The 57288-nt window shown below is 73.1% G+C and carries 48 protein-coding genes and 2 pseudogenes; 22 read left to right on the forward strand and 28 right to left on the reverse strand.

From position 1 onward, the window contains the following. The first annotated feature begins 444 nt into the window (after positions 1-444). Complete coding sequence (locus tag ACZ7H1_RS31810) at positions 445-1107, forward strand: pyridoxine/pyridoxamine 5'-phosphate oxidase (protein WP_470791326.1); 663 nt, start codon at positions 445-447, stop codon at positions 1105-1107. Positions 1108-1111: 4 nt separating this feature from the next. Here the strand turns inward: ACZ7H1_RS31810 and ACZ7H1_RS31815 are convergent, their stop codons facing one another. Together ACZ7H1_RS31815 and ACZ7H1_RS31820 are read right to left on the reverse strand one after the other, a co-directional pair. Further along, entirely contained in the window at positions 1112-1510 is a 399-nt protein-coding gene (locus tag ACZ7H1_RS31815) for a Zn-ribbon domain-containing OB-fold protein (protein ID WP_470791327.1), read from the reverse strand. Beyond that, positions 1507-1959, reverse strand: coding sequence for a DoxX family membrane protein (locus ACZ7H1_RS31820; RefSeq protein ID WP_470791328.1), 453 nt, complete (start codon positions 1957-1959; stop codon positions 1507-1509). Before ACZ7H1_RS31820 ends, ACZ7H1_RS31815 begins: the two co-directional genes overlap by 4 nt. 148 nt (positions 1960-2107) lie before the next feature. Between ACZ7H1_RS31820 and ACZ7H1_RS31825 the strand changes: the two genes are divergently transcribed. The 7 genes and pseudogenes from ACZ7H1_RS31825 to ACZ7H1_RS31855 all read left to right on the forward strand — a co-directional run. After that, a complete protein-coding gene (locus ACZ7H1_RS31825) occupies positions 2108-3337 on the forward strand; it encodes a flavin-containing monooxygenase (protein ID WP_470791330.1) in 1230 nt (409 codons plus the stop codon). Positions 3338-3504: 167 nt separating this feature from the next. Continuing rightward, a complete protein-coding gene (locus ACZ7H1_RS31830; RefSeq protein WP_470791332.1) occupies positions 3505-4569 on the forward strand; it encodes a cobalamin-independent methionine synthase II family protein in 1065 nt (354 codons plus the stop codon). Positions 4570-4723: 154 nt separating this feature from the next. Further along, complete coding sequence (locus ACZ7H1_RS31835; RefSeq protein ID WP_470791334.1) at positions 4724-6958, forward strand: acetate--CoA ligase family protein; 2235 nt, start codon at positions 4724-4726, stop codon at positions 6956-6958. 12 nt (positions 6959-6970) lie between these two features. After that, positions 6971-7753, forward strand: coding sequence for an enoyl-CoA hydratase/isomerase family protein (locus ACZ7H1_RS31840; protein ID WP_470791336.1), 783 nt, complete (start codon positions 6971-6973; stop codon positions 7751-7753). 9 nt (positions 7754-7762) lie between these two features. After that, positions 7763-8197, forward strand: coding sequence for a VOC family protein (locus ACZ7H1_RS31845; RefSeq protein WP_470791338.1), 435 nt, complete (start codon positions 7763-7765; stop codon positions 8195-8197). A gap of 911 nt (positions 8198-9108) precedes the next feature. Further along, positions 9109-9297 (forward strand): annotated as a pseudogene (locus tag ACZ7H1_RS31850) (flavin reductase); the annotation flags it as partial. A 129-nt stretch (positions 9298-9426) separates the two neighbouring features. Further along, positions 9427-9828 (forward strand): annotated as a pseudogene (locus ACZ7H1_RS31855) (flavin reductase family protein); the annotation flags it as partial. Between the two features lie 159 nt (positions 9829-9987). Here ACZ7H1_RS31855 and ACZ7H1_RS31860 read toward each other — a convergent pair. The 3 genes from ACZ7H1_RS31860 to ACZ7H1_RS31870 form a co-directional block, all read right to left on the reverse strand. Beyond that, a complete protein-coding gene (locus ACZ7H1_RS31860) occupies positions 9988-11061 on the reverse strand; it encodes a Zn-dependent alcohol dehydrogenase (protein ID WP_470791404.1) in 1074 nt (357 codons plus the stop codon). Between the two features lie 5 nt (positions 11062-11066). After that, a complete protein-coding gene (locus ACZ7H1_RS31865) occupies positions 11067-12371 on the reverse strand; it encodes an acyl-CoA dehydrogenase family protein (protein WP_470791405.1) in 1305 nt (434 codons plus the stop codon). Between the two features lie 106 nt (positions 12372-12477). Continuing rightward, entirely contained in the window at positions 12478-13398 is a 921-nt protein-coding gene (locus ACZ7H1_RS31870; protein WP_470791339.1) for an SDR family NAD(P)-dependent oxidoreductase, read from the reverse strand. Between the two features lie 83 nt (positions 13399-13481). Here ACZ7H1_RS31870 and ACZ7H1_RS31875 point away from each other — a divergent pair, with 83 nt between their 5' ends. Together ACZ7H1_RS31875 and ACZ7H1_RS31880 are read left to right on the forward strand one after the other, a co-directional pair. Beyond that, on the forward strand, positions 13482-14408 hold the full coding sequence (locus ACZ7H1_RS31875) for a cyclase family protein (protein ID WP_470791341.1): 927 nt from the start codon (positions 13482-13484) through the stop codon (positions 14406-14408). An 80-nt stretch (positions 14409-14488) separates the two neighbouring features. Continuing rightward, positions 14489-15244 carry a DUF1838 family protein gene (locus ACZ7H1_RS31880; RefSeq protein ID WP_470791342.1) on the forward strand — a complete coding sequence of 252 codons (756 nt, stop codon included), beginning with the start codon at positions 14489-14491 and terminating at the stop codon, positions 15242-15244. 254 nt (positions 15245-15498) lie between these two features. Here the strand turns inward: ACZ7H1_RS31880 and ACZ7H1_RS31885 are convergent, their stop codons facing one another. From ACZ7H1_RS31885 to ACZ7H1_RS31900, 4 genes are all read right to left on the reverse strand, one after another. Next, entirely contained in the window at positions 15499-15915 is a 417-nt protein-coding gene (locus tag ACZ7H1_RS31885) for an ATP-binding protein (protein ID WP_470791344.1), read from the reverse strand. A gap of 312 nt (positions 15916-16227) precedes the next feature. Beyond that, complete coding sequence (locus ACZ7H1_RS31890) at positions 16228-17127, reverse strand: acyl-CoA dehydrogenase family protein (RefSeq protein WP_470791346.1); 900 nt, start codon at positions 17125-17127, stop codon at positions 16228-16230. A 7-nt stretch (positions 17128-17134) separates the two neighbouring features. Next, positions 17135-18295 (reverse strand): acyl-CoA dehydrogenase family protein, encoded by a 1161-nt coding sequence (locus tag ACZ7H1_RS31895; RefSeq protein ID WP_470791347.1) that lies wholly within the window; start codon positions 18293-18295, stop codon positions 17135-17137. Next, positions 18295-19518, reverse strand: coding sequence for an amidohydrolase family protein (locus tag ACZ7H1_RS31900; RefSeq protein ID WP_470791349.1), 1224 nt, complete (start codon positions 19516-19518; stop codon positions 18295-18297). The genes ACZ7H1_RS31895 and ACZ7H1_RS31900 overlap by 1 nt, the downstream gene beginning before the upstream one ends. Positions 19519-19653: 135 nt before the next feature. Here ACZ7H1_RS31900 and ACZ7H1_RS31905 point away from each other — a divergent pair, with 135 nt between their 5' ends. Then, the gene (locus ACZ7H1_RS31905; protein ID WP_470791350.1) at positions 19654-21231 is read left to right on the forward strand and encodes a class I adenylate-forming enzyme family protein; all 1578 of its coding nucleotides are present in this window, start codon (positions 19654-19656) and stop codon (positions 21229-21231) included. On the opposite strand, the gene ACZ7H1_RS31910 is transcribed toward ACZ7H1_RS31905, so the two are convergent. Beyond that, entirely contained in the window at positions 21228-22121 is an 894-nt protein-coding gene (locus tag ACZ7H1_RS31910) for an ArsR/SmtB family transcription factor (protein ID WP_470791351.1), read from the reverse strand. The two genes, ACZ7H1_RS31905 and ACZ7H1_RS31910, sit on opposite strands and share 4 nt — an antisense overlap. An 87-nt stretch (positions 22122-22208) precedes the next feature. On the opposite strand from ACZ7H1_RS31910, the gene ACZ7H1_RS31915 reads away from it, so the two are divergent. Together ACZ7H1_RS31915 and ACZ7H1_RS31920 are read left to right on the forward strand one after the other, a co-directional pair. Next, positions 22209-23510 carry an MFS transporter gene (locus tag ACZ7H1_RS31915; protein ID WP_470791353.1) on the forward strand — a complete coding sequence of 434 codons (1302 nt, stop codon included), beginning with the start codon at positions 22209-22211 and terminating at the stop codon, positions 23508-23510. 187 nt (positions 23511-23697) lie between these two features. Next, positions 23698-24642, forward strand: coding sequence for a PhzF family phenazine biosynthesis protein (locus ACZ7H1_RS31920; RefSeq protein WP_470791355.1), 945 nt, complete (start codon positions 23698-23700; stop codon positions 24640-24642). On the opposite strand, the gene ACZ7H1_RS31925 is transcribed toward ACZ7H1_RS31920, so the two are convergent. Beyond that, the gene (locus ACZ7H1_RS31925) at positions 24612-25130 is read right to left on the reverse strand and encodes an EF-hand domain-containing protein (RefSeq protein ID WP_470791356.1); all 519 of its coding nucleotides are present in this window, start codon (positions 25128-25130) and stop codon (positions 24612-24614) included. The two genes, ACZ7H1_RS31920 and ACZ7H1_RS31925, sit on opposite strands and share 31 nt — an antisense overlap. 253 nt (positions 25131-25383) lie before the next feature. Here ACZ7H1_RS31925 and ACZ7H1_RS31930 point away from each other — a divergent pair, with 253 nt between their 5' ends. After that, a complete protein-coding gene (locus ACZ7H1_RS31930) occupies positions 25384-25947 on the forward strand; it encodes a sigma-70 family RNA polymerase sigma factor (RefSeq protein WP_470791358.1) in 564 nt (187 codons plus the stop codon). Then, positions 25944-27254 (forward strand): zf-HC2 domain-containing protein, encoded by a 1311-nt coding sequence (locus ACZ7H1_RS31935; protein WP_470791359.1) that lies wholly within the window; start codon positions 25944-25946, stop codon positions 27252-27254. Before ACZ7H1_RS31930 ends, ACZ7H1_RS31935 begins: the two co-directional genes overlap by 4 nt. A gap of 51 nt (positions 27255-27305) precedes the next feature. On the opposite strand, the gene purU is transcribed toward ACZ7H1_RS31935, so the two are convergent. Then, positions 27306-28181, reverse strand: a complete 876-nt coding sequence (purU, locus tag ACZ7H1_RS31940) for a formyltetrahydrofolate deformylase (protein ID WP_470791360.1) — start codon at positions 28179-28181, stop codon at positions 27306-27308. A gap of 40 nt (positions 28182-28221) precedes the next feature. Beyond that, positions 28222-28668 carry an SCO4402 family protein gene (locus tag ACZ7H1_RS31945; RefSeq protein WP_470791406.1) on the reverse strand — a complete coding sequence of 149 codons (447 nt, stop codon included), beginning with the start codon at positions 28666-28668 and terminating at the stop codon, positions 28222-28224. A 178-nt stretch (positions 28669-28846) separates the two neighbouring features. Between ACZ7H1_RS31945 and ACZ7H1_RS31950 the strand changes: the two genes are divergently transcribed. Beyond that, positions 28847-30178: an ABC transporter substrate-binding protein gene (locus ACZ7H1_RS31950; protein ID WP_470791361.1), complete on the forward strand. Its 1332-nt coding sequence runs from the start codon at positions 28847-28849 to the stop codon at positions 30176-30178. A 61-nt stretch (positions 30179-30239) separates the two neighbouring features. Here the strand turns inward: ACZ7H1_RS31950 and ACZ7H1_RS31955 are convergent, their stop codons facing one another. Further along, complete coding sequence (locus ACZ7H1_RS31955; RefSeq protein WP_470791362.1) at positions 30240-31865, reverse strand: hypothetical protein; 1626 nt, start codon at positions 31863-31865, stop codon at positions 30240-30242. Between the two features lie 141 nt (positions 31866-32006). Then, positions 32007-33389, reverse strand: coding sequence for a transcriptional regulator (locus ACZ7H1_RS31960; RefSeq protein WP_470791363.1), 1383 nt, complete (start codon positions 33387-33389; stop codon positions 32007-32009). A gap of 303 nt (positions 33390-33692) precedes the next feature. Between ACZ7H1_RS31960 and ACZ7H1_RS31965 the strand changes: the two genes are divergently transcribed. From ACZ7H1_RS31965 to ACZ7H1_RS31975, 3 genes are all read left to right on the forward strand, one after another. Beyond that, positions 33693-34358: a bifunctional DNA primase/polymerase gene (locus ACZ7H1_RS31965; RefSeq protein ID WP_470791365.1), complete on the forward strand. Its 666-nt coding sequence runs from the start codon at positions 33693-33695 to the stop codon at positions 34356-34358. Positions 34359-34428: 70 nt separating this feature from the next. Then, on the forward strand, positions 34429-35316 hold the full coding sequence (locus ACZ7H1_RS31970; RefSeq protein ID WP_470791366.1) for an ABC transporter ATP-binding protein: 888 nt from the start codon (positions 34429-34431) through the stop codon (positions 35314-35316). 50 nt (positions 35317-35366) lie between these two features. Further along, entirely contained in the window at positions 35367-36959 is a 1593-nt protein-coding gene (locus ACZ7H1_RS31975; RefSeq protein WP_470791407.1) for a transporter, read from the forward strand. 58 nt (positions 36960-37017) lie between these two features. Here the strand turns inward: ACZ7H1_RS31975 and ACZ7H1_RS31980 are convergent, their stop codons facing one another. The 4 genes from ACZ7H1_RS31980 to ACZ7H1_RS31995 form a co-directional block, all read right to left on the reverse strand. Then, the gene (locus ACZ7H1_RS31980) at positions 37018-38337 is read right to left on the reverse strand and encodes an RNA polymerase sigma factor (RefSeq protein WP_470791367.1); all 1320 of its coding nucleotides are present in this window, start codon (positions 38335-38337) and stop codon (positions 37018-37020) included. A gap of 5 nt (positions 38338-38342) precedes the next feature. Next, a complete protein-coding gene (locus ACZ7H1_RS31985; RefSeq protein WP_470791369.1) occupies positions 38343-38693 on the reverse strand; it encodes a YciI family protein in 351 nt (116 codons plus the stop codon). 211 nt (positions 38694-38904) lie between these two features. After that, positions 38905-39780, reverse strand: a complete 876-nt coding sequence (locus ACZ7H1_RS31990; protein ID WP_470791371.1) for an alpha/beta fold hydrolase — start codon at positions 39778-39780, stop codon at positions 38905-38907. 482 nt (positions 39781-40262) lie between these two features. Further along, the gene (locus tag ACZ7H1_RS31995; protein WP_470791372.1) at positions 40263-40955 is read right to left on the reverse strand and encodes a metal-dependent transcriptional regulator; all 693 of its coding nucleotides are present in this window, start codon (positions 40953-40955) and stop codon (positions 40263-40265) included. A gap of 197 nt (positions 40956-41152) precedes the next feature. Between ACZ7H1_RS31995 and ACZ7H1_RS32000 the strand changes: the two genes are divergently transcribed. After that, on the forward strand, positions 41153-41908 hold the full coding sequence (locus tag ACZ7H1_RS32000) for an SIS domain-containing protein (protein WP_470791373.1): 756 nt from the start codon (positions 41153-41155) through the stop codon (positions 41906-41908). A gap of 24 nt (positions 41909-41932) precedes the next feature. Here ACZ7H1_RS32000 and ACZ7H1_RS32005 read toward each other — a convergent pair whose 3' ends face one another. Together ACZ7H1_RS32005 and pdxH are read right to left on the reverse strand one after the other, a co-directional pair. Then, positions 41933-43231 carry a PAS domain-containing protein gene (locus ACZ7H1_RS32005; RefSeq protein WP_470791375.1) on the reverse strand — a complete coding sequence of 433 codons (1299 nt, stop codon included), beginning with the start codon at positions 43229-43231 and terminating at the stop codon, positions 41933-41935. 644 nt (positions 43232-43875) lie between these two features. Then, positions 43876-44517 (reverse strand): pyridoxamine 5'-phosphate oxidase, encoded by a 642-nt coding sequence (pdxH, locus tag ACZ7H1_RS32010; protein ID WP_470791376.1) that lies wholly within the window; start codon positions 44515-44517, stop codon positions 43876-43878. 327 nt (positions 44518-44844) lie between these two features. Here pdxH and ACZ7H1_RS32015 point away from each other — a divergent pair, with 327 nt between their 5' ends. Beyond that, complete coding sequence (locus ACZ7H1_RS32015; protein ID WP_470791378.1) at positions 44845-45954, forward strand: citrate synthase 2; 1110 nt, start codon at positions 44845-44847, stop codon at positions 45952-45954. Between the two features lie 110 nt (positions 45955-46064). Here the strand turns inward: ACZ7H1_RS32015 and ACZ7H1_RS32020 are convergent, their stop codons facing one another. The 7 genes from ACZ7H1_RS32020 to ACZ7H1_RS32050 form a co-directional block, all read right to left on the reverse strand. Next, positions 46065-46679, reverse strand: a complete 615-nt coding sequence (locus tag ACZ7H1_RS32020; protein ID WP_470791379.1) for a TetR/AcrR family transcriptional regulator — start codon at positions 46677-46679, stop codon at positions 46065-46067. Beyond that, complete coding sequence (locus tag ACZ7H1_RS32025) at positions 46667-47413, reverse strand: enoyl-CoA hydratase family protein (RefSeq protein ID WP_470791381.1); 747 nt, start codon at positions 47411-47413, stop codon at positions 46667-46669. The genes ACZ7H1_RS32020 and ACZ7H1_RS32025 overlap by 13 nt, the downstream gene beginning before the upstream one ends. A gap of 88 nt (positions 47414-47501) precedes the next feature. Beyond that, complete coding sequence (locus ACZ7H1_RS32030; protein WP_470791382.1) at positions 47502-48692, reverse strand: acyl-CoA dehydrogenase family protein; 1191 nt, start codon at positions 48690-48692, stop codon at positions 47502-47504. Beyond that, positions 48689-50653, reverse strand: coding sequence for an acetyl/propionyl/methylcrotonyl-CoA carboxylase subunit alpha (locus ACZ7H1_RS32035; RefSeq protein WP_470791383.1), 1965 nt, complete (start codon positions 50651-50653; stop codon positions 48689-48691). The genes ACZ7H1_RS32030 and ACZ7H1_RS32035 overlap by 4 nt, the downstream gene beginning before the upstream one ends. A gap of 8 nt (positions 50654-50661) precedes the next feature. Next, positions 50662-52260, reverse strand: coding sequence for an acyl-CoA carboxylase subunit beta (locus ACZ7H1_RS32040; protein ID WP_470791384.1), 1599 nt, complete (start codon positions 52258-52260; stop codon positions 50662-50664). After that, positions 52257-53984, reverse strand: a complete 1728-nt coding sequence (locus tag ACZ7H1_RS32045) for an acyclic terpene utilization AtuA family protein (RefSeq protein WP_470791408.1) — start codon at positions 53982-53984, stop codon at positions 52257-52259. Before ACZ7H1_RS32045 ends, ACZ7H1_RS32040 begins: the two co-directional genes overlap by 4 nt. A gap of 95 nt (positions 53985-54079) precedes the next feature. Continuing rightward, a complete protein-coding gene (locus ACZ7H1_RS32050) occupies positions 54080-55036 on the reverse strand; it encodes a TIGR03084 family metal-binding protein (protein WP_470791386.1) in 957 nt (318 codons plus the stop codon). A gap of 434 nt (positions 55037-55470) precedes the next feature. Between ACZ7H1_RS32050 and ACZ7H1_RS32055 the strand changes: the two genes are divergently transcribed. Beyond that, positions 55471-57084, forward strand: coding sequence for a CocE/NonD family hydrolase (locus ACZ7H1_RS32055; RefSeq protein WP_470791388.1), 1614 nt, complete (start codon positions 55471-55473; stop codon positions 57082-57084). Positions 57085-57288 lie beyond the last annotated feature (204 nt).

The following is a 57288-nucleotide window of genomic DNA, read 5'->3' on the forward strand; positions in this document are numbered from 1 at the left end:
GGCCGACCGGCGGCCGGCGGACCGGCCGTGGCCGGACATAAGCCGCCCACGATCGCTACACAGCCGCGGCCGACCGGCGGCCTGCGGACCGGCCGGGGATGGGCATACACCGCCGGACGGCCCCGGCCGTCCGGCGGCAGACGCTTGTCTGCAGCAGAGCTCGGCGGGGCGGCCGTGAGGCCGCAAGACGGAGGTGTGCACGGCGCGAAAGCCGCCGACGGTGGGCAACCGCCCACTGGGAGACCTCAGCGATGCCCTCCCACCCGCACGGGTGGTGCGGGTGGGTATCCCCAGCCCGCGCGGAGCGCGGGCGCAGCCCCCACCGGCCCCGGCCGGGCCGGGTCGGCTCCGCACCCCACCCGCCAAGCCAAGCGCAGCGGACCGGCGGCCCCGCCACCCCCCTATGGTGGAGGCCCTGCCCCCGGTCGATACGGAGCGCACGCCGTGACCAGTCACGAAGACTTCGCCAAGGCACTGCACGCCCAGCGCGTGTGGGACGTCGAGCTGCCCGGGTTCGATGTGGCGGCCGCGCCCGGGGAGCCTGCGGAGCTGTTCCGGGAGTGGTTCGTGGGGGCCGTACGGGCCGGGCAGGCCGAGCCGCACGCCATGACGCTCGCGACCGTCGGCGAGGACGGCGAGCCGGACCTGCGCACGCTCATGCTGCACGACGTGGACGACCGCGGCTGGTGCTTCGCCAGCCACCGCACCAGCGCCAAGGGCCGCCAGCTCGCCGCGCAGCCCGCGGCCGCGCTCGGGTTCTACTGGCCCTCCGTCGGGCGGCAGGTGCGGGTGCGCGGGCTGGTGGTGACCGGGTCCGCCGAGGAGAGCCGGGCCGATCTGGCCGCCCGTACGCGCGGGGCGCTCGCCGCCGCGCTCACCGGCCGGCAGAGCGAGGTGCTCGGCAGCGCCGAGGAGCTCGCGCGGGCCTCGGCCGCGGCCTGGGAGCGGGCCGGGGCCGAGCCGGACGCGGCGGTGGACACGTGGACGCGGTACGTGCTCCGGCCGCGCGAGGTGGAGTTCTTCCAGGGCGACGCCATGCGCCGCCACGTACGGCTGCGCTACGTCCGCGAGGGCGACGGCTGGCGGCAGGAGCTGCTCTGGCCCTGACGGTTCAGGCCGGGCGGAAGACCGGGATCGCCAGGTCGTCGGATTCCGGCAGGAAGGTCACCACCAGGTCCATGCCGATCCGCGGCTGCTCGCAGTCCAGCAGTTCGGTCATCATCCGCGGGCCCTCGGCCAGGTCGACGACCGCGGCCGTGTACGGGACGCGGGTGCCGAACGGCGGCAGGTCGTTGCGGTGGACCACCGACCACGTGTAGAGGGTGGCGCGGCCGCTCGCCGGCTCCCAGGTCACGTCCTCGCTCCAGCAGTACGGGCAGAACTCCCGCGGGTAGTGGTGCGCGCGGCTGCACCCCCCGCAGCGCCGCAGCAGCAGCCGTCCGGCGGCGGCCGCCTCCCAGTAGGTGCGGGTGAATGCGTCCGCCTCGGGCAGGTCGTGGCGCGTGGTCACAGGAACAGTCCGATCGCGTTGTCGAGGGACCAGGCCTGCCAGCTCATGGCGAAGAGCGCGACGAGGGAGATGAGCGCCATCATCGCGTTCTGACCCTGCTCGGCCCAGTCGTGGATCATCAGCACCAGGTAGAGGAGGTTGAGCAGCAGGCCTCCGGCGAGCGCGATCGGGGTGAGGAAGCCCGCGATCAGGCCGAGTCCGAGGGCGAGTTCGGCGTAGACGACGACGTACGCCATCAGTTTCGGGCGGGGCTGGACGACGGCGGAGAAGCCCCTCTTCACGATCGGCCAGCGGTGTTTGCCGGCCACGTCCGCGGCCCAGGCGATGCCGGTGCCGCGTTCGAACCAGCCCTTCTTGTCCTTGTGCCGCCAGCTCTCCAGCCACCACAGGCCGAGGCCGATCCGGAGCACGGCGAGCCATTCGGCCCCACTGAGCCAGACGGTCTGCATCAGGCACCCTCCCACCCACGATCTGACGGTACGTCAGTTCAGCGGATCCGCCGCGACAGCGCAAGGGGTCCGGCCCGTGATCGATTCGCAACCGGATCCCGTCTTGACCGAGACCCAACAACTCTCTGTGCCGATACGCTCACACTCCATGTCCGCAAGCCCGGGTACCCCCCACATCCGCGAAGCCGACGGATCCGCGCAGCCCCCCGTGTACGTGATCGGCGCCGGACCCGCCGGCCTGGCCGCCGCAGCCGCGATGCGCGCCCACGGCGTGCGCGCCGTCGTCGTCGAGAAGTCCGACGACGTCGCCGCCTCCTGGCGCGCCCACTACGACCGGCTGCACCTGCACACCACCCGGCGCCTCTCCGGCCTTCCCGGCCTGCCCATGCCGCGCCGCTTCGGCCGCTGGGTCGCCCGCGACAACGTCGTGCGCTACCTGGAGAAGTACGCCGAGTACCACGAGCTGGAGCTCGTCACCGGCGTCGAAGTACACCGCATCGAGCCCGCGGAGGGCGGTACGGACTGGGTGCTGCACGCCGACGGCGGACGGCGGCTCGTCGCCCGCGCCGTGGTCGTCGCCACCGGCTTCAACCACACCCCGCGCCTGCCGGACTGGCCCGGCCTGGACACGTACACGGGCACGTTCGCCCACGCGAGCGCCTACCGCAACGCCGAGCCGTACGCCGGCCGGGACGTGCTCGTCGTGGGCGTCGGCAACACCGGCGCCGAGATAGCCGTGGACCTCGCCGAAGGCGGCGCCGCGCGGGTCCGGCTCGCCGTCCGCACCGCACCCCACATCGTGCGCCGCTCGACCGCCGGCTGGCCCGCCCAGCGCACCGGGATCCTGGTCCGGCGGCTGCCCGTACCGCTCGTGGACCGGCTCGGCGCACTCGTGGCGAAGGCGTCCGTGCCCGACCTGTCCGCGTACGGGCTGCCCCGCCCGGACACCGGCCTCTACAGCCGGGTCAAGGAGGGCGCGATCCCCGTGCAGGACGTCGGCCTGATCGACGCCGTGCGCAAGCGGAAGGTCGAGCCGGTCGCCGCGGTCGAGTCCTTCGACGGCCCCGAGGCGGTCCTCGCGGACGGCAGCAGGGTCAAGCCGGACGCCGTTGTCGCCGCCACCGGCTACCGGCGCGCCCTGGAGGACCTGGTCGGCCATCTCGGCGTACTGGACGAGCGCGGCCACCCGCTCCCCCACGGCGCGCAGACGCACCCGAAGGCCCCCGGCCTGCACTTCACCGGCTTCTCGAATCCGATCAGCGGTATGTTCCGCGAGATGGCCCTGGACGCGGAGCGGATCGCCAAGGCGCTCGCCCGCAGCTCCTACCAGACCGGCCCCGGCGCCGAGGGCGAAACACTGGAAACTGGCGGACTTTAAGGCCGATCTACACTCCTCACCGGGCCGGACTCGGGCCACGGCGGGCTGCCTTCACCGCTGTGACCTGCGGGGATTCCGGCCCGGTCGGCACCGGGGCCATGAGGGGTGGCGCTGGGGGTCGCAGGGCAGTCTTGCCCGCGGATTGGGCGCTTCCTAGGGTCCCGATCATGAGCATTCCCACGGAGCCCATCGGCAGCATCCCCCGGCCCGCGAGCCTGTTGCAGGCCCTCACGGCACACGTCCAAGGCACCTTGTCGACAGCCGAGTTGACCGCCCTCCAGGACCAGGCGACGATCGAGACTCTGGCCCAGCTGGAGAAGATCGGCTGCCCCGTCCTGGTGGACGGGGAGCAGGCCAAGCCCAGCTTCGCCACCTACCCGGTGGCCGGCCTCGACTCGCTCGGCCCCGACGGCGCGGTCATCCCCTTCGCCGACGGCCACACCCGCCGGCTGCCCGCGCTGACCGCCGGGCCCTTCCGGTACGGGACCCGGGCCGCGAGCTACCTGCGGGACGCCCGGCGACACACCGACCGGCCGGTCAAGCAGGCGGTGATCGCCCCCTCCGCGCTGAGCCTGCTCTACCCGGCCACGCCGCTGGAGGACTACTCGCGCGAGACGTTCCTCAAGGACCTCGCCGACGAGGCCGAGGCCGACATCCGGGAGTGCCTGGACGCGGGGGCGCACTCCGTGCAGCTCGATTTCACCGAGGGCCGGCTGTCGCTGAAGCTCGACCCGAGCGGCAGCCTCCTGGAGCAGTTCATCGCCCTCAACAACGAGGTCCTGGGCCGGTTCACCGAGGCCGAACGGGCCCGCATCGGGGTGCACACCTGCCCCGGCGGCGACCAGGACTCCACGCACAGCGCGGACGTGGACTACGCCGACCTGCTCCCCCGGCTGTTCCGGCTGAAGGCCGGCAGCTTCTACGTGCAGCTGGCGAGCGAGCCGGACCCCGAGCGCGTGCTGCGGGTCATCGCTGACGAACTGCGTCCGGGCGTGCGCGTCTTCGTGGGCGTCACCGACCCGATCGACCCCGTGGTGGAGACCCCGGAGCAGGTCCGCGACCGGGTCCTGCTGGCGGCCCGGTACATCCCGGTGGAGCAGCTCGGCACCTGCGACGACTGCGGATTCTCGCCCTTCGCCGACGACACGTCGACCTCGCGCGAGATCGCCTTCGCCAAGATCGACGCGCGGGTACGGGGCACCGCTCTCGCCTCGGAGGCGCTCGGCGCCTGATCCCCTGCACCGGCCGCCGGGCCCGTCCGGCCGCCGTACGTGCGGAGCATCCGCAGAAGGAGGTTCCGTCCGCCCTGTTCCTGACGCGGCGTCAGTTCAGTAATCTGACTAAGCGTCAGTTATCGAGAGTCATCGAGCAGGAGCGGGCGGAACGATGCTTGGATCTACTCACGGCACCCTCACCACCGACTTCCGCGCGCGCGTCGAGGCCTGCGGGGAACAGCCTCGCAGAGCAGTCCACTCCACGGCCACACCCCCTGCCGACGCGGCCGCGGACCTGGACGTCAGCGGACGGCCCCTGCGCGCCGACGTCCCCGATCTCGACCGCTTCTTCCGGCCCGAGTCGGTCGCCGTCATCGGCGCCTCCGACGCCGAGGGCAGGCCCAACACCGGCATCACGCGCCAGCTGATCGCCTGGGCCGACCGCGTCGGCGCCCGCCTGCACCCCGTGCACCCCACCCGGGAGACGGTCTTCGGCCGCGCCTGCTTCCCCTCCGTCACCGCCCTCCCCGAAGAGGTCGACCTCGCCGTGCTCCTGGTCTCCGACCCGGTCCCGGTGATCGAGGAACTGGCCGAGACCAAGACCAGGTTCGCCGTGGCCTTCGCCTCCGGCTTCGCCGAGACCGGCGACGAGGGAGCGGCCGCCCAGGCCCGGCTGGCCGCCGCCGTCACCCGCTCCGGCCTGCGGCTGCTCGGCCCCAACACCAACCTGAACGCCTTCGAGGAGTTCCGCGAGGACCTCGACGGCCCCGCCATCGCACTGATCACCCAGTCCGGGCACCAGGGCCGACCCGTCTACACCCTCCAGGAACTCGGCATCCGGCTCTCCCACTGGGCCCCGACCGGCAACGAGGCCGACCTCGAGACGGCCGACTTCATCTCGTACTTCGCCGGGCAGCCCGAGGTCGGCGCCATCGCCTGCTACGTCGAAGGCCTCAAAGACGGCCGCTCCTTCCTCCTCGCCGCCGACCACGCCGCCCGCAACGGCGTCCCCGTCGTCGCCGTCAAGGTCGGCCGCACCGAGACCGGCGCCCGGATGGCCGCCTCCCACACCGGCAAGCTCACCGGAGCCGACACCGTCGTCGACGCGGCGATGCGGCAGTTCGGAGTCATCCGCGTCGACGGCCTCGACGAACTCCAGGACACCGCCGCCCTCCTCGCCCGCGCCCGCAAGCCGCGGGCCGACGGCGTCGTCGTGTACTCCATATCCGGCGGTACGGGCGCCCACTTCTCCGACCTGGCCACCGAAGCCGGCCTGACGCTCCCCACTTTCTCCGAGGCCAGACAACAGGAACTCCACACCTGGATCCCGGAGTACCTGAACGTCGCCAACCCGGTCGACAACGGTGGCCACCCCGTGGGCGACTGGCGCGGCCGCAAAATCATCGACGCGATCCTGGCGGACCCCTCGGTCGGCGTATTGATCTGCCCGATCACCGGCCCCTTCCCCCCGATGAGCGACAAGCTCGCCCAGGACCTCGTCGACGCCGCCGAAGCCACCGACAAGCTGATCTGCGTGGTCTGGGGCTCCCCGGTCGGCACCGAGGACGCCTACCGCACCACCCTCCTCGGCTCCTCCCGCGTCGCCACCTTCCGCACCTTCGGCAACTGCATCACCGCCGTCCGCGCGTACCTCGGCCACCACCGCTTCACCAGCCACTACCGCTCCCCCTTCGACGAAGCCCCCCGTACCCCCTCGCCCTCCTTCCGCAAGGCCCAGGCCCTGATGCGCCCCGGCCAGCAGCTCAGCGAGCACGCCGCCAAGCAGCTGCTGCGCGCCTACGGGATCCGCGTCCCCCGCGAACAGCTGGTGACCAGCGCCGCAGCAGCAGTACGCGCGGCAGGGCTGGTCGGCTACCCCGTCGTGATGAAGGCCTCCGGCCCCCAGCTGGGCCACAAAACCGAACTCGGCCTCGTCAAAGTCGGCCTGACCTCCGCCAGCCAGATCCGCGACGCCTACCGCGAGCTGACCGACATAGCCCGCTACGAGGGCATCCCCCTCGACGGCATCCTGGTCTGCCAGATGGTCGAACGCGGCGTCGAGATGGTCGTCGGCGTCACCCAGGACCCCCTCTTCGGCCCGACGGTCACGGTGGGCCTCGGCGGCGTCCTCGTCGAGGTCCTCCACGACGCCGCCGTCCGCGTCCCGCCCTTCGGCGAGGACCAGGCCCGCGCCATGCTGACCGAACTCCGCGGCCACGCCCTCCTCGAAGGCGTACGCGGCGCCCCGCCCGCCGACGTCGACGCCCTGGTCGAAGTGGTCCTGCGGATCCAGCGGATGGCCCTCGAGCTGGGCGACTCCCTCTCGGAACTGGACATCAACCCGCTGATGGTCCTGCCCCGCGGCCAGGGCGCCGTCGCCCTGGACGCCCTCGCCATCTGCCGCTGACAGGAGCCCCGCATGGAAGTCCTGCACGACATCGACAACGGCGTCTCCTGGATCACCCTCAACCGGCCCGAGGCGATGAACGCCGTCACCTGGGACCAGCGCGAACGCGTCATCGCCCTCCTCGGCGAGGCCTCCGCCGACCCCGCCGTCCGCGCGGTCGTCCTCACCGCCACCGGCAAGGGCTTCTGCGCCGGCGCGGACCTGCGCGGCGCCCCCTCGACCACCGACCGCGTCCCCGGCGACGTCGCCCGCCTGATCCGCCTGGGCGCCCAGCGCCTGATCACCGCGGTCATGGACTGCGAAAAGCCGGTCATCGCCGCCGTAAACGGCACCGCCGCCGGCATCGGCGCCCACCTCGCCCTCGCCTGCGACCTGGTCGTGGCCGCGGAATCAGCCCGGTTCATCGAGGTCTTCGTCCGACGCGGCCTGGTCCCGGACGGCGGCGGCGCGTACCTGCTGCCCCGCCTGATCGGCCCCCAGAAGACAAAGGAACTGATGTTCTTCGGCGACGCCGTACCCGCCGCCGACGCGCTCGCCCTGGGCCTGGTCAACCGCGTCGTCCCCGACGACGACCTCCCCGCAACGGCCCGCACCTGGGCCGAACGCCTCGCCCAGGGCCCCACCCGCGCCCTGGCCCTCACCAAGGCCCTCGTCAACGCCTCCCTGGACACGGACCGCACCACGGCCCTCGCGGCCGAGGCCGCGTCCCAGGAGATCAACATGACCACCGCGGACGCCAACGAAGGCGTCGCCAGCTTCGTGGAGCGCCGCAGGCCCAAGTACCGGGGCCTATAGGCTCCCGGCATGGCGTACACCTTCCAGGTAGTGATCGATTCCGCGGACCCCCACACGCTCGCCGACTGGTGGGCCGAGGCGCTCGGCTGGGAGGTCGAACCGAGCGACGAGGCCCTCATCCGCAAGCTGGTCGCATCGGGCCAGGCGAGCGAGGACGACACCACCACCCACCGCGGCACCCTGGTCTGGAAGGTGGGCGCCGCGATCCGCCACCCGGAGGGCGTGGAGCGCGCCCCGCGCGTCCTGTTCCAGCGGGTGCCGGAGCCCAAGTCCACCAAGAACCGCGTCCACCTCGACGTCCGGACCGCCCCGGACGACCCCAAAACCGTGGTCGACCGCCTCCTCGCCGCGGGCGCGACCTTCCTCCACAACGGCAGCCAGGGCCCGTACACGTGGACGACCCTGGCGGACCCGGAGGGCAACGAGCTCTGCGTGACCCCTTAGCGGGGAGCCTGGCGGGGCCGCCGGTCCGCTGCGCTTGGCTTGGCGGCTGGGGTGCGGAGCCGACCCGGCCGCGGGTCGGTGGGGGCTGCGCCCGCGCTCCGCGCGGGCTGGGATACCCACCCGCACCACCCGTGCGGCTGGGAGGGCAACGCTGAGGTCTCCCAGTGGTCGGCCACCCACCGTCGGCGGCTTTCCCGCCGTGCGCGCCTCCGTCCTGCGGCCTGACGGCCGTCCCACCGAGCTCTACTGCTGACAAGCGTCCGCCGCCGGACGCCCACGGCTGTCCGGCGGCCGCTGCCGGCCCATGCCCGGCCACAGACAGCCCGGCCGTCGCCGAGACGAGCGGACCGCGTAGCGATCGTGGGCGGCCTATGCCCAACCACGGCCGGTCCGCCAGCCGCCGGTCGGCCTCGGCTGTGTAGCGATCTGCCGCGTGCCCTTCCGCCCGAAGGGCGGGCCGCGCCCCCGACCCCGCTCCACGGGCCCAGGGGGACCGGCACCGGGTCCCGTCCCCCCTGCCATCCCTCCCCCTCCGGGGGATGCTCGCAAGTCTGTGGACTTCCGGGACGGGACGGGCGGTCAAGGGTGGAGCGAAGCGGAATCGCGAAGCGACGCGACGACGAGGAACGAGGAGGAGCGCCCTTGACGGGCCGGCCCGGCACGGACGGACACTCAGACATGCGGGCATCCCCCGGAGAACCGTCCAAACCCCGACCCACCGGAAACCCGCCCCCGCCATCACCGACCCGCCGTCATCCTGACCGCAGCACACCTCGGCTCAGCCGAGTGCCGATGCGCCGGACCCGCCTCCGGAGAACATAGGAGCCAGCGCGGCACCGACCCCCGCCCCCGAACCCCTTCCCATCTGACGAACCGTCAGTTTCAATGGCGGGGTGATGGGACACGCAGGGATGGCGGCCACCGTCGTCCGATACCTCAGGTCAGTCGGCTCCCCGACCTCCGCGGAGCCCATCGATGCACTGCCCCGCCCGCACCTGCGGGCCGTCGGGGAGGACGAGCGGGCGCCCGTCAGCCCGACGGAGTTCCGGACCGTGCTCGGGAACTTCGCGAGCGGCGTCACCGTCATCACCGCCCCCGGCACCCCAGCCACGACCGCAACCACAGCCACAACCACAGCCACAACCACAACCACAACCACAACCACAACCACAACCACAACCACAACGGATGCCACCACCGCGGATGCCACCACCGCGGCCACCACCCCCGAAGGCCCCGCCGGCTTCGCCTGCCAGTCCTTCGCGTCCCTCTCCCTCGACCCGCCCCTGGTGACCTTCATGGTCGCCCGCACCTCGACGACCTGGCCGCGGATCGCGCGCGCCGGGGTCTTCTGCGTCAACATCCTCGGCGCGGAACAAGGAGACCTCTGCCGGTCGTTTGCGATCAGCGGTGCCGACAAGTTCGCCGGGGTGTCCTACTCCCCCGCGCCCGTCACCGGCTCACCGCAGCTCGCTGCGGTCCCTGCCTGGATCGACTGCCGGATCCACGCCGTCCACACCGGTGGCGACCACCTGATCGTCGTCGGCCGCGTCGAGGCCATGGGCGCCGCCGGCGAGGGCGCCCCGCTCCTCTTCCACCGCGGCAAGTTCGGCCGCTTCACCGGCAACTGAGAGCGGGCCCGCCCCCACCCCCGCCCCCAGGCCCGCAGCCCGCCCGGCGCGGCGCCGGCGCGATGGGGGCACGCGCGATGGGGGCACGCGCGATGGGGGCACGCGCGGCAACCGCCACGACAGGCCAGAGGAGTACGGTACGGGTGCCCAGGACCCCGTTCAGAAGGTCAGGACGCCCCGCGCCACCCGCCCCTGGTGCGCGTCGTCCGCCGCCTTCGCGAAGTCCTCGATCGGGTAGGTCTCCGTCACCAGCTCGTCGAGGAGCAGCTTCCCCTCCCGGTACAGCTCCGCGTACAGCGCGATGTCCCGCTGCGGCCGCGAGGACCCGTACCGACACCCCAGGATCGACTTGTCGAGGTACATCGACGAGACCAGGAACGACGCCTCCTCCGTGAACCCCGGCACGCCCAGCAGCACCGCCTGCCCGTGCCGGTCGAGCAGATCGATCGCCTGCCGGATCAGGTTGACGTTCCCGACGCACTCGAAGGCGTGGTCGGCCCCCGTCGGCAGGACGCCCTTCACGGCGGCCGAAACGGCATCCGCCCCGCCCGCCGACGCGTCCACGAAGTGGGTGGCGCCGAACTGCCGGGCCACGGACTCCTTCGCCGGGTTGGCGTCCACCGCCACGATCCGGGTGGCGCCCGCGATCCGTGCGCCCTGGAGGACGTTGAGTCCGATGCCACCCGTGCCGATGACGACGACCGACTCGCCGCGGTCGACCTTCGCCCGGTTGAGTACGGCGCCCACGCCCGTCAGCACACCGCACCCGATCAGCGCCGCGCTGGTCAGCGGGATGTCCTTCGGTATCTTCACGGCCTGCACGGCCTTGACGATGGTGCGTTCCGCGAAGGCGGAGTTGGACGCGAACTGGAAGAGCGGCTGCCCGCCGCGCGAGAAGGGCCTGCCGGGCATCCCGATGGCCTGCCGGCACATGGTGGGCCGGCCTCGGTCGCACTCCGCGCACGCCCCGCAGTTCGCCAGCGTGGACAGGGCCACGTGGTCCCCGGGCCCCACGTGCGTGACCCCCGCCCCCACGGCCCGTACGACTCCCGCACCCTCGTGGCCCAGCACCACCGGCGGCGGGAACGGGATCGTCCCGTCGATCACCGACAGGTCGCTGTGGCAGAGGCCGGCCGCGGCGATCGCGACGAGCACCTCGCCCGGTCCCGGGTCGCGGATCTCCAGGTCGTCGACCACTTCCGCCTGCCTGCCGTCGAAGACGACGCCCCTCATCGCACTCACCTGGCCTCTCTCGGTAGGCCGAGCACCCGCTCGGCGATGATGTTGCGCTGGATCTCGTCCGAACCGCCGTAGATCGTGTCGGCACGGGTGAACAGGAACAGCCGCTGGTCCTCCGAGAGCCCCTGCTCATACGGAACGTCCAACGCGCCACCCGCATCTCCGCCGCCGCAGGCATCAGCCGACCCAGCCGACCCGGCCGCCCCCCACACCTCCACGGCCAACTCCCCGAGCCGCCGGTGCCACCCGCCCCACAGCAGCTTGGCCACGCTCGGCGCCCCGGAGGCGTCCCCCCTTGCGGAGGCGTCTCCCCCGGCGGAGGCAGTCCCCTCTCCCCCGCCCCTCCCCAGGGTCCGCAGCGCGTTCCACCGCATCACCTGGAGCCCGGCCCACTGGCGGACCAGCCGGTCGCGGATGACCGGGTCGTCGGCCGCCCCGGTCTCGACGGCCGTACGGACGACCCGTTCCAGCTCCGCCGCGAAGCCGATCTGCTGGACCAGGGTCGAGACCCCGCGCTCCAGGGCGAGCAGGCCCATGGCCACGGCCCAGCCGTGTCCCTCGCCGCCGACGACCTCCTCGGCTACCGCGCCGTCGAAGAACACCTCGTTGAACTCGCTGGTCCCCGACATCTGCCGGATCGGCCGCACCTCGACCCGGCCGCCCGGCTGGTCCATCGGCACGAGCAGGAAGGACAGCCCGGCGTGCCGACGCGAGCCGGGCTCCGTCCGCGCGAGCACGAAGCACCAGTCGGCCTCCCGGGCCAGCGAGGTCCAGATCTTCTGGCCGGTGACCCGGTACCGGGCCTTCCTTCCTCCCCCCTCCCTGCCCCCCGCCTCCCGGACCGCGGTGGTCCGGATCCCGGCGAGGTCCGAGCCCGCGCCCGGTTCGCTGTAGCCCTGGCACCACAGTTCCTCGCCGCGCGCGATGGCGGGCAGGAACCGGTCGCGCTGCTCCTGGGAGCCGTACGCGAGCAGGGTCGGCGCGAGCAGGTTCTCCCCGATGTGCCCCACCCGGGCAGGGGCCCGCAGGCGCGCGTACTCCTCCGCCCACACCACCTGCTGCGTGAGCGAGGCGCGCTGCTGCCCGTACGCCCCGGAGGGCGCCGCCCAGCCCAGGCCGATCCAGCCCGCGCGGCCGAGCTCGCGTTCCCACTCGCGCCGCTCGGCCACGCCCTCGTGCTCGCTGCCCGGCCCGCCGAGGCCGGCCGCGGCCGCGTACGGGCCGGAGCCAGCCATCCGGTCCGCGAGCCAGGTCCGCGCCCGGACCCGGAAGTCCTCGTCCGCGACCTCGAAGCCGAAGTCCAACAGACCCACACCCCTCCCTCTGGATCCCTCTGGCTCCCTCTGACGCCTGCCGCCTCTGGCCGCCTCTGGCTGCCTCTGGCGCCTGCTTCCTCCCACCCGCCGCCGTCTAGGCGTTGGGCCGTTCCTTGGCGGCCGCCGCCGTGGCCATCGCCTCCAGCTGGGCGATCATCGGCATGGGATCCGTGCCGACCGTCCCGGGCAGGAAGTCGGCGATCTTCTCCGGGGTCCAGGAGCCCTCGGCGTAGCCCGCGCGCAGTTCCCGCGGCTGGGCCCAGACGGCGATCTTGGGTCCGGCGATCGTGTAGACCTGGCCGGTGATCCGCTCGCCGCCGACGGCCCGCGCCCGGTCGCTGAGCAGGTACGTGACCAGGGCGGCGACGTCCTCGGGCTCGCCGATCTCCTTGAGCTCCATGGGTACGTTGGCGGACATCCTGGTCCGGGCCACGGGCGCGACGGCGTTCGCCGTCACTCCGTACTTGTGGAGGCCGAGGGCGGCGCTGCGCACCAGCGAGATGATCCCGCCCTTGGCCGCGGAGTAGTTGGCCTGCGCCACGCTGCCCTGGTGGTTGCCGCTGGTGAAGCCGATCAGGGTGCCGGTGCCCTGCTTGCGCATGACGGCGGCGGCCGCGCGGAACACGGTGAAGGTGCCCTTGAGGTGGGTGGCGACGACGGGGTCCCACTCCTCCTCCGACATGTTGAAGAGCATCCGTTCGCGCAGGATCCCGGCGACGCACACGACGCCGTCGATCCGGCCGTACTCGGCGAGCGCGGTGTCGACGATGCGCTGCCCGCCGGCCATGGTGGAGATGTCGTCGGCGACGGCGATCGCCTCCCCGCCCGCGGCCAGGATCTCCTTGACCACGTCTTCCGCGACCTGGCTGCTGGGCTCGCCGCCCTCGACCGAGACGCCGTAGTCGTTGACGACGACCCTGGCTCCCTCGGCGGCGGCGGCGAGCGCGACGGCCCGCCCGATGCCCCGGCCCGCGCCGGTGACGGCGACGACCTTGCCTGCCAAGAAGTTCCCCACGTCCGGCCCCTTCCCGCGGTTTCTGACGGACCGTTAGATTTAAGGGCCATCGGGTCCGCGAGCACAAGACCTCAGGAGGTCCCATGTCCCTGCCGGCCGAGTTCCACGAGATCGCCAAGAGGGTCAACAACTGGGGGCGCTGGGGGGCCGACGACGAGATCGGCACGCTGAACCTGATCACCGCCGAGGTGGTACGGGCCGCAGCGGCCGAGGTGCGTACGGGCCGCCGGATCCCCCTCGCGCTCCCCCTGAAGGAGGACGGGGTCCAGGCCGGCCTGATACCCGGCCGGATCAACCCCCTCCACACCATGGTGCAGATCAACCAGGAGCTGTTCGGGCCGGGCACGGTCGCCTGCAGCGACGACGCCGTGACGATGGGCCTGCAGTCCGCCACCCACTGGGACGCGCTCACCCACGTCTCGCACTCGGGGCGGATCTACAACGGCCGCCCGGCCGACACCATCACCCCGCACACCCGGGCGCAGTTCAGCGGAATCGAGAAGGCCACTCCGGTCCTCTCGCGCGGGGTGCTGCTCGACGTGGCCCGCGCCAAGGGGGTCGACCGGCTGCCCGGGGACCACGCGGTGACGCCGGAGGACCTCGCCGAGGCCGAGGAGTTCGGCCGGGTCACGGTCCGGGCCGGTGACATCGTCCTGGTCCGCACCGGGCAGATCCAGGCCTACCTGGCCGGCGACAAGCACGGCTACGGCTACCCGTCCCCGGGCCTTTCGGTCCGCACCCCCGAGTGGTTCCACGCGCGCGACGTGGCGGCGGTCGCCAACGACACGCTGACCTTTGAGATCTTCCCGCCGGAGATCGAGAATCTATGGCTGCCGGTGCACGCGCTGGACCTGGTCGAGATGGGGATGCACCAGGGCCAGAACTGGAATCTGGAAAAGTTGTCCACAGCCTGTGCAGAAGAAAACCGGTACGGCTTCCTGCTCTCCGCCATGCCGGAGCCCTTCGTCGGCGGCACCGGCACCCCGGTGGCCCCGGTGGCGGTCCTGTAGCCCCGGTGGCGGTCCTGTAGGGGTTGCGGCCCCCACCCGCGCTCTTGCCGTCCGCCCCGGCGGCCGCACAGAGTACGGAGATGACACCGGTACCGGCCGACCCCACCGCCCTCCTGACGGCCTTCGCCCGCACCCGCGCCGACCTCGACGGCCGGGAGGTGACGTACTGGTGGTCCGGGGACGTCTTCTCCTGGGCGCCCGGCGAGCCCTACACCCGGATCCTCGGATTCGAGGGGCTCAACGTCTCCCGGCTCGTCGAAGACGGCCCCGGGGCCTACCAGTTACTCACCCGGGAGGCCGCCTTCTACCTGGACCCGCAGAGCCGGGAGATCCTGGAGACCTGGCAGGACCGGCCGGTGGTCCACGTCTGGAACGACCCGGCCAACCAGAAGTGGCGGCCGTTCCCCGTCCCGTGCACCCCGCTGGGCGACCAGGTCTGCTTCAGCCTCGAGATCCCGCTCGCCTACCCCTCGCCGCTGCCCGTCGCCGACTACCCCGCGCACTCGGCGGACGACACGTACCGGGCTCTGGAGCTGTTCCAGTTCTTCGCCCCCGCCGACGTTTTCACCACCGACCGGCCGAGCGTGCCCGCCACCATGTCGTGGACGCGGATGTCGCCCTGGCTGCCGTGGATGGCCCGGGGGCAGCGCCCCGGCGGGCTCACCTTCCACTGCCGGGGCCGCAAGCTGGATGCGTACGACGAGCTCCCGGAGCGCACCCGCGCCTACATCGCGGACCGCAATCCCGAGTACGCGCACGCTCCGGAGAAGCGGACCGAGCCGAACGAGACCAGCTGGACGTACTTCCGCAAGCTCAACCCGCCCCGCCCGACCTGACCAGCCGACCGCCGACCTGATGACCGGGCGACGGGGCGACCTGGCGACCTGGCGACCCCCGATGACCTGGCGACCCCTGACGACCGGGTGACCGGGTGACCTGCGGGTGGCGGCGTACGTTCGTGCACGCCCCGAGCGCGGCACGGCAGCCGCCACCCCACGACCCGCACTCGTCAAGGTCGACCCTTGGCGTCCCCTCGCGACGAATCGCTCATTCCAGGGTGATCAACGCATGACGGTCCGTCAACACCTCGTTAGAGGTACATCCGGCTCTCGGCGGCCTTCTCGTCCCGGTCGACCTCGCACCAGATCCGCTTGCCCGCTCCCTCGCGCTGCCAGCCCCAGCGGTCCGCCAGCCCGTCGACGAGCTCCAGGCCACGGCCGTTGGTGTCCTCGCCGTCCGCGTGCCGGCGGGCCGGCGGGCAGTCGCTGACGTCCATGACCTCGACCCGTACGCCGGGACCGCCGAACAGCATCCGCAGGACGGCCGGGCAGCCCGTGTGCACGACGGCGTTGGTGACCAGCTCGGAGATCAGCAGGATCAACGTGTCGGCGAGGGGCTCGTCCACCCCTATGCCGCACCCGGCGAGCCGGGACCTCGCCCATCTGCGGGCCCGGCCCACTTCGGCGGGATCCGGACCGACCTCCAGCTGAACCTGAAGCACCTGCACCGCTCACACCATCCGAACCGGCGGACACTTCGCCTCGCGACAGAACGGGATCACGGTCCGTGACCCCCTTGCGGAGCAGCATGGTTGACATACAGTCACCACAACAAGCGCTTCAGGCATATTCCAGCGCGAAGGAGTAGGCGTGGTGCATACTGTGCGACGCCCTCGCCGCTCGACCGCTCGCATCGTGGGAGCGTACCGGAGCGCGCCCTCGACTCCGGTGCGTAACGAGTCGGGCGAAGGACACAAACCGATATCAACTCTCCGTAATCGGACATGCGTCCCGCCCTGTCCCACCAGTTACCCGAGCAGCTACCCGAGCGAGCCCGATCCCAGCCCGGCCGCCAGCAGTTCCTCGGCCTCCGCTGCCGTGCACCACTGCTCCGCGCGCAGCCACGCCCGCTTCAGATGCAGGTGCACGTCCGCCTCCCAGGTGAAACCCATCCCGCCGTGCACCTGGAGGCAGTCCCGGGCGTTGCGCACCGCCGCCTCGTCGGCCAGCAGCTTGGCCCCCGCGATCTCGGCCGCCTCGCCCGTCACGGCGGCCGCGTAGACCGCCGTACGGGCCAGCTCGGCCCGCACCAGCATCTGCGCGCACAGGTGCTTGACCGCCTGGAACGCCCCGATCGGCTGCCCGAACTGCTCCCGCTCCTTCGCGTACCGCACCGCGAGCTCGCACGTGCGCAGTGCGCTGCCGAGCTGGAGGGCGGCGGTCAGCAGCGCCCCCTCGGGCCGCCGCGTCCACGGTGTCCTCGGCACGGCCACCCGGTGCAGCGGGGTCAGCGGATCCGCCGAGCGGACCGCCTCGCCCGCGATGCCGCCGGGATGGTCCAGTACGGCGTCGGACTCGTCCAGGTAGGCGACCAGCCCGTCGAGGTCCGGCGCGGTCACCACCGTCTCGCCGGCGGCCGCTCCGGGGACCGCCCCGGCGGCCAGGTGCGTGGCCACCAGCGGGCCGGGCAGCAGGGCGGCTCCGGCCTCCTCGAAGACGAGCACCGCCTCCGGCAGTCCGAGGCCGACCCCGCCCCCGGCCTCCGGCAGCCGCAGCGCGAAGAAGCCCGCCGCGCCCAGCTCCCGCCACAGCCCGCGGTCCACGACCTCCGCACCCGAGTCGACGGCGGCGCGCAGCGCCTCCCGCCCGTACCGCCCGGCGAGCAGGTCCCGCACTCCGGCCCGCAGGTCCCGCTGGTCCTCGGTCGGCTGGAAGTCCACGGCGTGCTCACCGGCCCTTCGGGAGGCCGAGTATCCGCTCGGCCACGATGTTCTGCTGGATCTGCGAGGTGCCGGCGGCGATGGTGTACGAGAGCGAGGACAGGCGGTCCGCGACCCATTCCTCGTCGAGGACGAGGGAGCCCGCGCCGAGCACCTCTGCCGCCGTGTCGTAGAGCTCCTGCCGTGCGTGCGAGTAGCGCAGCTTGAACACCGATCCGCCGGTGCCCGGGACGCCGCCGGTGCGCTGGGCGGCGCTCACGTTCCACTGGATCAGCCGCCACAGCGCGCCGAACTCCGCGGACAGCCGCCCGAGCCTGCGCCGCAGGACGGGGTCGTCCCAGCGCCCGGTGCGCCGCGCGTGGCGGGCGAGTTCGTCCAGCACCCGGCGGCAGGCGACGACCTCGCCGACGAAGGCCGTGCCGCGCTCGAAGGAGAGGGTGACCATGGTGACGCGCCAGCCGTCGTTCTCGGCGCCGACGCGGTTGGCGACGGGGACCCGTACCTCGTCGAGGAACATCTCCGCGAACTCGGCCGATCCGGCGAGGGTGCGCAGCGGCCGTACGGTCACGCCCGGCGCGTCCATCGGCAGGGCGAGCCAGGTGATGCCGCGGTGCCGGGAGGTGTCGGGGCCGGAGGGGCTGGAGGGGCTGGAGGGACCGGTGCGGACGAGCAGCTCGCACCAGTCGGCGACTTCGGCGTGGGAGGTCCAGATCTTGGAGCCGGTGATCACGTATTCGTCGCCGTCGCGGACCGCGCGCGTGCGCAGGGAGGCGAGGTCGGAGCCGGCGCCGGGCTCGGAGAAGCCCTGGCACCAGATCTCGTCGCCGCGCAGGATCGGCGGCAGCCAGCGGGCCTGCTGCTCTGCGGTGCCTTCGGCGGCGATGGTGGGTCCGGCGTGGAGGAGGCCGACGAAGTTCGCGCCGACGTAGGGCGCTCCGGCCCGTTCGGTCTCCTCCAGGAAGATCAGCCGCTGGGTGGGGGCGGCGTCCCAGTGCACGTCGGCGTATCCGGCGTCGTGGAGGGCCCGCTGCCAGCCGGTGTCGTAGGCGCGGCGGCCCGGCCAGTCGTCGGGCGAGGGGCGGGGCGGGAGCTTGGGGAGCACGACGGCGAGCCATTCGCGCAGCCGGGTGCGGAATTCCTCTTCTTCGTCGGTGTACGTGAGGTCCATCAGCGGCCCTGGCCGCCCTGGCTGCCCCGGCCGCCCTGGTCGAAGGACAGGCCGAGCATCCGGATGGCGTTGCCGCGCATGAGCTTGTAGACGGTCTCGTCGTCGAGGCCCTTGACGTGGTCGAGGGCGACCTCCTTGGTGTGCGGGAAGGTCGAGTCGACGTGCGGGTAGTCGGTCTCGAAGGTGGCGTTGTCGCGGCCGACGATGTCGATGGCCTCGATGCCGTGCTTGTCGCGGAAGAAGCAGCAGAAGATCTGCCGGTAGTAGTACGTGGACGGGGGCTCGGGGATCAGGTCGCGGACGCCGCCCCAGGCCCGGTGCTCCTGCCACACGTCGTCGGCGCGCTCGAGGGCGTACGGGATCCAGCCCATCTGGCCCTCGCTGTAGGCGAGCTTGAGCCGCGGGAACTTCACGAGGACCCCGGAGAAGAGGAAGTCCATCATCGAGGCCATGGCGTTGTTGAAGCTCAGGGAGGCCTGGACGGCGGGCGGGGCGTCGGGGGAGGCGGCCGGCATCTGCGAACTGGAGCCGATGTGCATGTTGACGACGGTTCCGGTCTCCTGGCAGACGGCGAAGAACGGGTCCCAGTAGCCGGAGTGGATGGACGGCAGGCCGAGGTAGGTGGGGATCTCGGAGAAGGTGACGGCACGGACGCCGCGGGCGGCGTTGCGGCGGATCTCGGCGACGGCGAGGCCGATGTCCCAGAGCGGGATGATGCACAGCGGGATGAGGCGGCCGCCGCTGTCGCCGCACCATTCCTCGACCATCCAGTCGTTGTAGGCGCGGACGCAGGCGAGGGCGACCTCCTTGTCCTTGGCCTCGGCGAAGGTCTGGCCGCAGAAGCGGGGGAAGGTCGGGAAGCACAGGGAGGCCTCGACGTGGTTGAGGTCCATGTCGGCGAGGCGGGCCGCCGGGTCCCAGCAGCCGCGCCGCATCTCCTCGCGGGTGATGCCTTCCAGGGTCATGTCGTCGCGGTCGAAGCCGACGGCGGCGATGTTGCGCTTGTACGGGAACTTGAGGTCCTCGTAGATCCACCAGTCGGTCGGCGGGCCGTCGGGGTCCATGGAGATGACGTACTTGCCGCCGGTGTAGACGAGCTCGCCGATGCCTGCGGTGATCGCCTGGGGGCCGCGGTCGCGGTAGCGGGCGGGCAGCCACCGGTCGAACAGGTGGGCGGGCTCGATCACGTGGTCGTCCACGCTGATGATCCGGGGCAGTTCCATGGGTTCCCCTCACCGTTTCTGATGGATCGTCAGAAACAAGCTAGCCCCGCGACCCCTGGACCGACAAGCAGCCGCGCCCTACCCTCTCCAGTTGATCTGACCATCCGTCAGATATCTCGGTTGTGGAGGCTGGGCATGACGGACACGCACACCACGACAGGACCGGGGCAGGCCCGAGAGCCGGGGCGCGCCCGAGAGCTGGGGCAGGCCGCCACCCTGTGGGACCTGATCACGCGCCGCGCCGCGCTCACCCCGGGCGCCCCCGCGCTCATCGAGGCCGACGGCGGCCGCCGCATCACCTTCGGCGAGCTGCACGACCGCGCCGAGCGCGTCGCGGCCGCCCTCCACGCCCGCGGCATCCGCCCCGACAGCGTCGTCGCCTGGCAGCTGCCGACCCGGATCGAGACCGTCCTGCTGTCCGTGGCCCTCGCCCGGCTCGGCGCCGTCCAGTCCCCCGTGATCCCCTTCTACCGCGACCGCGAGGTCGGCTTCGCGCTGCGCGAGTCCAAGGCCGGGTTCTTCGCCGTGCCCGGGAAGTGGCGCGGCTTCGACCACACCGCGATGGCCGGCCGCCTGGGCGCCCGCGGCACCTTCGAGGCGTACGAGGACCTGCCCGAGGCGGACCCGGCCGAGCTCCCGCCCCCGCCCGCATCCGGCACCGAGGTCCGCTGGATCTACTGGACCTCCGGCACCACCTCCGACCCCAAGGGCGTCCTGCACACCGACCGCTCGCTCATCGCCGGCGGCTCCTGCCTGGCCCACGCCCTGCACCTGGGCCCCGCCGACGTCGGCTCGATCGCCTTCCCGTACGCGCACATAGGCGGCCCGGACTACCTGGTGATGCTGCTGCTCTACGGCTTCCCGGCCGTCCTGTTCGAGAAGTTCGCGATGCCGGACGCGCTGGAGGGCTACCGGCGCCACGGCGTCACCGTCGCGGGCGGCTCCACCGCCTTCTACTCGATGTTCCTGGCCGAACAGCGCAAGCAGCCCGGGGAGAAGCTGATCCCCACCCTCCGCCTCCTCGCGGGCGGCGGCGCCCCCAAACCGCCGGAGATCTACCACGCGGTGGTCCGCGAGCTGGGCTGTCAGCTCACCCACGGCTACGGCATGACCGAAGTCCCCATGATCACCATGGGCTCGCCGGACGACTCCCCCGAGAACCTCGCCACCACCGAGGGCCGCCCGCCCGCCGGCATGTCCGTCCGCATCACCGACGCCGCGGGCACGCCCCTCCCGGCCGGCACCGACGGCGAGGTGCGGCTGCGCGGCGAGGCCGTCTGCCAGGGCTACCTGGACCCCGCCCAGAACGCCGGCGTCTTCGACGCCGACGGCTACCTCGTCACCGGCGACCTCGGCCACCTGACCGCCGACGGCCACCTCGTCCTGACCGGCCGCAGCAAGGACGTCATCATCCGCAAGGGCGAGAACATCTCCGCGAAGGAGATCGAGGACCTGCTCCACCGGCTCCCCGGCGTGGCCGACACCGCGGTCATCGGCCTCCCCGACCCCGAGCGCGGCGAACGCGTCTGCGCGGTGGTCGAACAGCCCCCCGGTGCCGAACCCCTCACCCTGGCCGCGCTCACCGACCACCTGCGCGCCGAAGGCCTCGCGACCCACAAACTCCCCGAACAGCTGGAGCTGGTCGACTCCCTCCCCCGCAACGACACCCTGCGCAAGGTCCTCAAGTACAAACTGCGCGAGCGCTACGCCTAAGGGCCGTCCCCGAGCAGGGCGAGGCCCATGTCGCTGGCCGCGTAGTGCACCTCGCGCCGGTAGCGGTGGCCCGTGACCAGGCCCGCGTCCCGCAGCACGGCCAGGTGCTGCGAGACCGCTCCCAGGCTCAGTCCCGTACGGGCGGCCAGCTGGGTCGTTGTGGCCGGGGAGGCCGTACCGGCGAGCAGCCGGGCCCGGCTGCGGCCCAGCAGGCGGGCCAGGCCCTCGCCCGTACTGCCGCGCCGCTCCCACAGCATGCCGGTCCCACGCGCGGGGTAGACCAGGCACGGCGGGGTCGTGCCCTGCCCCTCGAGCAGCACGCAGCGGTCCGCGAACGCGCTCGGGACCAGCGTGAGGCCGGCGCCGTCCAGCTGCGGTTCCGCCGCCGGGAGGTCTGCGGAGACCAGACGGGCGCCGTCCCAGCCCAGGGCCGGGTGCAGCCGGGTGAGGACCTCCTGGATGCCGTCCTCGGCGAGCTGCCGGGTCCGGTACGCGATGTCGGCTTCCAGTACGGCGCGGATGCGCGGCCAGTGGGGCCGTACGGCAGCCCGCCACCAGCCCGTCACCGCCACTGTCACCGCGCCCGCGTCCCCCGTCCCTCCCGGGCCGTCCGGTGCCGGTGCCGGCAGGAGCGCGAGCTCCTCCTCGATCTCGGCCAGCGGGCACCGCGGCGCGGGCGCCACGAAACCTGACAGACGGACGAGCAGCTCCTCCGGCCCGGCACCCCCACCGGCCCGCCGCACGGCCAACGCCTCTTTGATCCACGGCAGGTGCACCGCGTGCCGGGCCGGATCCGCCGCCGCGCGCACGCTCGCCACCGTCTCCCACAGCGGCGACACCGCGAACCTCAGCTGGGCCAGGTCACCCAGTCCGAACCGCACCGCGCCCATCCGTACGCCCCCTCCGGTGCCCGACGAGCTTTTCGCCCAGACTAAAACAATGGCCGCGCCCCGCCGCTGCTGGTGATGTTCGCGGACATGACCGCCTCCTCCCCTCCCGGACTGCGCCCGCCCGGCCGGCCCGGCACCGCAACCCGTCCCGCGCCGCCCCGCGGCCTCTTCTCCGACCCCGACTTCCGCAGGCTCTGGTCCGCCGACACCGTCAGCCAGGCAGGCACGGCCGTGACCCTGCTCGCGCTGCCGCTCGTGGCCATCGGCACCCTGCACGCCGGGCCCTTCCAGGCGGGCCTGCTCGTGGCCTTCGAGTACCTGGGCTTCCTCCTCCTCGGCCTGCCCGCCGGTGCGTGGGTGGACCGCGCACGCCACCAGCGGGTGATGATCGCGGCCGATCTGGTCCGTGCCGCGCTCCTCGCGTCCGTTCCCGTCGCCGCGTGGCAGGGCGTGCTCACCCTGCCCCAGCTGTATGTCGTGGCCTTCGGCATGTCCGTGTGCACCGTCTTCTTCGACGTCGCGGCACAGAGCCGGCTGCCCCGCCTCGTCGACGGCGCCCGCCTGGTCGAGGCCAACTCCGCGCTCGAAGCCGGCCGCACCCTCACCCAGGCCGCCGGCCCCGGGGCGGGCGGGGCGCTGGTCGGCGTACTGACCGCACCCGTCGCGATCGCCGTGGACAGCGTCAGCTACCTCGCCTCCGCACTTCTCCTGTCCCGGATCCGCCGCCCCGACGGCGCGCCGCCCGCGCCGGCCTCTCCGGCCGCGCGGCGCAGCCTGCGGGCCGAGATCGCCGAGGGGCTCCGGTTCGTCCTCGGCAGCCCGGTACTGCGGGCGGTCACGCTCGCGTCCGCGATCTCCAACCTGTGCGGCACGGTCGGTGCCTCGATGCTGCTCGTGCTGCTCGCCGGCGACCTGGGCCTGTCGCCGTTCCTGTGCGGCCTCGTCTTCGCCGCGGAGGCGGCCGGCGGCTTCCTCGGCAGCCTGTTCACCGCGCGCATCGCGGCCCGCCTGGGCCGGGGGCGGGCCATGTGCGCGGCCGTGGTCGTCAGCGGCGTGCTGTGGCTGCCGGCCGTCCCCTGCTTCCAGTCCGACTGGCGCTTCGCCGTCGCCGTGGCCCTCCAGGGCCTGGGCTGGACGGCGTTCATGACCTTCAGGATCATTTCCGTCGCGCTGCGCCAGCAGCTGTGCCCGCCGGAGCTGCTGGGCCGGATGACGGCCACCTTCCGGTTCGTGGTGTGGGGCGCGATGCCCGTGGGGGCACTCGTGGGCGCGCTGCTCGGCGAGCACTTCGGGCCGCGTACGGCCCTGTGGGCGGGAGCCGTGGGCGAGCTGCTGGCCGTCCTGCCCCTGCTCCTCTCGCCGCTGCGGAGCGCCCGTGAACTCCCGTGAACTGCAAGCGGAGGGCTGTCCCGTAACCCCTGGTGGATCAGCGCACGGCATCGGATGCGGTGCATCGCAAGACGGAGGAGCATCCGCACACCGGGCGTATTCGGGATGTTCCGACAACGCAGCGAGGTGCCGTAGCCGGCTTCGTGCGCCCGCCGGGGGTTACGGGACAGCCCTTAGCGTGGGCGCCATGCGCTTCGAGCACGTCGACGTCTTCAGCGACCGGCCCTACGGCGGCAACAGCCTCGCGGTCTTCCCCGACGCCTCGGGGCTCGGGGCGGAGGCGATGCTGCGGATCACGCAGGAGCTGCGGCACTTCGAATCGGTCTTCCTGACCCGTGTCGCCGGCGAGGCCGGCACGTGGCGGGCGCGGGTCTTCGACCACGAGCAGGAACTGGACTTCGCCGGACACCCGCTGATCGGCGCGGCAGCCGTCCTGCACGCCCTGCACGGCGACGGCGGTGACAACCGCAGACGCGGGAGCGGCGGCGGGTCCGGTGGCGCCGGGCGCGCGGCCTGGACCCTGCGGCTGCCGGCCCGTACCGTCCGCGTCGACACGGAGTTCCGGGCCCCCGGCCGCTATGCAGCCCGGCTCGACCAGGGCCCCGCGCTCTTCCTCGGACGCCCCGAACCGGACGGCCCGGCCCGCTGGTTCGCCCTCGACCCGGCCGACCTGGACCCGGAGCTCCCGCCCGAAGTCGTCTCCACCGGACTGCGGTACCTGATCCTGCCCGTACGCGGCGACGCACTGGCCCGCGCCCGGGTGACCGTGGACCTGGACGCCGTACTGGCCTCCGTCGGCGCGCAGTTCGCCTACCTCCTCGACGCCGGCGCGCTGGAGGGGCGGCACTGGACCAACGACGGCGCGGCCGAGGACGTGGCCACCGGGAGCGGCGCCGGCTGCGCCGCCGCGTACCTGCGCCGCCACGGCCGCCTCGGGGACGGCGAGGAGGCCGTGATGCGCCAGGGCCGCTTCACCGGGCGCACCGGCGAGATGACCGTCAGCGCGCACGGCCACGGCGAGGACGTCCACCGGGTGTGCGTGGGCGGCGCCGTGGCCTTCGTCGCGCAGGGCGCGCTGCGCGCCCTGCCGGAGGGGGATTCCTACTCGTCCGGGGCCTCCACGCCGCAGTAGCCCGCGAAGGCCGCGAGGACCTCGTTCTCCGAGATGTTGCCGTCGCCGTCGCCGTCCAGGGCGGTCGCCACCTGCGTGGCCAGCTCCTCCGGCGTGCCCAGGACGCGCAGGACCCGGGCGGCGGCCTGCGGGGTCACGCCCGAGCCGGGCTCGCCGGCGACGGCGATCACGGCGTGCAGGAACGGCCGGGCGATCTCGGCGAAGCGGTCGGGGCTGTCCCGCAGCCGCTTGGCGGCCCCGGTGACGAACTCCTCCCGGGTCACCCGCTGGTCGCCGTCGACGTCCGCGATGCCCGCCATGCCCTGCCAGAAGGCCTCCGCGCCGATGAACACGGCCTGGCCCTTGTCGGAGCGTGCGGTGGTGCCGAATTCGGCCAGCACGGCCCTGGCCGCCGCGCTGAAGTCCTCCCGGTCGATATAGCCGTTGCCGTCCTGGTCGAAGGTGGCGAATCGGGCGGCAATCTTGCGCTCGTACTGTGCGCTGTCCATATTCGGCGTTCCGCCTTCACATGTGCGGTGGGGTGCAGTTCAAGACAGGCGGCAGCGTAAGCCCTCGATGGCGCGGACGTTAAGCGCAGTGGGCGGTCAAGTGGCCGCACCGGCCCCGCGCACGGGGCGCGCACCGGGGCGCGTCGCCGGCTTTAACACGGAGCGTCCAGGTCCGCAGGAGGTTCGCCCAAAGAAGGCGCGGGAAGGGCGGGGGCGACTACATTCGTGTAGTCGACACAGGTTGGGGGCCGTCATGGTGAAGGACGCACCACCCCGCTGGGACCGCCGCATGCAGCAGCGGCTGGCACGCGGCGAAGCGGCCGCGCTCGGCGAGCTGTACGACCGGTTCGCCTCGCTCGTGCACGGACTGGCACACCGGGTGCTGGGCGACGAGAAGGCCGCCGACCGGATCACCCGCGAAGTGTTCGGCTACATCTGGGAGAACCCGGACGCTTACGACCCCAAGCAGGGCTCCATGCGGTCCTGGGTCGCCCGGATCACCCAGGGGCAGGCCGTGTCCCGGCTGCGCCAGGCCGAGCTGGGCCGCAGCTCCCGCGAGGAGCTGGAGCAGAAGGTGCGCCGGGCCACGGCGGCCGCCCGCGCCGACTACATCGTCACTTCGATGCCGGCCCCGCTTCGCGCCGCACTCGAACTGGCGTACTTCCAGCGGCGCGACTACCGTCAGGCCGCCGCCGACCTCGGGGTCACCGAGGACGAGGCACGGCGTCGGCTGCGGCTGGGACTCCAGCTGCTGTCGACGGCCAACGCCATCTCCCGCGAGGACCCGTCCCCGCCCGGCTACGGAAGCACCCGATGAACGGCCCCGCACACGACCGCTGGAACGGCGACGACGACGAGCACGGCGACGGCAACGGCTCCGGCCGGGGCGCGGGCCGCGGCGACGACGCCGGTGACGGCTCCCGCCGGGACGGCGCCCACGGCCCGGGAGCCGCCCGGATACCGGCTCCCCGGGGCGCCGCCGACGACCTCGACCCCGCCCTCGCACCCGCGCCGCCCGCGTCCCCGCCCTCGCACCGGCTGCTGAAGTCGCTGCTCGGCGCATGGGCGCTGTCGGCGTGTTCGGCGGAGGAGACACAGGCCGTCGAGGACCACCTGACGGAGTGCGCGCCCTGCGCCGAGGAGGCGCTGCGGCTGCGGGACGCGGTTGCCCTGCTCCACCCCGACGAGAGCCTGGACCTCGATCCGCTGCTGCGGTCGCGGGTGCTGGAGGGCTGCCTGGGGCGGCGGCCGGCGCGGATCCCCGTACCCGTGTGGGCGGGTCCGTACGACACCGAGACCGCGCGGCTCGACGCGCTGCTGCGGGACTTCGGCGACGCCGAGTGGCACGCGCCGGTACGGCTGCGGTGGTTCGGCGACGAGCGCGCGCAGAGCCGCCGCACCACGGTCGCGGGGGTGATCGGGCACCTGATGACGGTGGACGGGCTCGTCGCGACGGCGCTGGGGCTGGACGACCCGCTGGGCGCGGACGCCCCGGACACCGGTCCGGCCGGGCGCACGGAGCACTTCTGGGAATCGTCGCCGTACCCGACGACGCGACGGGTCCGGGAGCCGTGGCGGGAGCAGGGCCACACCCTGATCCGTACGGTCTCCTTCGCGGGGCGCGGCGCGGCCGAGCTGGCCGTCTCGTACGGCGACTTCTCGCTGCCGCTGGCGGACGCGTTCCTGGAGCGCGCCTTCGAGTGCTGGGTGCACGCGGCGGACATCGCGGAGGCGGTCGACTACCCGTACGCTCCGCCCGCCGGCCCGCACATGCACCGGATGATCGACCTGGCGGCCCGGCTGCTGCCGGGCGTGCTGGCGCGGCGGCGGCAGGCGGGGCTGGCTGCCCCGGCGCGCGGTCTGGTCGCGGCGGGCGCCCCGGGCCGCACCCTGCACCTGGAGGTCGAGGGTGCGGGTGGCGGCAGCTGGGACATCCCGCTGGACTCGCCGGCGGCGACGGCTTCGGCGGAGCACACGGTGGCGGAGATCGCGCTCGAAGGAGCCGAGTTCTGCCAGCTGGCGGCGGGGCACATCACGCCGGAGGAGGCGGCCGCGGGCCAGCACGGCGACCGCGAGGCGATCCGCGACGTCCTGTTCGCGACCGCCTCGCTCAGCCGGCTGTAGCCCGCCCGGCGGGCGCGACGCTCCCGGCGCGCCCGCCCGTACCTGCCGGGCCTAGGCGAACACGACCGTGCGGGCGCCGTTCAGCAGGACGCGGTGCTCGCTGTGCCACTTCACGGCCCGTGCGAGCGCCTGGCACTCCACGTCCCGGCCGATGGCGACGAGCTGGTCCGGAGTGACCTCGTGGCCGACCCGCTCGACTTCCTGCTCGATGATCGGGCCCTCGTCGAGGTCGGCGGTGACGTAGTGCGCGGTCGCGCCGATCAGCTTCACACCGCGCGCGTGCGCCTGGTGGTAGGGCTTGGCGCCCTTGAAGCTCGGCAGGAAGGAGTGGTGGATGTTGATGATCCGGCCGCTCAGCGCCTTGCACAGGTCGTCGGAGAGCACCTGCATGTAGCGGGCGAGGACGACCAGTTCCACGTTCTCCGAGCGGACCAGCTCCAGCAGCTGCGCCTCGGCCTGGGGCTTGTTGTCCCGCGTCACCGGAATGTGGTGGAACGGAATGTCGTACGAGCCGACGAGCTCGGCGAAGTCCGTGTGGTTGGAGACCACGGCCGCGATCTCGACCGGCAGCGCACCGATCCGGGACCGGAACAGCAGGTCGTTGAGGCAGTGCCCGAACTTCGAGACCATCAGCACGATCCGCATGCGCTCGTCGGAGCGGTGGATCTGCCAGTCCATCCGGAAGGAGTCGCCGATCGCGGCGAAGCTCGCCCGCAGCTTCTCGACCGTCACCGGGGCCTCCGCCGAGAAGTGCACCCGCATGAAGAAGAGACCGGTGTCGCGGTCTCCGAACTGCTGGCTGTCCTCGATGTTGCAGCCGGTCATGAAGAGGTAGCTCGACACGGCGTGCACGATGCCCTGCTTGTCGGGGCAGGACAGGGTGAGGACGTACTGCTGGGGCGCGGTGACGGTGTGCGGGTCGCTCATGACGCCACAGACTTTCACACTTTGCGGCCCGCCCGGCAGCTCAGGGGGTGCGGGTGAGGATCCGCAGGACTTCCAGGGAGCGCGGCTGCGCGTCGGGGTCCTCCCCGTCGGCCGTCGCGAGGCGTACGTGGGCGTCGCGGGCGGCCCGTACGGCCTCCGGCCAGCCGTGGTGCTCCAGGTACACGGAGACGGGCGCGTCCGGGCCGACCTGGTGCAGGATCCGCAGCACCCGCAGCACGGCCACGTCGACGAGCGCGGCCTCCTGGGAGTCGCGGAATATCGTCCCGACGTACTTCTCGGCGGACCAGCTGTCGAGCCAGGTGTCCTCGACGAGGCGGTACACGGCGTCGGTGACGTCGCCGTACCCGTCGAGGCCGGCGAGCCAGCACTCCTCGTGGAAGACCGGATCGGAGAGCATGTGCAGCGCCGAGCGCACGTTGCTGCGCCAGCGCCACCAGGGCATGTCGTTGAGCGGCATGCCGCCCATGGTGGAGGAGCCGCGGCCACGACGGGAAGAGTTCTTCGAAGCTTGGACGAATGTCACGGTCGTCGATCGTACGTTCCCTCCGGGCGGATCTTGACACCCCCGTAGTTCACCTGGACGTCACCGAACGTTGAATGGACATCACTCCGCCGTTACCGATGAGGCGGAATTGTGCATGCACATGACCGGTAGGCGACGCACCCGCTCCATTCGCTCCACTGCATCCGCGGCCCGCACGGCCCTGTGTACGGCGATCGGTGCGTCCCTCATCGGGGGATGCGGGGTGCTCCCCGGGAAAGCGGGGGGATCCGGGGAGCCCCTGACCGTCATGACGTGGGCCCCCGAGGGCACCAAGGCCACCAACATGCCCGGCATGCCCGCCATGGCGAAGGCGTACGAGCGGTGGGTGAACTCCCGCGGCGGCATCAACGGCCACCGGCTGCGGGTCCTGACCTGCAACGAGCACAACACCGCCACCGGCGCCGCCGACTGCGCCCGCAAGGCCGTGGACGAGGGCGCGGTCGCCGTCATCGGTTCCTACAGCCAGCACGGCCGCGCATTCATGGCTCCGCTGGAGACCGCGGGCATCCCCTTCATCGGCGGCTACGGCGTCTCCCCCGAGGAGTTCCAGAGCACCCTGTCCTACCCCGTCAACGGCGGCCAGCCCGTACTGCTCGCCGGCACCGGTCGCCAGCTCGCCCGGGTCTGCGACCGGGTCGCCCTGGTCCGCCCCGACACCCTGCCCGGCGACACCATGCCGCTGCTGCTCAACGCCGGCCTGAAGTCCGTGAAGGCCGGCCCCGCCGCCGACGTGCGGGCCGCCGAGGACGCCACCGACTACAGCACGCAGGCCCGCGCCGCCCTCGACCAGGCGGGCGCGGCCAGCGGCCTGCCCGCCCGGATCGGGGCCTCCGCGGCCCGCGAGAAGGCCGCGAAGGGCTGTGTGACGGCCGCGCTGGGCGACCGTACCGAGACCTTCTTCGACTCCTTCCGGCGCGTCGAGGACGAGGACCAGAAGGTCCAGGTCGCCTCCGTGCTCGGCAGCGTCAGCCAGGGCCTGGTCAACCGCACGGGCGGCAAGGACGGCCCCTTCGAGGGCGCGTACGTCACCGGCTGGTACCCCGTGGCCACCGACCCGCTGTGGGAACCCATGCGCACCGTCATCAGCAAGCAGGCCTTCGGCGACGACCGCGTCGACCCCGCCGACACCGGCACCCAGACCACCTGGATCGCGTACACCGTCTTCTCGGAGATCGTGAAGGGCCTCGGCGACGAGGAGATCACCGCGCGCCGGATCGCCCGGGCCCTGGACAAGGCCGAGGGGGTCCGCACCGGCGGGCTCACGCCCGACCTCAGCTGGCGCTACGAGGACATGCGCGCGGTGGGCGGCTTCCCGCGCATCGTCAACGGCCGCGTGACCTTCCAGCGGGTGCAGGGCGGCGTCATGGTCTCCCAGGGCGAGGGTGCGATGGACATGACGGACACCCTGGAGTCGGCCCCGACCTCCAACTGACCTCCGGCCGGCGCAGGGCGGCCGGGCCCGGGACCACGACGGCGGTCCCGGGCCCGGCCCGCTACAGCTGCGTGCGGTCGCGGGTCGTCAGGTCGTACTTGCCGGCGATGCGGTTCCACAGCGTCGCGGCGGACTGCTTCGCCGCCGTCGCCTCACCGCTCGCCCGGTTGGCCGCGACCGTGTGCTTCGTGGCCCGGGCCTTGCCGCCCTTGCACAGCTTCTTGCTGTCGTCGACCTGCTCGGCCCACTCCGCGTAGTGGTTGTCGGCCGACGCCGAGGCCTTCCAGGCCTTCGTGAGGTAGGCCGCCAGCCGCTCGTGGTCCTGGAGCTTGTCGATCTCCAGGTCCTCCAGCCGCGTGACGAGCTCCTCGCGCTGCCGGGCGGCGTCCCGCAGGTCCTCGCCCGCCTGGTCCAGGTTGTCGCAGACCTTGATGTCCTCGACCGAGCGGATCACCGCGGCCCGGCTGTCGTTGCTGTCTTCGAGGAGCTTGTCGAGCTGGACGGCCTGCGCCTTCGCCGGGTCCACCGGCTCCTCGCCCGGCGGCCGGCTGGCGCCCGACTTGGGCGTCGTCGACGCCGTGACCTGCGAAGACTCGGTGGGGCTGTTGGAGCCCTTCTCGCCGCCGATCAGCGCACCGACACCGAGCCCGACGACCGCCAGGCCCACCACACCCGCCACGACGAGCACCACCGGCGTACGGCGCGGCTCGGGCTCACCGCCGTACGGGGCCGGCGGGGGCGGCGGGGGCTGCTGGAACTGCGGGGGCCGCGGGTGTCCCGGGCCGGGCGGCGCGGGCGGCTGCTGGTAGCCGTACGCGGGCTGCTGGCGCCTCGCCGCCGGGGCGGGCGGCAGCGGCTCCTCGATCCGCGGCATCTGCGCCGTGGAACCGGCGGCGTCGTCGTCGCGGAACAGCCCGTCGAATTCCGAGGGCGGGCCGGGCTGGCTGTGGCGGCCGGAGCGCGCCGCCCGGCCGGCCGGCTGCCCCGGCCCGGAGCCGGACCCGGGGCCTGCCGGGACCGGCGGGATGTACTGGGTCGCCGCCGCATCGGGATCACCCTGGAACGGCGGGATCAGCGCCGTCGCCTCCGCGTCCGCCGCTGCCTGCGCCTGGTAGGGCGGGATCAAGGCGGTCGCCTCCGCGTCCGCGGCGGCAGCGGCCTGCGCCTGGTACGGCGGGATCATCGCCGTGGCATCGGCGTCGGACCCCATGCTCTGGTACGGCTGGTACGCCTGCGCCTGCTGTTGTTGTTGCTGCTGCTGCTGCGCGTACGGGTACGGGTCCTCGTGCTGGGGGGCCTGCTGGGGGTAGCCGTACCCGGGCTGCGGCTCGGGCTGCTGCTGGTGGTGCGGGGGCTGCTGCTGCCCGTACGGGTCCTGGTACGCCTGCTCCTGGTGCTGATGCTGGCCGTGCTGCCCGCCGTACGCGTACGGGTCCTCGTACGACTGCTGCTGCTGCGGGTAGCCGTACCCCGGCTGGGGCGGGATGCCGGGGATCGGCGGAGCCTGCGGCGGCTGCCCCGGGCCCCACTGGTCGCCCCACGGTGTTCCCCCTGCGGGCGCCGCGGGCTGCGCCTCGGGCGTGCCCGGCCCCCAGGGACCGGAGCCGTCGGCGGGCAGCACGATGCCCTCGCGCGGGGGCTGCGCCGCCGGGTACTGCGGTTCGCCCCCCTGGCCGCTCTGCGTCACCGGGACTCCTTCTCCACCCTACGGAATCGTCGGTTTACGCTACCGGGTCCACCTGACGAACTGCCACGCACCCATGATCGAATTCAAGAGGACTCGCCGGAACACCCTCGATGAACAACGAAAAGCACAGTCCTGCCGGCCTCAGGCCGTCTGCATCTCCAGACGCGCGCTGAACTCCCGCACCGCGGCCTCGTCCCGGAACGGCTCCAGCCGCTGCCGGAAGTCCTCCAAGTACTCCGCCCCGCGGTTCGTCCGCAGCGTCCCGAGCAGCTCCACCGCCCGCATGCCCGTGTGGCAGGCCTGCTCGACCTCGCGCCGCTGCACCTCCGAGACCGCGAGCAGCAGCAGCCCGATCGCCCGTCTGCGCGCCTTGTTCTCGGGCAGCGCCCGCAGCGCCTCCTCCGCCCGCCGCCCGGCCGCCTCCGCCTGACCGAGGTCCCGGTGGCAGTGCGCCAGCTCGTCGGCGAGGTACGCCTCGTTGAAATGCCCGATCCACACCGGATCGTCCCCCGACTCCGGTTCGGCCCGCTCCAGCGCCGACACGGCCCGCCCCGCGAGCACCTGCGTCGCACGGACGTCCCCGAGCAGCGCGTGCCCGCGCGCCTCCGCGGCGAAGAACATCGCCTGCACCCGCGGGGTGACCTGCCCCCGAGCGCCTTCCTGCGCGGCCCGCGCCAGCTGCGAGATCTCCCGCGGATTGCCCAGCTCGGCAGCCAGATGACTCATCGACGCGGCCAGGACGTAGCCGCCGTACGCGCGGTCGCCCGCCGCCTGGGCCAGCCGAAGGGCCTGGATGTAGTAGCGCTGGGCCAGCCCCGGCTGCCCGGTGTCCACGGCCATGTACCCGGCGAGCTCGGTGAGCCGGGCCACCGCCGCGAACAGCGACCGCCCCACCGGCTCCCGGTACGAGCCGCCCAGCAGCCCCGACACCACGCTGTTGAGGTAGTGGACGACGACCGGGCGCACGTGCCCGCTGCCGAAGCGGTGGTCCAGGTCGACGAGGGCGTCGGTGGTGGCCCGTACCGCCTCGACGTCCGAGGCGCCGACCCGGGCGCCCGCGGTCCGGGCGACCTGCGCGTCGGCCTGCGTGATCAGCCAGTCGCGGCTGGGCTCGACCAGCGCGGAGGCGGCCACGCTGGAGCCGGACAGGAAGTCGCGGCGGCCGACGTCGCTGCGCCACAGCTCGCAGACCTGCTCGATGGCGCCGACGACGGTCGGGGAGAACTGGAGGCCGACGCCGGAGGCGAGGTTCTTGCCGTTGGCCATGCCGATCTCGTCGATTGTGACGGTGCGGCCGAGCTTGCGGCCCAGGGCCTCGGCGATGATGCCGGGGGCGCGGCCGCGCGGCTGCTGGCCGCGCAGCCAGCGGGCCACGGAGGTCTTGTCGTAGCGGAGATCCAGTCCGTGCTCCGCACCGCACATGTTCACGCGGCGGGCGAGTCCGGCGTTGGAGCACCCGGCTTCCTGGATGAGCGCCTGCAGCCGTTCGTTCGGCTGGCGGGCGACGAGAGGCCTGGCTGCCATGGAAAACCCCCTGGGGCCGCGGGTGATCGTTCGACTGATCACTGCCCGGCTGATGTGCGGAGAATGCGGAACTTGCCCGGAAGATGGCGCTCTTGCGCTCGCTTGCCGGGGGTTGTCGGATTTCAGCCGTGCATTCACGGGTGTCGCTACCCAGTCCCCGCTTCCCGGCCCCATGCGCGCCCCCGCCCGTGCACCCGTGCGCCCCGCGTGCAGGATCGATGCTGCGCGGATCGTCCGCCCCGCCCCCACCCACCCCCGTAACCCCAGGTGACGGCGGGAGTTGTGAAGGACGTGGAAGAGACCATGGGAGTCACGGAAGCCGCACCCATCCCCAAGCAGCGCGGCGAGCAGCTGCTTGACCATGCCGTGCGGTACGCAGAAGAGCGGCACTGGGACGTGTTTCCCGGCACCTGGCTGGAGGCCGAGGACGGCAAGGAGCTCTGCTCCTGCGGGGACTCGGAGTGCCTGGTCCCCGGCGCCCACCCGGTGCGCGACGACTGGGCGGCGCAGGCCACCGGCAGCGCTGTGCAGGCCCGCCGGGCCTGGCAGCGCCAGCCGAAGGCGTCGATCCTGCTGCCCACGGGCCGCACCTTCGACGCGATCGACGTGCCGGAGACCGCCGGGTTCCTGGCGCTGGCCCGCATGGAACGGATGGAACTGACCCTCGGGCCCGTCACGTTGACCCCGGACCGGCGGATGCTGTTCTTCGTCCTGCCCGGCGCCGGGGCGAAGGTCCCGGACCTGGTGCGCAAGCTCGGCTGGGCGCCGTCCGCGATCGACCTCAAGGCCCGGGGCGAGGGCGAGTGGGTGGCGGCCCCTCCGACCCGGTACGGGGGACGGGGCGCGGTGCAGTGGGCGCGACGGCCCACTCCCGCGAACCGCTGGCTCCCCGACGCGGAGGAGCTGATCAACCCCCTCGCGTACGCCTCCGGAAGGGAAGCTGCAGCGGCCCGCGCCCGGCGTGCGTAACTGCTTCTGAACTCGTCTTTCCTGCTCGTAGGGTGGTGCGACCAACGGGGAACGAGGAAAGGTGCAGCGCATGCCCGACCAGGTGTACGCGGCCGATGCGGCCGAGCCGGAGAGGGCGGGCGCCGAGCCGAAGAGGGCGGGCGGGGCGCGACCGGCGTCGCCCGCTCCCGCACCCGGGACGGATGGCGCCCCGGCCGTACGGATCACCGGTCTGTGGAAGCGCTTCGGCGACCAGATCGCCGTCTCGGGCATCGATCTCGAGCTGCCGGCAGGCAAGTTCATCGGCCTGGTCGGGCCTAACGGCGCGGGCAAGACGACCACGCTGTCGATGGTGACGGGGCTGCTGCGCCCGGACCGGGGCCGGATCGAGGTCGCGGGCCACGACGTATGGCAGGACCCGGTGCACGTGAAGGCCCGGATCGGCGTACTGCCCGAGGGACTGCGCCTGTTCGAGCGGCTCTCGGGGCGCGAACTGCTCGGCTACACGGGCCGGCTGCGCGGCCTGCCGGGCGCCGAGGTGGACAAGCGGGCCACCCAGCTGCTCGACGTCCTCGACCTGGCGGGCTCCCAGCACAAGCTGGTCGTGGACTACTCGACGGGCATGCGCAAGAAGATCGGGCTGGCCGCAGCCCTCCTGCACAACCCGGAAGTCCTGTTCCTGGACGAGCCGTTCGAGGGCGTGGACCCGGTGTCGGCGCAGACCATCCGCGGGGTGCTGGAACGTTACACCGCCTCCGGCGCCACGGTCGTCTTCTCCTCCCACGTCATGGAACTCGTCGAATCGCTCTGCGACTGGGTCGCCGTGATGGCCGCCGGCCGGATCCGCGCGGCGGGCCCGCTGACCGAGGTCCGCGGCGAAGCCTCCTCGCTCCAGAACGCCTTCCTCGAACTGGTCGGCGCGGGCGGCCGCGACGCCGGCGAGTCCCTGGACTGGCTCGGCGGCGGAGCAGCCCGGTGAGCACCGCGACCACCGGCGCACCCGTCGGCAGCGCCCCGGCCGGGCGGGCGATGACCACCGCCGAACTCACCCCGGTCTTCGTGCACCTCAAGCTCTCCCTGATGCGCAACGGCCTGCGTCAGTCCGCGAAGCGCAAGGCCGCGTACATCCTCTCCGTGGTCTTCACGCTGCTGTGCGCGGCGAGCCTGCTGCTGTCCCTGGTCCTGATGCGCGGGATCGACCACGCGCCCACCATCGCCGTCCTCCTCGCCGGGGTCCTCGCCCTCGGCTGGACCGTGATGCCGCTGTTCTTCTCCAGCGGCGACGAGACCCTCGACCCGTCCCGCCTGGTGATGCTGCCGCTGCGCCCGCGCCCGCTGGTCGGCGCGCTCGTGACGTCCTCGCTGATCGGCATCGGGCCCTTCTTCACCCTCTGCCTGGCCGTCGGCTCGGTGGTGGCGGTCGCCCACGGCGCCGCGGGCACCGCCGCCGGCGTCCTGGCCGTGCCGCTACTGCTGCTCGGCTGCATCGCCCTGTCGCGCGCGGTCGCCACCGCCAACGTCCGGCTGCTGTCCAGCCGCAAGGGCCGCGACCTGGCCGTTCTGAGCGGCCTGCTGATCGCGGTCGGCGCGCAGGTGGTCAACTTCGGCAGCCAGCGGCTCTTCCAGGCGGGCGGGCTCGACTCGCTCGAACCGGCCGCGGACGTGGTGCGCTGGCTGCCGCCCGCCACCGCGATCGGCGCCGTCGACTCCGCGAGCGAGGGCGCGTACGGCACCGCGGCAGCCCAGCTCGCCGTGACCGTACTGGGCGTGGCCGCACTGCTGTGGGCCTGGCAGCGCTCGCTGACCAAGCTGATGGTCACCCCCGACGGCTCCACCATCGCCGCCGCCGAACCCGCCCGGGAGCGCGGCGGATCCGGACTGGCCCGCTTCCTGCCCGCCGGGCGGACCGGCACGGTGATGCACCGGACGCTGCGCTACGTCTGGCGGGACCCCAAGACGAAGTCGGCGTGGATCACCTCGCTGGCCGTCGGCGCCATCGTCCCCGTCTTCAACGCCCTCCAGGGCACCGGGTCCGTCTACCTCGCCTGCATGGGCGCGGGCATGCTCGGCGTGCAGATGTACAACCAGTTCGGGCAGGACACCTCGGCGTTCTGGATGGTCGCGCAGACGATCTCCACGCCGCGCGACGCCTACGCCGAACTCCGCGCCCGTGCCTTCGCGCTGGCCCTGGTCACCGTCCCGTACAGCGTCGTCGTCACCGTGGTCACGGCCGCGCTGATCGGCGACTGGCAGGCCCTGCCCGAGGCGCTCGGGCTCTCGCTTGCGCTGCTCGGCGGCATGCTGTGCACGGGCGCCATCAGCTCGGCGCGCTTCCCGTACTCCATCCCGCAGGACGGCGCCTTCAAGAACGTCGCCCCGGGGCAGGGCGGCCTCGCCTGGATCAGCATCTTCGGCGGCATGCTCGTCTCGGCCGTGCTGTGCGCCCCGATGATCGTCCTGACGGTCTGCCTGCACGTGGCCGGGCACCACTCCCTGCTGTGGCTGGTGCTTCCGCTGGGCGTCGGCTGGGGCACGCTCACCGCGTGGGCGGGCGTGCGCACGGCCGCGCCGTGGGTGGCCGGCCGGCTGCCGGAGATCCTCACGGCGGTCAGCAAGGGCTGACCGCTCGCCGAGTCCCTGTGCGCAGCCCCTACGCGGACCGAGTCCCTGGGCGGAGTCGCTACTCGGAGTCGTCCGCTGCCGACGGGTCCACCGCGCCGAGCCTTCGGCGCAGGTGGGCCCGTTCCGGTTCGGTGCCGGCCAGCGCCAGGGCCTCCCGGTAGGCCCGCGCCGCCTCGGGGAAGCGGCCCAGGCGGGCCAGCAGGTCCGCGCGGGCCGCCGGGTACGGCACGTAGCCGCGCAGCAGGGGCTCGCCGGCGAGCTCGTCGAGGAGCTCCAGCCCGGCCTGCGGCCCGTCGCGCATGGCGATCGCCGCGGCCCGGTTCAGCGCGACGACCGGCCCGGGAGTGAGGGCCAGCAGTACGTCGTAGAGCGCGACCACCTGCGGCCAGTCGGTGGTCGCGAGGTCGGCGGCCTCGTCGTGCAGGGCGGCGATCGCGGCCTGGACGCCGTACGGTCCGGGCGGGCCGCCGCGCAGGGCGTCGAGCACCAGGGCGCGGCCCTCCTCGATCATCGCGCGGTCCCAGAGGCCGCGGTCCTGGTCCTCGAGCAGTACGAGCTGCCCGTCCGGTCCGGTACGGGCCGCACGGCGGGCGTGGATCAGCAGCATCAGCGCGAGGAGGCCGGCGACCTCACGCTCGGCGGGCAGCAGCCGGCGCAGGATCCGGGCCAGCCGGATGGCCTCCTCGGCGAGGTCGAGCCGCTGGAGAGCGGCTCCCGAGCTGGCCGCGTACCCCTCGGTGAAGACGGAGTACACGACCTGGAGCACGCCGGGCAGGCGCTCCGGCAGCTCGTCCGCATCGGGCACCCGGAAGGGGATGCGGGCCTGGCGGATCTTCTTCTTGGCGCGCACGATCCGCTGGGCCATCGTCGCGGGCGGCACCAGGAAGGCACGGGCGACCTCGGGTGTGGTCAGTCCGGCGAGGCAGCGCAGGGTGAGGGCCACCCGGTCGTCGGCGGCGAGCGCGGGGTGGGCGCAGGTGAAGAACAGCTGGAGCCGGTCGTCGGGAAGGTCTCGGTCCGCGGTGGCAGCGGCGGCCGCGGCGCCGGTATCGGCGGAGGGGCCGGGGGCCGCCCGGTCGGCCTCCACCTGGAGGACGGCCAGCCGGGCGGCGTAGGCCTGGTCCCGGCGCAGCCGGTCGACGGCCTTGCGGCGGGCGGTGGTGAGCAGCCAGGCGCCCGGCCGGGACGGGACGCCCTGCACCGGCCAGTGCACGAGCGCCGCCTCGACGGCCTCGGAGGCGACCTCCTCGGCGAGGTCGAGGTCGCCGAAGCGGCGGACGAGGGAGGCCAGCAGGAGGCCGTGCTCCTCGCGGAACACGGCCTCCACGGCCTCCACGGACTGCCCGGCGTCCGGGTGCGGGCCGCCGGCGCCGTCCATCGGACTCAGGCCCCGAAGTCGGCGACCGGGCGCACCACGACGGAGCCGCTGCCGCGGGCGCCGGGGCACCGGGCGGCCCAGTCCAGCGCGGCGTCGAGGTCGGGGACGTCGATCACGTAGAAGCCGCCGAGGACCTCGCGGGTCTCGGCGAACGGGCCGTCGGTGACGGTCCGCTCGCCGGCCGGGCCGACCCGGACGACGGTCGCGGTGACGAGGTCCGCGAGCGATTCGCCGGAGACGAAGATCCCGGCGTCCTTCACGGCCTTGTCGTAGAGCATCCAGTCCTCGACGGTGCACTCGGCCGCACCGCCGGCCTCGTCCGTCGCGCCGCTGTTGATCAGCATCATGTACTTCATGGTCCGACTCCTGTCAGGTCCCGGTGTGCCGTGCGGCGGGTTGCCGTACACCATGACGACGAACGGGACCCGGCCCGATCGACAGCACACCGAAAGTTTTCTCCAGGAGGTGCCGGGCCGCCATCGCGGCGGATCCGCGGTGGCGGGGCACGGAGCCGGGGGTCAGGGGGCCGGGGTTCAGGGTCAGGGGGCCGGGGTCAGGGGGCCGGGGTCAGGGGGCCGGGACGCCTTCCAGGAAGGGTTCCAGGGCCGCGCGCCAGGCGGTCGGCTGGTCGTAGTGGAGGTAGTGGCCGGCGTCGGGGATCTCGGCGTACTCGCCGTGGGGCAGGACGCGGACCATCTCCTGTGCCTCGGCCCGTCCCAGCTCGCCGTCCAGGCCGCGCACCACCAGCGTGGGGCAGCGCACCTGCGCCAGCTCCTCCCAGTGCGCGTCGTACACCCAGGTCTCGCGCGCCTTGAGCATCTGCCTGCGCGAGAACACCGGGCGCCAGCCGTCCGGGCCCTCCGCCATCACCTCGGCGAAGAACTCCCCGCGGGCGGGGCTGGGCCGCTCGACCCACGGGTCGTCCTCGCCGAACCACTTGCGGACGTCCCCCTGCGTCGCGAACGGCAGCGGCCAGGTGCGGAACCAGTCTTCCCATTCGCGCTGGGAGGCCGCGCCCAGGGCCGAGGCGCGCATGTCGCAGATGACGAGCGCCTGCACCAGGTCCGGGCGGCGGGCGGCGAGCTGCCAGCCCGTGAGGGCGCCCATGGAGTGCCCGATGAGGGTGACCGGGCCCAGGCCGAGCTGTTCGATGGCGGCCTCGGCGTCGGCGATGAACGCCTCGCGGGTGTACGGGCCTTCGGCCGGGCACTCGCTGCGGCCGTGACCCCGCTGGTCGAGGGCGACCGCCCGGCGGCGCTCGGCGAGCCAACGGGCCGTACCGGCCCAGTGGGCGGCCCGGCCCATCAAACCGTGCAGTAAGAGGACGGTGGAGGCGGACTCGGCCGCGGGGACGTCCCCGGAGTCACCTTTGGGCTGCTCGGAGAACTCCCAGGCGGCCAGACGCACCCCGCCGGTCCCCGTCACATCGAAGCGCCGTACCAAGGTCGATGCACCCCCTTCGCTCCCGCCCAGAGTATCGAACCTGCATTCGAAAACCGGCTTCTCCCCGACAACACCGCTCTTTCGAGTGACCTTGCTCAAGGATTGGCGGCCGCTGCCGAGGGGAGATCTTCAACGGGAGGCGGGCCGCTCGGGGAAGACGGTCCGAGGGGATTGACCCTGGGAGCTCGGGGCTCCGGGTCAGCCAAGGGGAGGACGGGTCCCGGCGCCGCAAGGCGCCGGGACCTTCCCGTAAGAGCCGCGAGGCCCGCAATACGTGTACGAAAGCCATTCCGCCCAGCCTGGCACGCACGCCGAGCGGAAGCGTCCCGTTCGGCCAGATTCCCCGGGCGAAGACCGGGGACGGCACGCGGAACCGGACACCCGGCACCGGACAGCGGACAGCCGGCCCGGGAGCGGCCGCCGAGCGGCCCGTGGAACGGCTCCGGGACCGCCCGGAAACGCCCGGGAACGCCCGGGGGGCGTCAGCGCTTGGCGACGAACACGTGCGAGGCGACCTCGGCGTCCAGCTCCGCGGCCTCGCCACCGCTGCCGACCAGCACACCGCCGGGCGACTCCGTCACGCTCACCACGGCGCCGGGCTGCACGCCCGCCCGCCGCAGGGTGTACATCAGCTGCGCGTCCGTCTGGATCGGCTCGCCGATCCGGCGCACCACGACCGTCTTGCCCTCGGTCCCGGGGTCCAGCTCCGACAGGCTCACCATGCTGTCGTCCAGGAACGGGTCCGCCTCGGCCTTCTCGCCGAGCTCCTCCAGACCCGGGATCGGGTTGCCGTAGGGAGACTCGGTCGGGTGGCGGAGCAGCTCCAGCACGCGCCGCTCCACCGCCTCGCTCATCACGTGCTCCCAGCGGCACGCCTCGGCGTGGACCTGCTCCCACTCCAGGCCGATGACGTCGACGAGCAGACACTCGGCCAGCCGGTGCTTGCGCATCACGCGGGTCGCCAGCCGGCGGCCCTCCTCGGTCAGCTCCAGGTGCCGGTCGCTGGCGACGGCCACGAGACCGTCCCGCTCCATCCGCGCCACCGTCTGGCTGACCGTCGGACCGCTCTGGTCGAGCCGTTCGGCGATCCGGGCGCGCATGGGGACCACGCCTTCCTCTTCCAGCTCGAGGATGGTGCGGAGATACATCTCCGTGGTATCGATCAGTCCGGACATACGTGCCCCTCAGTAGCGTGCGCTGGCCCTGGCACCAATTCTGACGCATCGGGCCGACAACCGTCCCGCGCCGACGGCAGCGCGCAGCGGAGTGCCTCCACAGCGCCGGGTTGACCCGCGTATTGACAGGCCGCTGGTCCAGACCGCACCGTGATCGGCGACACGGACGCACCCCACCCCGGAAGGGTCCTCGGCGCATGAGCGAGAGCAAGCTGGCCGGTCAGTTCTTCGACGCCGCGATCGGCCTCCTCCAGCGGGTCCGCGACGAGGAGTCCGCGCACATCGCAGCGGCAGGAACGCTGATCGCCGAAGCCGTCGCGGGCGGCAACCGGCTCTTCGCCTTCGGTGCGGGCCACTCGTCGCTGCCCGCCCAGGACGTGGTCTACCGGGCCGGCGGCCTCGCCCTGATGAACTTCCTCGCCGTACCCGGCACCGCCGGCGTCGACGTCATGCCGGCCACGCTCGGCAGCGCCCTCGAACGCGTCGACGGGCTGGCCGGAGCCGTGCTCGACAGCAGCCCGGCCCGCGACGGCGACGTCCTCGTGATCATCTCGCTCTCCGGCCGCAACGCGCTGCCCGTGGAGATGGCGATGAACGCCCGCGCCCTCGGCCTCAAGGTCGTCGGCGTCACCTCCGTCGCCTACGCCACCGGCACCAAGTCCCGGCACGCCTCCGGCACCTTCCTCAAGGACCACTGCGACGTCGTCCTCGACAGCAAGATCGCCGTCGGGGACGCGGAGCTGAGCCTCGACGGGATCGACGCGCCGTTCGCCCCCGCCTCCACCGTCGTGACCAGCGCGATCATGCAGGCGGTGATGGCCGCCGCCGCCGAGCAGCTCGTCGCCCTCGGTGTCGAGCCGCCGCTGCTGCGCTCGGGCAACGTCGACGGCGGCCACGAATGGAACGGCCGCGTCATGGCGGAGTACGGCGACCGCATCTTCTTCCGCCACTGAGGCCGCCCCCGGGCCCGCCCGCGCTCACGCGCCCAGGGCCCGGGACAGGTCCACGTCCGCGGCCACCCGCGCCGCGACCTCCTCCGCGTACACCGCGTCCGGCCGCTCGAAGGCCGGGCGCGCCGCGGACCGCAGGAACGTCAGCACGCCCAGGCTGCGGCCACGGCTGCGCAGCACCGTGCACAGCCCGTGGACCACCCCCTCCGGCCAGTCCTCCGGGAGCCGCGCCGGGCTGCTGATCCGCACCGAACCGAGCCGGTGCAGCGCCTGGACCGCCGGATGCCACGGCTCGTACCGGACCGGCAGCGCCCCGGGCGCGGCCTCCTGCGGCGGCGAGACCGACGCACGCACCATCCGGTCCTGCGCCTCTCCCTCGCCGTCCCCCTCCGGCACGACCAGGTCGACCAGCGCGTAGTCGGCGAAGCCCGCCAGCGCGAAGTCCAGCCGCACCCCCGCCGCCTCGGCCGGCGTCTCGCACTCGGCCGCCGCCCGCGCCGCCCGGTGCATCTGGTTCGTACGGAACCTCAGCTGCGCGGTGTCCAGCTCCGCCTGCCGGGCCTCGGTGACGTCCTGGAACAGCCACCCCACCCCCAGCGGGACCGGCTCCTCCGCCAGCGGCGACGCCAGCCGCAGGAACCCGCACCGCCAGCAGCGCCGCCGCAGCCCCTCGCCCGTCCGCACCGACACCCACAGCTCCACGGGAGCCGGCGGAGCACCCTCCGCCAGCACGTGCTGCAGCGCCCCCTCCAGCTCCTCCACGCCCTGCACCAGCAGATCGCCCAGCGGACGCCCCAGCAGCGCCGCGCGCCCCGCCCCGAAGGCCCGCGCCGCATGGGCGTTCACCACCGCGGGCCGCAGGTCCACGTCGACGAGCACCACGCCCCAGGAGGCGTCGTCGAGCAGCGCCTCGCTGAGTGCGATCGACCGCTCCAGGTCGATCTGCGTATGGACCTCGCTGAACGCGCAGTACACCCCCGCCGGCTTGCCGCCCGCCCCCGGGACCCGCGCCGACTGGGTCCGCACCAGCACCCGCCCGCCGTCCTTGGTGAGCAGCGCGAACTCGTGCACCTGCCGCCCCGGCACGTCCTGCGCCGCCATCAGCCGCCGCGCCACGTCCTCGGCGTCCGCGGGTCTGGCCGCCCACCCGGCGAACCCCCGCCGCCCGACGGCCTCGGCCGCCGACCACCCGAGGATCCGCTCGGCCTCGCGGTTCCAGTGGGTGACCACCCCGTCGGCATCGAACGCGCACAGCGCGGCGTCCATGCCGTCCAGCAGCGCGGCCAGCAGATCGTCGGTGGTCTCACTACGCCCGGAAGCACTCACCTGGCACCCCCCGCAGGTGTTCGCGTGTGCGGCACGTCAGATCATTCAACTCCAACGTGACGCAGCCCACACCGCGTTCCCGGAAAACGCCCGGTCCTATTACTCGGTTGCCCGGCCGAAGCATTCGTTCGAGTGATATCGAAAGCGGTCGCCCCCCGGCGTCACGCCGTTCCCGCAGCCGCGGCGACGGGAACGGCAGAGACCGGGAGCGGTGACGCTTCCACCGCGTGGGCGGGGACACGGGTGGGGCGGATCTCCGTGCGAGCGAGCGGACAGCACCGGCTCACGACGGCAGCCAACCGCCTCGACGTCTCGTACAAGCACCTTGAGCTGCTGCAACGCGGCGATGGGCATGCGTACGAGATCGTCCCGGAAAAAACCGGTTGAGGACGCCCGGAGCGGCTCCTAGAGTGGCGGCACGCTCAGAAAGGAGGTGGTCTGAAGTGTTCTCCACTCGGACTAGCGAGGTGACTGCGGGCTGACGCCCGTCGTCAACGCACCCAGTGCTGTGCCGGCGGGATAGTCGGCCAAACCCAAGCAGTCACCCGACCCGCGGGCTCGCCGGTACGTCCGGCCGGCTCCTCTCACTGCAGGAGAGGACCCGAGCCCGCGGGTCGTCTGCGTGTGCGCGGTCCTACGGGCCGCTACGGGCAGAGGCGCTCCACGCGCCACGCCCCGGCCGCCCCCGCCGCTGCGGTGTCGCGGACGAAGCGCAGGCGGTCGTGGAGGCGGTTCGCGTGGCCCTGCCAGAACTCCACCGTCTCGGGGACGACCCGGTAGCCGCCCCATTCCGTCGGGACCGGGACCTGCTCGCCCTCCGGGTAGCGGGCGGCCAGCTCCGCGTAGCGCCGGTCGAGGTCCGCGCGGGAGGCGATCACCGAGGACTGGTCGCTGGCCCAGGCGCCCAGCTGGGAGCCGTGGGGGCGGGAGCGGAAGTAGGCGGCGGTCTCGTCGCGGCCGGTGCGGACGGCGGCGCCGGTGACCACGACCTGGCGGGCGATGGGGTGCCAGGGGAAGAGCAGGGAGACGTACGGGTTCTGCGCGATCTCGCGGCCCTTGCGGGAGCCGTAGTTCGTGAAGAAGACGAAGCCGCGCGCGTCGAACTGCTTGAGCAGCACCGTGCGGGAGCTGGGGCGGCCGTCGGGGGTGGCCGTGGAGACGATCATCGCGTTGGGTTCGAAGACGTTCGCGTCCGCGGCCTGCTGGAACCACCGGGCGAACTGGTCCATGGGATCGGCGGCGAGGCTGTCCTCGGCCACGATCTCGGAACGGTACTGCTTGCGCATGACAGCGGGGTCAAGATCCTGGTTCGGCACAGCGCCATCCTGCCGCAGCGGTCGTGTCCTACCCCGCGCAGGGGCGGCTCAAGCGTCCCGGGCCCGGGGGGCGGGTGTGCCGGACGTCACGCTTCCCCGGGTCGGCCTGAACCGACAAAATCTTGAGGCTGGGCCGCGGTGGCCATCGTATTTCGCGTCCGCACGGGGCATGACCGGAGTGACCCCGCCCGGCCAGGCCGAACAGCCACGCGCGTGGCAGCGTACAAAGATGTACGTACCCGCCCATCCTGACGCATGGTCATAGCCCTACCTCACACGAGATTGAGGAGCCGCCTCATGTCCGACTTCGTACCCGGGCTCGAAGGAGTCGTCGCGTTCGAGACGGAGATCGCCGAGCCGGACAAGGAAGGCGGCTCGCTGCGCTACCGCGGCGTCGACATCGAAGACCTGGTCGGTCACGTGTCCTTCGGGAACGTGTGGGGCCTGCTGGTCGACGGTGCGTTCAACCCCGGCCTGCCGCCCGCCGAGCCGTTCCCCATCCCCGTGCACTCCGGGGACATCCGCGTCGACGTGCAGTCCGCACTGGCGATGCTCGCCCCGGTGTGGGGCCTGAAACCGCTGCTCGACATCGACGAGCAGACCGCCCGCGACGACCTGGCGCGCGCCGCGGTCATGGCGCTGTCGTACGTCGCGCAGTCCGCGCGCGGGCAGGGCCTGCCCATGGTGCCGCAGAAGGAGATCGACAAGGCCGAGTCGGTCGTCGAGCGGTTCATGATCCGCTGGCGGGGCGAGCCCGACCCCCGGCACGTCAAGGCCGTCGACGCGTACTGGACCTCGGCCGCCGAGCACGGCATGAACGCCTCCACCTTCACCGCCCGGGTGATCGCCTCCACCGGCGCGGACGTGGCCGCGGCCCTCTCGGGCGCGGTCGGCGCGATGTCGGGCCCGCTGCACGGCGGTGCGCCGTCGCGCGTCCTCGGCATGATCGAGGAGATCGAGCGCACCGGCGACGCGGTGGCGTACGTGAAGAAGGCCCTCGACAAGGGCGAGCGGCTGATGGGCTTCGGGCACCGCGTGTACCGCGCCGAGGACCCGCGCGCCCGCGTGCTGCGCCGTACGGCGAAGGAGCTCGCCGCGCCCCGCTTCGAGGTCGCGGAGGCGCTGGAGAAGGCCGCGCTGGAGGAGCTGCACGCCCGCCGCCCCGACCGGGTGCTGGCCACGAACGTCGAGTTCTGGGCGGCGATCATGCTGGACTTCGCGGAGGTCCCGGCGCACATGTTCACCTCGATGTTCACCTGTGCCCGTACGGCCGGCTGGTCGGCGCACATCCTCGAGCAGAAGCGCACCGGGCGCCTGGTCCGGCCCTCGGCCCGCTACGTGGGTCCGGCCGCCCGCAGCCCGCGCGAGATCGAGGGCTACGACGACCACCACATGACCAGGAACTGACGAAGCACCGACGGCACCGCCGACGGGGCGCGCCCCGGGCGGTGAGTGGTCCCGCGAGCGCGCCGTACCCCGGGGGGTGCGGCGCGCTCTGCCGTTCGCGGCTCCTGCCGTCAGCGGGCTTCCTGCGGGCCGTCGAGTGCCGCGCCGAGCAGGTGCGACCACTGGGCGACGACGCGGGCGCGGCGTGCGGTGTCGTCGGTGAGGACGTTCGCCAGGCCCAGGCCGCGGGCCATGTCCAGGAGGCCCTGGACGGTCTCGCGGACGCCGGGTACGGACTCGTCGGCGCCCAGGAGCTCGACGGCCATGCGGTGGGTTTCGCGGCCGACCCGGGCCTCCAGCTCGGTGACGCGGGGGCGCAGCTGTTCCTCGTTGGACGCGGCGACCCACAGCTGGAGCGCGGCCCGGAAGAGGGTGCCGGTGTAGAGGTCGACGAGGGCCTCGACGGCGGCCGCGCGGGCGGCCGGGCCTTCGGGGAACAGCCCGCGCAGCGCGGCGGAGCGTTCCTCGGCGACGTACTCGACGGCGGCGGTGAAGAGGTCCTCGCGGGTGGGGAAGTGGTGCTGGGCGGCGCCGCGGGAGACGCCGGCGCGTTCGGCGACGACGGAGACGGTGGAGCCGGCCCAGCCGTGCTCGGCGAGGCAGGACACGGCGGCCTCCAGCAGCCGCTGCCGGGTGGCGCGGCTGCGGTCCTGCTTCGGTTCCTTCGGGACGGTCACGACACCCACGACGGATCCCGGCGCTCGAAGCGGGCCGTGATGCCCTCGCGGGCCTCGGCGGAGGCGAAGAGGGCGGCGGAGAGGGCGGTCAGGCGCTCGCCGTCCCGGTCGAGGGCGGCGCGTATCCCGGCGGTGACCAGGCGCTTGGATTCCGCGAGGCCCTGCGGGGAGGCTGCGCGCAGGCCGTCGAGTACGGGGGCCAGGGCTTCGTCGACGTCCGGGGCGTCGAGGGTGAGCAGGCCGATGCGGGTGGCTTCGGCGGCGTCGAAGCGCTCGGCGGTGAGGAAGTAGCGGGCGGCGGCCCGCGGGTCGAGGCGCGGCAGGAGCGGCATCGAGATGACGGCCGGTGCCAGCCCCAGGTGGGATTCGGTGAAGGCGTACGAGGACCGGGGCCCGGCGGCGGCGATGTCGCAGGCTCCGAGCAGGCCGAGGCCGCCGGCCCGGACGTGGCCGGTGACGCGGGCGACGACGGGCTTGGAGAGTTCGGCGATCTCCCGCAGCAGGGCGAGGAAGTCCGCGGGGTCGCAGGGGGACTTCAGGTCGGCGCCTGCGCAGAAGGTGCCGCCGGTGTGGGTCAGGACGAGTGCGCGGACCGCCGGGTCCGCGCCCGCCGCGGCGAGGGCCGCGCGCAGCTCGCCGACGAGGTCCGCGGAGAGTGCGTTGCGGTTCGCGGGCGAGTCGAGCGTGAGGGTGGTGATGCCGTGCGCGTGCGCGGCTTTCACGGCGTGGGTGGCGGGGTCCACGGCGGCTCCTTCGATGGTGGTCCGGCGCGGCCGGGCGGCGTCCCGGGTACGGGCGGTTGCCGCCCGGCCGGCGGCTGTCGGGCGCGGGCTAGTACGACTTGGGGAGGCCCAGGGTCTGGTGCGAGACGAAGTTGAGGATCATCTCGCGGCTGACCGGGGCGATCCTGGCCACCCTGGAGGCCGTGATCAGGGACGCCAGCCCGTACTCGCGGGTGAGGCCGTTGCCGCCGAGCGTGTGGACCGACTGGTCCACCGCCTTGACGCAGGCCTCGGCGGCAGCGTACTTGGCCATGTTGGCGGCCTCGCCCGCGCCCATGTCGTCGCCGCTGTCGTAGAGGTGGGCGGCCTTCTGCATCATCAGACGGGCGAGTTCGAGGTCGATGTGGGCCTGCGCCAGGGGGTGGGCGACGGCCTGGTGGGCGCCGATGGGTTCCTTCCACACCTGGCGGGTCCTGGCGTAGTCGACGGCGCGGGCGAGCGCGTGGCGGCCCATGCCGATGGCGAAGGCGGCGGTCATGATGCGTTCGGGGTTGAGCCCGGCGAAGAGCTGGAGCAGACCGGCGTCTTCGTGACCGACGAGGGCGTCGGCGGGGAGGCGTACGTCGTCGAGTACGAGCTCGAACTGCTTCTCCGCGGCCTGGAGCTCCATGTCGATCACGGAGCGGGAGAAGCCGGGGGTGTCCCGGGGGACGATGAACAGGCAGGGCTTGAGGCTGCCGGTGCGGGCGTCTTCGGTGCGGCCGACGATGAGGGTGGCGTCGGCGATGTCGACTCCGGAGATGAAGACCTTGCGGCCGCTGAGGACCCAGCCGTCGCCGTCCCTGCGGGCGGTGGTGGTGATGCGGTGGGAGTTCGAGCCGGCGTCGGGTTCGGTGATGCCGAAGGCCATGGTCTTGCTGCCGTCGGCGAGGCCGGGCAGCCATGCCTGCTTCTGGCCGTCGGTGCCGAAGCGGGCGATCACCGTGCCGCAGATGGCGGGTGAGACGACCATCATGAGGAGGGGACAGCCGGCCGCGCCCAGTTCTTCGAGGACGAGGGAGAGTTCGGCGATGCCGCCGCCTCCGCCGCCGTACTCCTCGGGGAGGTTGACGCCGAGGTAGCCGAGTTTGGCGGCTTCGGCCCACAGCTCCTCGGGGTGGCGGCCTTCGCGGGCGACCCGGGCGAGGTAGTCGCGTCCGTAGCGCTGCCCGAGGGCGGCGACGGCGGCGCGCAGTGCCCTGTGCTCTTCGGTTTCGATGACGGCGGTGGTGCCGGTGGCGGGTCGCGGGGCGGAGCTCATGGTTGCGGTTCCTCCTGGACGACGGCGAGCAGGGCACCGACCTCGACCTGGCGGCCGGGGGCGGCGTGGAGCGCGGTGAGCGTGCCGGAGGCGGGCGAGAGGATGCGGTGTTCCATCTTCATCGCCTCCAGCCAGAGCAGGGGCTGGCCGGCGGTGACGGCCGTGCCGGGGGCGAGGCCCTCGGCGACGCGGACGACGGTGCCGGGCATGGGGGCGAGCAGGGAGCCGGGTTCGGTACGGGCCTGGGGGTCGGTGAACCGGGGCAGGAGGGTCAGGGTGTGGGATCCGAGCGCCGAATCGACGTACACCTCAGGGCTGTTCGAATTTTGTTTCACGTGGAACACCCGCTGTACGCCGTCGTTTTCGAGGACGACGCGGTCCGGGGCGGCGCTGACCACCCGTACCCCGGGGTACTCGTCGGCGGCTGCGATCTCCGGGCCGCGCGGGGTGGCCCGGTAGCGGACTTCGCAGGTGTGTCCGTCGGCGTCGTAGCGGCGGGTCTGCGGCTGGGAGGGTACGTTGCGCCAGCCGCCGAGCCGGGCGGCGAGCGGGCCGCCGGGGGCCGGAACGGCCTGGGCGAGGGCCGCGGCCAGCGCGGCGTGCGAGACGTGGGCGGCCGGCGAGGCGTCCGCGGGCGGCCCGGTGAGCGTGTCCAGGTGGCGGTCGTAGAAACCGGTGTCGAGCCGGGTGGCGGCGAACTCCGGGTGGCGCAGGGAGCGTACGAGCAGCTCGCGGTTGGTGGTGAGGCCGTGGATCCGGGCCCGTGAGAGGGCGTGGGCAAGGGCGCGGACGGCTTCGGCGCGGGTCGGGGCGTGGGCGATGACCTTGGCGAGCATCGGGTCGTAGTGCACGCCGATGCGGTCGCCTTCGGTGAAGCCGGTGTCCACCCGCACCCCGTTCGGGACGGCGAAGGTGTGCAGGGTGCCGGTCTGCGGACGCCAGTCCTGGGCGGGGTCCTCCGCGTACAGGCGGGCCTCGACGGCGTGCCCGGCGGGCTGCGGCGGCTCCACGGGCAGCGCCGCGCCCTCCGCGATGCGCAGCTGGTGGGCGACGAGGTCGATGCCGAACACGGCTTCGGTGACGGGGTGTTCCACCTGGAGGCGGGTGTTCATCTCCAGGAAGTACGGGCGGCCGGCGGCGGTGACGAGGAACTCGACGGTGCCCGCGCCCTGGTAGGACACGGCCCGCGCGGCCGCGACGGCGGCGTCGTGCAGCGCCGTGCGCAGGGCGGTGGGCAGGCCGGGGGCGGGGGCTTCCTCGATGACCTTCTGGTGGCGGCGCTGGAGTGAGCAGTCGCGGGTGCCGAGCGCCCAGACGGTGCCGTGGGCGTCCGCGAGGACCTGGACTTCCACGTGCCGGCCGCGTTCGACGTACGGCTCGGCGAACACTTCGCCGTCGCCGAAGGCGGACCGGGCTTCGGCGGCCGCGGCGTCGAGTTCGGTCTTGAGCTGGTCGAGCGCGCGGACCACGCGCATCCCGCGGCCGCCGCCGCCCGCGGCGGCCTTCAGCAGCAGCGGGAGGTCGGCGGCGGTGGCCGCGGCGGTGTCGACCGGTTCGAGCAGCGGCACCCCGGCGGACCGCATGAGTTCCTTGGCCCGGGTCTTGGAGGCCATTGCCTCGATGGCCTCGGGGGGCGGGCCGATCCAGCGCAGCCCGGCGTCGAGGACGGCGCGGGCGAACGCGGCGTTCTCGGAGAGGAAGCCGTAGCCGGGGTGCACGGCGTCGGCGCCGGCCGCGAGGGCGGCCTTCACGACGAGGTCGGCGCGCAGGTACGTGTCGGCGGGGGCCGCGCCGGGGAGCCGTACGGCGGCGTCCGCCTCGCGGACGTGGAGGGCGTCGGCGTCCGGGTCGGCGTACACGGCGACGGTGTCGATGCCGAGGGCGCGGGCGGTGCGGAAGATCCGCACGGCGATCTCGCCGCGGTTGGCGACGAGCAGCGAGGTGATCGAGGTGGGGGTCATGTGGGGGCTCACATCCGGAAGACGCCGAAGCCGCCGCGGGCGCCCTCGACGGGGGCGTTGTGGACGGCCGACAGGCACAGGCCGAGGACCGTACGGGTGTCGCGGGGGTCGATGACCCCGTCGTCGTACAACCGCCCGGACAGGAACATGGGCAGGGATTCGGCCTCGATCTGCGCTTCCACGAAGGCGCGCATGCCGGCGTCGGCCTCGTCGTCGTACGGGCGGCCCTTGGCCTCCGCGGAGGCGCGGGCGACGATCGACAGGACCCCGGCGAGCTGCTGGGGGCCCATGACGGCCGACTTGGCGCTGGGCCACGCGAACAGGAACCGCGGGTCGTAGGCCCGGCCGCACATGCCGTAGTGCCCGGCGCCGTAGGACGCGCCGATCAGGACGGACAGGTGCGGGACCTTCGAGTTCGACACGGCGTTGATCATCATCGAGCCGTGCTTGATGATGCCGCCCTGCTCGTACTCCTTGCCGACCATGTAGCCGGTGGTGTTGTGGAGGAAGAGCAGCGGGATGTCGCGCTGGTTGGCGAGCTGGATGAACTGGGCGGCCTTCTGCGACTCGGCGCTGAACAGCACGCCCTGCGCGTTGGCGAGGATGCCGACGGGGTAGCCGTGCAGGGTCGCCCATCCGGTGGCCAGGCTCGGCCCGTAGAGCGGCTTGAACTCGTCGAAGTCCGAGCCGTCGACGATGCGGGCGATGACCTCGCGCGGGTCGAACGGCGTCTTCAGGTCGCCGGGCACGATGCCGAGGAGCTCCTCGGGGTCGTGGACGGGCTCCTGTGCGGGCCGCGGTTCGGGGTGCGCCGGGCGGTGGTTGAGGCGGGCCACGACCCGCCGGGCCTGCCGAATCGCGTCCTCCTCGTCGACGGCGAGGTAGTCGGCCAGCCCTGAGGTACGGGCGTGCATGTCGGCGCCGCCGAGCGACTCGTCGTCGCTCTCTTCGCCGGTGGCCATCTTGACCAGGGGCGGGCCGCCGAGGAAGACCTTGGAACGCTCCTTGACCATGATCGTGTGGTCGGACATGCCGGGGATGTACGCGCCGCCGGCCGTGGAGTTGCCGAACACGACGGCGATGGTGGGGATCCCGGCCGCGGACAGCCGGGTGAGGTCCCGGAAGATCGCCCCGCCGGGTATGAAGATCTCCTTCTGGGACGGCAGGTCGGCGCCGCCGGACTCGACGAGGCTGATGCAGGGCAGCCGGTTCGCGAAGGCGATCTCGTTGGCCCGCAGGGCCTTCTTGAGCGTCCACGGGTTGGAGGCCCCGCCGCGGACCGTGGGGTCGTTGGCGGTGATCAGGCAGGTGGTGCCTTCGACGACGCCGATCCCGGTGACCGTGGACGCCCCGACGGGGTAGTCGCTCCCCCAGGCGGCGAGCGGCGACAGCTCCAGGAACGGCGTGTCCGGGTCGAGGAGCAGCTCGATGCGCTCCCGGGCCAGCAGCTTGCCGCGCTGCCGGTGCCGCTCGGTGTACTTCGCGCCGCCGCCCTCGAGGGCCTTGGCGTGTTCGGAGTCGAGGGCGGCGAGGCGCTCCAGGGCAGTGGCCCGGTGGGCGCCGTACTCGGGATCGTGGACGTCGATACGGGTGCCGAGCCGGGTCACCGGCTCACCTCCGGGGGCAGTAGGTGGACGGGAACGTCGACGTGGCGGGCGCGGAGCCACTCGCCGAGGGCCTTGGCCTGGGGGTCGAAGCGGTGCTGGGCGGCGACGCCCGCCCCGAGCAGGCCGCGGATCTCGAAGTTCAGGGCGCGGAGGTTGGGCAGCCGGTGGCGTACGACGTCCAGGGGGCCGGTCTCGGGCAGCAGGGCCTTCAGCGCATCGACCGTGAGGGTCTCGTCCAGCCAGGCCCAGACGGCTTCGCTCTCCGCCCAGACCCCGAGATTGGCGTCGCCGCCCTTGTCCCCGCTGCGGGCGCCGACGATCCGGCCGAGGGGAATGCGGCGGGTGCCGGCGGGGCGGGGAGCGGGGGGCGCGGTGGCGGCTTCGGCAACGGGGAGGGGGGCGGGGACCGCGGTGACGGCTGCCGCTGGGGTGAAGGGGGCGGCTGGGGTGACGGCGGCTGGGGTGACGGCGGCGGTGACGGCTGCGGGCGGGATCGGGATGCGCTCGCCCGACGCGAGGACCGCCGTGTGCGGCACGGTCGCCGCCGGGACGTACTCCGCCGTGAAGACCCCGTACGGCTGGGCCGGTCCCGGTGCGGCCGTGACGTGAAAGCCCGGGTAGCTGCCCAGCGCCAGTTCGATGCCCGCCGACGAGAACGCCCGGCCCACCGCGTCCGCCGACGGGTCCCTGACCACGAGCCGCAGCAGCGCGCTCGCCGTCTCCTCCGTCTCCGCATCCTCGTGGTCCGTACGGGCCAGCGTCCACACCGCGTCGGAGACCCCGGCCAGGGTCTCGCATAGCTGGGCGCGCACCAGCGCCGCCTTCTCCTCCACGTCCAGACCCGTCAGCACGAACACCGTCTCGTTGCGCCAGCCGCCGATCCGGGTGACGCCCACCTTCAGCGTGTCCGGCGGTGCTTCCCCGCGGACCCCGGAGATCCGTACCCGGTCCGGGCCCTCCTGCGCCAGGTGCACGGTGTCCAGCCGGGCCGTGACGTCCGGACCCGCGTACCGCGCGCCCTGCGTCTCGTACAGGAGCTGCGCCGTGACCGTACCGGCCGTGACGGCGCCGCCCGTGCCCTCGTGCTTGGTGATGACGGCGGAACCGTCGGCCGCGATCTCCGCCAGCGGGAAGCCGGGGCGGCGGACGTCGTGGCGGCCGAAGAAGGCGTAGTTGCCGCCGGTGGCCTGCGTCCCGCACTCCAGGACATGACCCGCCACCACCGCCCCCGCGAGGGCATCGCGGTACTTGTGGGATTCGGGGGACTCGAGGGACCCAGGGGGTTCGGGCGCCCAGTCGAACCACCAGGCCGCCGCCCCGCTGACCAGGGCCGCGTCCGTGACCCGGCCGGTGACGACCACGTCCGCACCGGCCCGCAGGCACGCGGTGATCCCGCCGCCGCCGAGGTAGGCATTGGCGGTCAGGGCGCCGTCCCGCGGCAGCAGGTCGTCGCCCTCGACGTGGGCGACCGACACCGGTACGCCGGTCTTCGCGGCCAGCGCGCGGACGGCCTCCGCGAGCCCGGCGGGGTTCAGCCCGCCGGCGTTCGCGACGATCCGTACGCCCCGCTCGTGCGCGAGCCCGAGGCCCTCCTCCAGCTGGCGCAGGAACGTCTTGGCGTACCCGAGGTCCGGGTTCTTCAGCCGGTCGCGGCCGAGGATCAGCATGGTCAGCTCGGCGAGGTAGTCGCCGGTCAGCACGTCGAGCGGGCCGCCCGTCAGCATCTCCCGCACCGCCGCGAACCGGTCGCCGTAGAAGCCGGAGGCGTTGCCGATCCGCAGGGGCCTGCGGCCCGGCCCGGCGGGGGATTCCACGCGGGTCACCCCCGGCCCCCGGACGTGCCGGGCTCCGCAGGGGTCCCGGGCTCGCGGCCGGGGCCGGGCGGGCCGGCGAAGGCCTGCGCGATGTCCAGCCAGCGGTCGGCGTCCGGCCCCTCCGCCCGCACCGCGAGGTCCGCCCGGTGGGCCCGCTGGGTGACCAGGAGACAGAAGTCGAGCGCGGGCCCGGTGACCCGCTGCGCGGCGTCCGGCGGCCCGAACGTCCACACCTCCGGCGCACCGGCCACCGCCGCTGCTGCTCCCGTTGCGGCCGAGGGACCGTCCGCCGAGGGACCGTCCGCCGAGGAACCGTCCGGGGCGGGAACGTCCGGGGCGGGAACGTCCGGGGCGGTCAGTTCGACCCGGAACTCCCCCTCCGGCACGGGCAGCCCCCTGACCGCGTACGCGTAGTCGCGGGCCCGTACGCCGATGCGCGCGACGTGCCGCAGCCGCGCGGTCGGGACCCGCTTCACCCCGAGTGCGTCGGCGATGTCCTGCCCGTGCGCCCAGGTCTCCATCAGGCGGGCGCTGGCCATCGAAGCGGCCTTCATCGGCGGCCCGTACCAGGGGAAACGCGCGTCCTTGGGGGCGGCGGCGAGGGCCTCGTCGAGGGCTGCCCGGCCGGCCCGCCAGCGGGCGAGGAGTTCGGCGGGCGGCAGGACGGCCCCGTCGTCGGCGCCCTCGTCGACGAAGCGGTCGGGGGCCGCCAAGGCCTCCCGGGCCAGTGCGGCGAAACGCTCCGGCGCGGTGAGCGAGAGCAGCGCCGCCTGGTCGGTCCAGGCCAGATGGGCGATCTGGTGGGCGACGGTCCAGCCGGGCGCGGGCGTCTCTCGCCGCCACCCTTCCCCCGTCAACTCACCGACCATCAGGTCGACTTCGCGCCCCTCGTCGCGCAGGTCCGCGTACACGGGCAACAGCGGTTGGAGAGAACCCTCGACGGACGACGACGGATCGGACACGCGCACTCCCCTCGACAGGATGTGAGGGGAAGAGTGGCAGCGCACGAAAAAACAATCAAGCATGCTTGCATGATTTTTGCGACGGGTCCGAATCCCACCGCCACCCGTCCGGAAGTCGTTCCGGAGCCAACGGAGTTGGATGCGAGGCCCTGCCCCTTCCGGCCGACCGATGTGATTCGGCCAGCACCCCCACTTTTGCCGGTGCACCCGCGAATCCGAATGGCCCATTCCGCCATGGCATATGCCACTGCATCATCGATTCACCAGAAGGGGCAATTCCGGTCAGATACCTGAAACTTGCGAAAGGTCACCCGATGTCTGCGCCCATACTGAAACCCGCTCCGGGCCCTGAGCGCACGTTCATGCAACTCGACGAAGAGGGATGAACTGACGTGACCGAAGCCGCAATTCCTCCGCGTTCCCCGCTGCCTCCGGTGACTCTCTACCCCGAACTGGACGAGGCGGCCCTCGCCGCCTTCGTCACCGCACTCGAGACCGGCGACACCACCGGCCTCGCCCCCGCACGAGCCGCAGAAGTCACCACGGCCCTGTCGTTCGTGCTGTTCAGCCGGGTCAAGATCCCCGGTGCCAACGGCGACCGCCTCGACGGCGCCCTGTGGCGCCACACCGGCACCGAGCCGCGCCCGGTCATCGTCATGCCCTCGCCCTGGGCGAACCCCGGCTGGCTCGTGTACGCGGTACAGGCCTCCCTCTTCGCCGCCCAGGGATACCACGTACTCGCCTACAGCGCCCGCGGCTTCGGCGCTTCCGAGGGAGAGGTGACCGTCGCCGGCCCGCTGGACGTCGAAGACGGCACCCGCGCGCTCGACTTCGTCACCGAGCGCGCGCAGGGGCCGATCACCAAGGTCGGCTTCCTCGGGGACTCGTACGGATCCGGCATCAGCCAGCTGGTCGCCGCCCACGACCCCCGCGTCGACGCCGTGGCCGCGCTCAGCAGCTGGGGCGACCTGGGCGAGGCGTTCTACGAGAACCGCACCCGGCACGTCGCCGCGGTCGAGGTCCTGCTCAAGGCCGCCGAGAAGGCGCGGCTCAGCGAGGAAACCCAGAGGATGTTCGACAACGTCCTCACCAACCGGAACATCACGGAAACGCTGATCTGGGCACAGCCCCGCTCCCCGTACACGTACCGCGAGGAGCTCATCCGGCGCGAGGTGCCGGTCTTCTACGCGCACGCCTGGCACGAGACGCTGTTCCCCTCCAACCAGACCCTGAAGATGTTCAACGAGCTGACCGGCCCCAAGCGGCTCGACTTCTCGATCGGCGACCACTCCGGCCCCGAGATGACCGGCATGTTCGGCCTGCCGAACCGGATCTGGACCGACGCCCACCGCTGGTTCAACCACCACCTCAAGGGCGCGGAGAACGGCATCGGCGACGAGGGCCGGCTGCTGAGCGAGATCATGTGGGGCAAGGCGCTGGAGCGCTGCTCGGACTGGGACAGCTTCACCGCGGAGCGGCAGCGGCTGCACCTCGTCGGCGGCCCCGAGGGCGGCGACGGCACGCTCGCCGAGAAGCCCGAGCACGGCTGGACCACCCGGGTCCTGACCGACGTCGACACCCCGGCCACCGTCGCGGACGCCGTGGTCACCGCCGGGTACGAGGAGATCGCCGGCCGGCCGAAGGTCTACCCGACGCCCGACATCGACCGTTCGGTCGCCGGAGTCTGGACCACCGCCCCGCTGGACGACACCCTGCGGCTGCGCGGCATCCCGCGCCTGCGCGTCACGTACACCGCCGGGACGGAAGGCTCCACCTTCGTCGCCTACCTGCTCGACGTGGACGGGGACGGCTCCGCCCACATCATCACGCACGCCCCGTACACCGACCTGGAGACGCCGTCCGGGACGCCGATCAGGGCCGACATCGAGCTCCAGGCCACCGGCTACGACGTACCGCCGGGGCACCGCGTGATGCTGGTGGTCGACACCCGGGACCCGTTCTACGGGGACGCCAACCTCCCCCGGGGCACGCTGGCCTTCACCTCGCCGGAGGGGGACCCGTCGTACCTGGACCTGCCGGTGGGGTGATGTGCGGGTGGTGAGCCGACCTGCGGGTGGTGAGCCGACCTGCGGGTGAGGAAGCTGACCTGCGGGTGAGAAACCTCGGTACGGCTGACGCCCCCGCCCCGGGGGGGGGGCGGGGGGGGGGGGGGGGGGGGGGGGGGGGGGGGGGGGGGGAAAAAGGGGGGGGGGGGGGGGGTGTCTCCCTTTTTTTCCCCCGTTCTTCCCCTT

This window comes from Streptomyces sp. NPDC037401, from assembly GCF_055602345.1.

Excerpts from the sequence above, each read along its gene's own strand:
- ACZ7H1_RS31880 (WP_470791342.1), top strand. The coding sequence starts at position 14,489 with ATGACACCGGTACCGGCCGACCCCACCGCCCTCCTGACGGCCTTCGCC.
- ACZ7H1_RS31830 (WP_470791332.1), top strand. The coding sequence starts at position 3,505 with ATGAGCATTCCCACGGAGCCCATCGGCAGCATCCCCCGGCCCGCGAGC.
- ACZ7H1_RS32035 (WP_470791383.1), bottom strand. The coding sequence starts at position 50,653 with ATGACCCCCACCTCGATCACCTCGCTGCTCGTCGCCAACCGCGGCGAG.
- ACZ7H1_RS31975 (WP_470791407.1), top strand. The coding sequence starts at position 35,367 with ATGACCACCGCCGAACTCACCCCGGTCTTCGTGCACCTCAAGCTCTCC.
- ACZ7H1_RS31965 (WP_470791365.1), top strand. The coding sequence starts at position 33,693 with ATGGGAGTCACGGAAGCCGCACCCATCCCCAAGCAGCGCGGCGAGCAG.
- ACZ7H1_RS31900 (WP_470791349.1), bottom strand. The coding sequence starts at position 19,518 with ATGGAACTGCCCCGGATCATCAGCGTGGACGACCACGTGATCGAGCCC.
- ACZ7H1_RS31950 (WP_470791361.1), top strand. The coding sequence starts at position 28,847 with ATGACCGGTAGGCGACGCACCCGCTCCATTCGCTCCACTGCATCCGCG.
- ACZ7H1_RS32045 (WP_470791408.1), bottom strand. The coding sequence starts at position 53,984 with ATGCTGACGGGCGGCCCGCTCGACGTGCTGACCGGCGACTACCTCGCC.
- ACZ7H1_RS32015 (WP_470791378.1), top strand. The coding sequence starts at position 44,845 with ATGTCCGACTTCGTACCCGGGCTCGAAGGAGTCGTCGCGTTCGAGACG.
- ACZ7H1_RS31860 (WP_470791404.1), bottom strand. The coding sequence starts at position 11,061 with ATGAGGGGCGTCGTCTTCGACGGCAGGCAGGCGGAAGTGGTCGACGAC.
- ACZ7H1_RS31845 (WP_470791338.1), top strand. The coding sequence starts at position 7,763 with ATGGCGTACACCTTCCAGGTAGTGATCGATTCCGCGGACCCCCACACG.
- ACZ7H1_RS32000 (WP_470791373.1), top strand. The coding sequence starts at position 41,153 with ATGAGCGAGAGCAAGCTGGCCGGTCAGTTCTTCGACGCCGCGATCGGC.
- ACZ7H1_RS31905 (WP_470791350.1), top strand. The coding sequence starts at position 19,654 with ATGACGGACACGCACACCACGACAGGACCGGGGCAGGCCCGAGAGCCG.
- ACZ7H1_RS31980 (WP_470791367.1), bottom strand. The coding sequence starts at position 38,337 with ATGGACGGCGCCGGCGGCCCGCACCCGGACGCCGGGCAGTCCGTGGAG.
- ACZ7H1_RS32030 (WP_470791382.1), bottom strand. The coding sequence starts at position 48,692 with ATGAGCTCCGCCCCGCGACCCGCCACCGGCACCACCGCCGTCATCGAA.
- ACZ7H1_RS31920 (WP_470791355.1), top strand. The coding sequence starts at position 23,698 with ATGCGCTTCGAGCACGTCGACGTCTTCAGCGACCGGCCCTACGGCGGC.
- ACZ7H1_RS31995 (WP_470791372.1), bottom strand. The coding sequence starts at position 40,955 with ATGTCCGGACTGATCGATACCACGGAGATGTATCTCCGCACCATCCTC.
- ACZ7H1_RS31985 (WP_470791369.1), bottom strand. The coding sequence starts at position 38,693 with ATGAAGTACATGATGCTGATCAACAGCGGCGCGACGGACGAGGCCGGC.
- ACZ7H1_RS31970 (WP_470791366.1), top strand. The coding sequence starts at position 34,429 with ATGCCCGACCAGGTGTACGCGGCCGATGCGGCCGAGCCGGAGAGGGCG.
- ACZ7H1_RS31960 (WP_470791363.1), bottom strand. The coding sequence starts at position 33,389 with ATGGCAGCCAGGCCTCTCGTCGCCCGCCAGCCGAACGAACGGCTGCAG.
- ACZ7H1_RS31895 (WP_470791347.1), bottom strand. The coding sequence starts at position 18,295 with ATGGACCTCACGTACACCGACGAAGAAGAGGAATTCCGCACCCGGCTG.
- ACZ7H1_RS31935 (WP_470791359.1), top strand. The coding sequence starts at position 25,944 with ATGAACGGCCCCGCACACGACCGCTGGAACGGCGACGACGACGAGCAC.
- pdxH (WP_470791376.1), bottom strand. The coding sequence starts at position 44,517 with ATGCGCAAGCAGTACCGTTCCGAGATCGTGGCCGAGGACAGCCTCGCC.
- ACZ7H1_RS31825 (WP_470791330.1), top strand. The coding sequence starts at position 2,108 with ATGTCCGCAAGCCCGGGTACCCCCCACATCCGCGAAGCCGACGGATCC.
- ACZ7H1_RS31915 (WP_470791353.1), top strand. The coding sequence starts at position 22,209 with ATGACCGCCTCCTCCCCTCCCGGACTGCGCCCGCCCGGCCGGCCCGGC.
- ACZ7H1_RS31925 (WP_470791356.1), bottom strand. The coding sequence starts at position 25,130 with ATGGACAGCGCACAGTACGAGCGCAAGATTGCCGCCCGATTCGCCACC.
- ACZ7H1_RS31930 (WP_470791358.1), top strand. The coding sequence starts at position 25,384 with ATGGTGAAGGACGCACCACCCCGCTGGGACCGCCGCATGCAGCAGCGG.
- purU (WP_470791360.1), bottom strand. The coding sequence starts at position 28,181 with ATGAGCGACCCGCACACCGTCACCGCGCCCCAGCAGTACGTCCTCACC.
- ACZ7H1_RS31875 (WP_470791341.1), top strand. The coding sequence starts at position 13,482 with ATGTCCCTGCCGGCCGAGTTCCACGAGATCGCCAAGAGGGTCAACAAC.
- ACZ7H1_RS31840 (WP_470791336.1), top strand. The coding sequence starts at position 6,971 with ATGGAAGTCCTGCACGACATCGACAACGGCGTCTCCTGGATCACCCTC.
- ACZ7H1_RS31835 (WP_470791334.1), top strand. The coding sequence starts at position 4,724 with ATGCTTGGATCTACTCACGGCACCCTCACCACCGACTTCCGCGCGCGC.
- ACZ7H1_RS31820 (WP_470791328.1), bottom strand. The coding sequence starts at position 1,959 with ATGCAGACCGTCTGGCTCAGTGGGGCCGAATGGCTCGCCGTGCTCCGG.
- ACZ7H1_RS31945 (WP_470791406.1), bottom strand. The coding sequence starts at position 28,668 with ATGGGCGGCATGCCGCTCAACGACATGCCCTGGTGGCGCTGGCGCAGC.
- ACZ7H1_RS31910 (WP_470791351.1), bottom strand. The coding sequence starts at position 22,121 with ATGGGCGCGGTGCGGTTCGGACTGGGTGACCTGGCCCAGCTGAGGTTC.